Below are 57,671 nucleotides of genomic sequence, written 5' to 3'. Positions count from 1 at the left end.
CTCTACCTCGGCGCGGGCGCTGGCGGAGAAAAAGCAGCTACTGCGCCGTATTGAGCAAGGTGAAAGCCAGCTCAACGACTGGCAGGATAAAGCCGAACTGGCCCTGCGCAAAGATAAAGAAGATCTGGCGCGCGCTGCGCTGATCGAAAAGCAGAAAGTGGCCGATCTGATCGCCACACTGCGCCATGAGGCCGCCACGGTGGAAGAAACGCTGGCTCGCATGAAGAGCGAAATTGGCGAACTGGAAAACAAACTGACCGAAACGCGGGCGCGCCAGCAGGCGTTAACCCTGCGCCATCAGGCGGCCTCTTCTTCACGCGATGTGCGCCGCCAGCTAGACAGCGGTAAACTGGATGAAGCCATGGCGCGTTTTGAGCAGTTCGAACGCCGGATTGACCATATGGAAGCCGAAGCGGAAAGCATCGGTATCGGTAAAAAGAAAAGCCTGGAGCAGGAATTTGCCGAACTGAAGGTGGATGATGCCATCAGCGAGCAACTGGCGGCCCTGAAGGCCAAAATGAATCGCTCAGAGTAATCTTTCAGCGGCCACTGCTTCGTGGCCGCTTACCAAAACTAATAAGAAGGAATCGAAATGAGTGCTCTATTACTTGCCATCCCGTTGACAATCTTTGTGTTGTTTGTCGCGCCGATTTGGCTTTGGCTGCATTACAGCAACCGGCAACAGAGCGGCATTCAACTGAGTCATCAGGAGATGCAACGGCTTGCACAGTTGGCGGAAGATGCCAAGCGCATGCGTGAACGTATTCAGGCGCTGGAAGAAATCCTTGATGCCGAACACCCAAATTGGAGACAGTCTTAATGGCGAATACCCTGGGCAGTAAAAAGCTTTATCGCGTTCCTGAAGAAGGCATGCTGAAGGGAGTTTGTGCCGGTTTGGCGCACTATTTTGATGTTCCAGTACGGTTAATCCGTGTGATGGTCGTGTTGTCGATGTTTTTCGGGCTGTTTTTCTTCACTATAGTGGCCTACATCGTACTGACCTTTATGCTGGACGAAGTGCCTGCCAGCCGCTACGAAAATGAACACCCGCAAACCCCGCGCCAGTTGCTGGATCAACTGGAGTACGAGTTGGGCAGCGGTGAGCAGCAGTTACGCCAGGTCGAACGCTACGTCACGTCTGATACCTTTGGTGTGCAGAGCCGTTTCCGTAAGCTGTAACCTGTCTGGTTAAGGGCATTTGCCAAGGAGAACAATGAAACGACTACAAAATGAATTAACTTCGCTGGTCAACCGCGGCATGGATCGCCACTTGCGGTTGGCGGTGACCGGCCTGAGCCGCAGCGGCAAAACCGCGTTTATCACCGCTTTCGTTAATCAGTTGCTTCATGTTCACAGCGGCGCACGTATGCCGCTGTTTTCAGCGGTGCGGGAAGAGCGCCTGCTGGGGGTGAAACGCATTCCGCAGCGCGATCTCGGTATCTCGCGTTTTACCTATGATGAAGGCTTGGCACAGCTTTACGGCACTCCGCCGAGCTGGCCAACGCCGACGCGCGGCGTCAGCGAGATCCGCCTGGCGCTGCGTTACCGCTCTAATGACTCGCTGCTGCGTCATTTCAAAGAAACCTCCACGCTGTATCTGGAAATTGTCGACTATCCCGGTGAATGGCTGCTCGATTTACCGATGCTGGAACAGGATTATCTGGCCTGGTCGCGCCAGATGGGCGGGCTATTGCAGGGGCAGCGCGCCGAATGGGCCAAACCTTGGCTGGCGTTGTGCAAGGATCTCGATCCGCTGGCACCGGCCGATGAAAACAAGCTGGCAGCAATCGCGCAGGCTTATACGGATTATCTGTTGCGCTGCAAAGCGGAAGGGCTGCACTTTATCCAGCCGGGCCGCTTTGTATTGCCGGGCGATATGGCCGGTGCGCCAGCCTTGCAGTTTTTCCCGTGGCCGAACGTTGATGCTGCTGGGGAGTCACGGCTGGCGCAGGCGGATAAGCACAGCAACTTCGGTATGCTGCGCGCGCGCTTTAACTATTATTGCCAGTCGATCGTCAAAAATTTCTACAAAGAGCATTTTGTCCGTTTCGATCGCCAGATTGTGCTGGTGGATTGTTTGCAGCCGCTCAACAGCGGGCCGCAGGCGTTCAACGACATGCGGCTGGCGCTGACGCAACTGATGCAGAGCTTCCATTACGGTAAACGCACGCTGTTCCGCCGCCTGTTCTCGCCCACCATCGACAAGCTGATGTTTGCCGCCACTAAAGCGGATCATATTACTGCCGATCAGCACGCCAACCTGGTTTCACTGTTACAGCAACTGGTGCAGGAAGCCTGGCAAAATGCTGCATTTGAAGGGATCAGCATGGACTGCGTTGGGCTGGCGTCGGTGCAGGCCACCGAAAGCGGCATTGTGGATCACCATGGGCAGCGCATTCCTGCCTTGAAAGGCCATCGCTTGGATGATGATACGCCGCTGACGGTTTTCCCTGGTGAAGTGCCCGCCCGTTTGCCGGGCCCGGCGTTCTGGCAGCAGCAAGGGTTCCATTTTGACGAATTCCGCCCACGGGCGATGAGCGTCGACAGTCCGTTACCGCACATCCGTCTGGATGCGGTAATGGAGTTTTTATTGGGAGATAAATTGCGATGAGCGAGCCGTTAAAACCGCGTATCGATTTTGCCGAACCGTTGCAACCGCCACAGGAGCCGGTATTGCGCGCTGGAGTGGCGTTTGACGAATTGCAGGCCGAAAAATTTTATCCTGCGGCCCCTGAATGGGAGCAGGAAGAGGAAGAAGGGCGTGCCGAAGGGATCATCAATGCGGCATTGAAACCCAAGCGTAGCCTGTGGCGCAAAATGGTCAACACCGGGTTGCTGCTGTTTGGCGTCAGCGTGGTGGCACAGGGCATTCAGTGGCTGCATACCTCTTGGGTGCAACAGGATTGGATCGCCCTTGGCGGCGGCATGGCCGGTGGTTTGATTGTGTTCGCCGGTATTGGCTCGGTGGTGGGCGAATGGCGGCGGTTGTATCGCCTGCGTCAGCGTGCGGAAGAACGTGATGAAGCGCGTGAGCTGTTGCACAGCCATGGTTTGGGAAAAGGGCGTGAATTCTGTGAAAAGCTGGCGCGGCAGGCCGGTTTGGATCAAGGCCACCCGGCATTGCAACGCTGGCAGGCTTCGCTACATGAAACCCAAAACGATCGTGAGGTGGTGGCGCTGTATGCCAAGCTGGTACAACCGGTGTTGGATAATCAGGCGCGGCGTGAGATTAGCCGTTCGGCGGCGGAGTCGGCGCTGATGATCGCCGTCAGCCCATTGGCCCTCGTGGACATGGCGTTTATCGCCTGGCGCAATATCCGCCTGATTAACCGCATTGCGGCGCTGTATGGCATTGAGTTGGGCTATTTCAGCCGCATTCGCCTGTTCCGGCTGGTGCTGTTGAACATTGCCTTCGCCGGGGCGTCTGAACTGGTGCGGGAAGTGGGGATGGACTGGATGTCGCAGGATATTGCGGCGCGGCTGTCTGCCCGTGCGGCTCAGGGGATCGGTGCTGGGTTGTTGACCGCACGCCTGGGTATCAAGGCGATGGAGTTGTGCCGCCCGTTACCTTGGCTGGAAGACGACAAACCGAAACTGGGGGATTTTCGCGGCCAGTTAATCGCGCAGTTGAAAGACACCATGAAGAAAAGTGAAAGCAAGGCCAAATAACCTCAAAGATTGCGTCAGATGGCGCAGTCTTCCTATTGGCTGTCGGTAGCATGAGTTTGTAACCCCCGATTGACGAAAGACGATCTTCCTGCATCTGCATTATATTTCCCTGAAAAATCACACATGGTTATGATAACTCTCTGACAATAAGCTAAAATTACGCCGATGGTGTTATTCAGTTGCGTTTAAAATCAGCAGCGACAGCGATAAATCAGAGATCTGTCAACTTTTACTGACAGATCGCTTCTTCCGTTCGGGGGGAGAGGGTATCATCATCGTTAGTCATCCCCGCACTTGCAGAGATAAGGCCAATACTGATGCGTTTGGAAGTATTTTGCGAAGACCGTCTCGGTCTCACTCGAGAGTTACTCGATCTCCTGGTGTTGCGCAGCATCGATTTGCGCGGCATCGAAATTGATCCTATCGGCCGTATTTACCTGAATTTTTCCCAGTTGGACTTTGATACGTTTCGCGCCCTGATGGCCGAGATCCGTCGCATTAGCGGCGTCACTGACGTGCGTACCGTCAGCTTTATGCCTTCGGAGCGTGAACATCGCGCATTGCGCGCGTTGTTGGCGTCGATGCCTGAGCCAGTGTTCTCCATCGATATGAAAGGCAAAGTGGAGCTCGCCAACCCGGCGGCGCTTGCGCTGTTCAACTTCAGCGAAGACAAGATCCGCAACCAGACGGTGACGCAGCTGATCGGTGGCTATAACTTTGGCCGCTGGCTGGAAAGCGAGAATACCGCGCCGCACTCTGAGCGAGTGGTGATCCGCAGCCAGGATTTCCTGATGGATATCACGCCGATCTACCTTGAAGATGAGAATCAGCAAAATTCTACGGTAGGTGCGGTGGTGATGCTCAAATCCACCGCGCGCATGGGCCGTCAGCTACAAGACCTGTCGGTGAATGATGATACCGAATTTAACCATATCGTGGCCGTCAGCCCGAAAATGCGCCATGTGTTGGAACAAGCACGCAAGCTGGCAATGCTGGATGCACCGTTGCTGATTGTTGGCGATACCGGCACCGGTAAGGATATTTTGGCGCGTGCCTGCCACCTGCGCAGCCCGCGCGGCAAACAACCGTTCCTGGCGCTTAACTGTGCCGCATTACCAGACGACGTGGTGGAGAGTGAACTGTTTGGCCACGCGCCGGGCGCTTACCCGAATGCGCTGGAAGGCAAAAAAGGCTTCTTCGAGCAGGCCAATGGTGGCTCGGTATTGTTGGATGAGATCGGCGAGATGTCGCCACGTATGCAAACCAAGCTGCTGCGCTTCCTCAATGACGGTACTTTCCGCCGCGTGGGGGAAGAACATGAGGTGCATGTGGATGTGCGGGTGATCTGTGCCACGCAGAAAAACCTGACTGAGCTGGTTCAGCGCGGTGAGTTCCGCGAAGATCTCTATTATCGCCTCAACGTACTGACCATCACCATTCCACCGCTGCGTGAACGCACGCAAGATATCATGCCGCTGACCGAACTGTTTGTGGCACGCTTTGCCGACGAGCAGGGCGTGGCGCGGCCGAAACTGGCCAACGATCTCAACAGTTTCCTCAGCAAATACGGCTGGCCGGGCAACGTGCGTCAACTGAAGAATGCCATCTACCGCGCGTTAACGCAGACCGATGGCTATGAACTGCGCCCACAGGACATCATTCTGCCGGAGTTTGAAGTGGAGATATCGCTGGGGGATGAAGTGCTGGACGGTTCGCTGGATGATATCAGCAAGCGCTTTGAACGTTCGGTGTTGACTCGCCTTTACCGCACTTATCCCAGCACGCGCAAACTGGCCAAGCGTTTGGGCGTTTCCCATACCGCGATCGCCAATAAACTGCGCGAATATGGCCTTAGCAGCCGTAAGCCGGCGGATGAGAGCGAGGAGTAGTTTTATAGACGTTATCTTTCAAGCTCCTAGTCACCCGCCAAGTTGGTGATTGGGAACTTGAAATTTGTGCGATCTTTCTGGGCTAAGTAACCAAGATGAATTAACGCCAGGGAAAGTGGCGAGTGGTTTCCTGAGACTGGCTGAGAATACGGATCACCGTCACTATGGATTCAGCCGGTATAAAGAAGATGACATGCTGTTCTACCGGCAATGAATAAATTTGGTCGCCCAACTCTGGCCTGAATGTACCGATGCGATGCCTCGATAAGACATCAAACAAATCTGAAAACCGGCTGATATACTCATCGGCTTTTGCCAAGCCAAATTGCTCATAGCTGTATAGCCAGATGGATTCCAAATCTTCCGTTGCTTTCGGTGTCAACTCAATCGTTTTCATGGCCAGCCCGAGCCTTTGCTTTCACTCGCTGCAAAAACGCATCCTTATTCCATGACTCTGGCGTACCGTTGTCGAGCCCTTCTGCCAGTAGATCCCGCAATGTTTGCAGACGTGACTCAGCCTGTTTTTCGCGTAATAGACGCAAAGCATCCCGCAAGACTTCACTTTGCGTCCGATAATCGCCGGAACGAACCAGTGAATCGATAAACTCACGGAGTTCGTCGCCGATATCAACCGTCATGGTACGTGCCATACTATGCTCTCTGAATGTAAGATTTGATCTTACATTCAGTGTATACCCCTAATTATGGCGTTACCAGTGATGGGCGAAGAGAAGCGCCAGATGAATGGGGGGCAGGGGTATGGTTCGGAGCAATGCAGGGGGCATAATAAAACGCCCCTGGTCACGAAGGCCAGGGGCGTTTTGGATATCAAAAGCCAGCGGGCTTTTTCATATCTGCAAAGTGATTACAGCGCAGCGAGTGCCGCATCGTAGTCGGGCTCAGTGGTGATCTCATTCACCAACTCGCTGTACAGCACCTTGTCTTGACCATCCAGCACCACCACGGCACGGGCAGCCAGGCCAGCCAATGGGCCTTCGGCGATTTCCACGCCATAAGCGGATTTGAATTCGCCGCCGCGCAGGGTCGATAGCATCACCACGTTATTCAGGCCTTCTGCACCGCAGAAACGAGACTGGGCGAACGGCAGATCGGCAGAAATGCACAGCACTACGGTGTTATCCATGCTGCTGGCCAGTTGGTTGAATTTGCGTACTGAAGCAGCGCAGACGCCGGTATCAATACTTGGGAAAATGTTCAGAACTTTGCGTTTACCGGCAAAGCTGCTCAGCGTGACGTCTGACAGGTCTTTGGCAACCAGTGTGAAACCTTTAGCCTGCTCGCCCTGTTGTGGCAATTTGCCTGCTACAGTGACAGGATTGCCTTGAAAATGTACGGTCTGAGTCATTGATTTATTCCTTTCAACGAAGTTTATACAAAGATTCAAATCTAATTAACATTAGATTCACACCCTGCGATCAGTTTAAGTCAATGATAGCGACTTAGATATATAAAGTTTGCTAAATAGTTGTATATATTGAAATACCCCTGCGCAGTGGAATGACTTTATGCGCTTTTTTTGTTCAGGAGCCGTTATGAGAAGCATGCGTTTTTACCCGGAAGCCTGGCCACTGCATACGGCGTTTGTGATTGCCCGTGGCAGCCGTACAGAAGCCAAAGTGGTGGTGGTTGAAATTGAACAGCAAGGGGTGTACGGCGTAGGGGAATGCACGCCTTATCCCCGTTACGGCGAGAGCGAAGCCTCGGTTATAGAACAACTCGCTAACGTAATGGCAGCGGTGGAGCAAGGTGTCTCGCGGGAGGATTTGCAGCGGCTGATGCCTGCTGGCGCGGCGCGCAATGCCATTGATTCGGCCCTGTGGAACTTGGAGTGCCAAATTAATGGCCAGGATCTGTGGCATCGCTGCGGCGTTGAAGCACCACAGCGTATTGTGATGGCGCAAACCGTCAGTATCGGTACACCGGAAGCGATGGCGTTTGCGGCCAAAGAGTTGGAACAACAGGGGGCCACGCTGCTGAAAATCAAACTCGACGACCATTTCATCAGCGAAAGGCTGGTGGCGATCCGTGCCGCTGTGCCGGAAATAACGCTGATCGTCGATGCCAACGAATCCTGGCAGGCGGAAGGGCTGGCTGCGCGTTGCCAACTTTTGGCCGACTTGCGGGTAGCAATGCTGGAACAACCGCTACCGGCGGCCGACGATAGCGCTCTGGAAAACTTCATCCATCCGTTGCCAATTTGTGCCGATGAAAGTTGCCACACCAGCGCCGATCTGGTGCAGTTGGCCGGGCGCTATCAAATGGTCAATATCAAGCTGGATAAAACCGGTGGCCTGACCGAAGGGCTGAAATTGGCCGCGCAGGCGCGGGCGCAAGGTTTCGCTATTATGCTCGGCTGTATGCTGTGTACTTCAAGAGCCATCGCCGCCGCATTGCCGCTGGTACCCGGTGCGCGCTTTGTCGATCTTGATGGCCCCACCTGGTTGGCTAAGGATGTGGAACCCGGTTTGGTCTTTGAATGCGGCGCAATTGACCTTTAACCGCGCCGCAGACTGCTTTAGTTCTGGTACGTCAGCAATTCCACCATCGCTTCCAGATAGCTTTCGCTGGCCGCATCAGCAGAAATCGGTGGGAGTTCGGCAGTGATGCAGGGCAGTGAGAGATCGGCGCACCAACTGCCGAATGAGCCGGGCGTTTCGTAACCCACGCTGGTTACCAGCGGCAGAGTAAACTGATGCGCCAGCCAAACGCCCAGTTTGGTGCTTTCTGGATCTTCAATACAGGCCAGCGGCTCATGGAATGATACTACCCAACGCGGTTTCAGGCTGTGGATAAGGCGACATAGCGCCTGTGTTTCCGGTTCGGAACCCGGCCTGCCGCCGGTGGAAAGACGCACATCGCGTGCCTGTGCGGCGCTGTTCCACCGGTAAACCGTGTCGCCAGAGCGCCAGTTGGCGGCTGGGAAATTACGATTGAGATCGACACCGTTGGCATTGGAACGTAACCCGAGTTGGCAACCATCCGGGTTGACCGCCAGGATCACGTGGTGGCGCAATTGAGAAGGCGCGATGCTGCGTAACGCGCAGGATAGCGTCACAACCGCGGCGGTTTCATCGCCGTGGGTGCCAGCAATCACCAACCCCGTTTCCGGGCCACGGTGCGCGGCCGGGAAGTAGAGCAATGGAGCGCCTAATAACGACTTACCGTAACTTTCACCGGCAATGGCCAGTTGGCCACGCTCACTGCGCGGTTTGTGTTGGATCATGGTGTAGTCCCTTCATGCCAAGGTATTCCTTCGTACCGGAGATTGCAGTGGTGCATTCCTGCAACATCGAGTAAGACGTGATTGCTAATTTATTCAGTGTATTACGTTTTAACTTATCTTTCCCAGTGTCTATGCGAATAAAACCACGGCTGTTGTTATACTATCGGCAGAAGTTAATCATAAAGAGGATTTAACATGCCAGTTGCCAGAATAGTTGCTCGCTATAGCGAAAACGCCAAGGATACCATCACGCTGCTGTGCGGCGTGGATGCGGAAAACCAGATCCGTCAGGGTGAGTGGTTTGGTGTGGTGAAAAACGACGACGGGCGTGGGGATGAATCCAACTATCCGTTTACCTTGCACGTTGATCATCAGAAAGGCGAGTTCTACCTCGACTATGGTTATGACGATGTCGACTCGCGCCAGCTACAGAAAACTGACATTCAGCTCAACCCGTTAGTGGAAAAGAGCTATTTCACCATTTTTGACGAGGAAGAGGGTGAAGAGTTTAGCTATCAGATCGTGAGTATTCATCTCTACGATTGATCCTCGCTAATAATGAATAACGCCCGTATTGCGCCTGCCGTAATACGGGCGTTTTTTATCGTCTGACGCCCAGTTTTTGTAATCTTGTCTGTGCTGGACTAGGGGGGAAGCGTATCTTGTGCTATATGATAGATAATTCAGATGGTTAACTGGGGTAGATCAAGATGGCGATAAGCAAGATTCAGCAAAGTTTCCGGTTGGCGCTTTGCGCAGCAGCAATTGGCGCAGGGTTCAGCGGTGCAATAGCGGCTCAGGTTCCCCCAGGCACCGTGTTGGCGGAGAAACAGGAGATTGTGCGCCATATCAAAGATGAACCGGCCTCTCTGGATCCGATTAAAGCGGTAGGGCTGCCGGAAGCCCAGGTGGCGCGCGATCTGTTTGAAGGCTTAGTGAATCAAGGGGCCGATGGCAAAGTGATCCCCGGTGTTGCGAGCCGTTGGCAGACATCCGATAACCAAATCTATCTGTTTACGCTGCGCAAAGACGCGCGTTGGTCAAACGGTGACCCTGTCACGGCTAAAGACTTCGTCTATAGCTGGCAGCGGCTGGTCGATCCGAAAAACCTGTCGCCATTTGCCTGGTTTGCCCAGTTAGCCGGGATCCAAAATGCGGATGAAATCATCGCAGGTAAATTACCGGTCGATAAGCTGGGTGTGACGGCGGTAGATGCCCATACGCTGAAAGTACAGTTGAATAAGCCGGTGCCGTACTTTGTCAGCTTGACCGCCAACTTCAGCCTGTTCCCGGTGCCGCAGGCCACCGTGGAGAAATTGGGTAATGATTGGACCAAAGTGGGTAATCTGGTCGGTAACGGCGCATTCAAGCTGCAAGATCGGGTAGTCAACGAGAAACTGGTTTTGGTGCCGAATGAACATTATTGGGATCACGCCCGTACCGTGCTGACCAAAGTCACCTTTGTGCCGATTAATCAGGAATCTAACGCCACCAAGCGTTATCTGGCGGGGGATATCGATATCACCGAATCCTTCCCGAAAAACATGTACCAGAAATTGCTGAAGGATATTCCGGGCCAGGTATATACCCCGGATCAGCTCGGCACCTATTATTACGCTTTTAATACCCAACGTGCGCCAACCAATGATGTGCGCGTGCGCAAGGCGCTGTCGTATGCCATCGATCGCAAGATTATTGCCGAGAAAGTGTTAGGCACCGGCGAAAAACCGGCTTATCACTTCACGCCGGATGTTACTGCTGGTTTCCAACCAGAAACCAGCCTGTTACAGCAACAGTCACAGGAAGAATTGGATGCGCAAGCCAAGGCGCTGATGCAGGCCGCAGGCTATGGCCCGAACAAACCACTGACGTTGACATTGCTGTATAACACGTCGGAAAGCCATCAGAAGATCGCCATTGCCGTGGCATCGATGTGGAAGAAAAAGCTGGGGGTGGATGTCAAACTACAGAATCAGGAATGGAAAACCTATATTGACAGCCGTAATACCGGTAATTTCGACGTGGTGCGTGCTTCCTGGGTTGGGGATTACAACGAGGCTTCAACCTTCCTCTCGTTGTTGACCTCCGCCCACAGTGGCAACATCGCCAAATTTAAAGACCCGGAATACGATAGCCTGTTGGCCGAAGCCAGCCGTGAGACAAACCCGGCGGCGCTGGCCGATGATTACAATAAGGCCGAACAGATGATTGCTGCGCAGGCACCGATTGCGCCCATTTATCAGTACACTAATGGCCGTTTGATCAAGCCCTGGGTGAAAGGTTACCCAATCGCTAACCCGGAAGATGTGGCGTATAGCCAGGAAATGTATATCCTGAAGCACTGATCCTCAGGTTCTTATTGCATTCAAGGCCCCGCTAAAATGTGGGGCTTTTTTGTCTAAGCATGAAAAATATTGTTAAAGTTGAGGCTTGAGGAAGCACTGGCCTGGCGACAGGCGTTTGCTAAATAGCCTAATAGAGAGAGGGTATTGAATGGATGTCATTGAGGGGCGCGATCTGCAGGTGCCCGACGCGGTGTACGCGTATCAACTCGACGGCAAAGGCGGAACGACGCCGATTGATTATGAAGATAAAGTCACCCGTGATGAACCTTGCTGGCTGCATCTCGATTATGCCCATGCGGCAAGCGCTGAATGGTTGGCGACAACACCGCTGTTGCCAGATGCAGTGAGGGAGGCACTTTCTGGCGAAAGTACACGCCCGCGCGTCAGTCGTTTAGGTGACGGCACCATGATCACGCTGCGCGGGATCAATTTTAATGCTGACTCAAGGCCCGATCAGTTGGTCACGTTCCGCGTGTATATGACCGATAAGCTGATTATCTCTACCCGGCACCGCAAAGTGTACTCCATCGATGCCGTAGTCAACGAACTGCAAAACGGTTCTGGGCCGATCAACAGCGGCGATTGGTTGGTGGAGATTGCCGATGCCTTGACCGATCACACCAGCGAGTTTATTGAAGACTTGCACGACAAAATTATCGATCTGGAAGACGCGTTGCTGGAACAGCAGATCCCGGAACGTGGGCAGTTGGCGTTAATGCGTAAACAACTGATTGTGCTGCGCCGCTACATGGCACCACAGCGTGATGTGTTCTCACGTTTGGCCAGCGAGCGTCTGCCGTGGATGAGTGATGACGATCGTCGCAGAATGCAAGACATCGCCGACCGTTTGGGGCGCGGATTGGACGATCTGGATGGCAGCATTGCCCGCACGGCGATACTGTCTGATGAGATCACCACCGTGATGGCCGATGCCATGAACCGCCGCACTTACACTATGTCTCTGATGGCGATGGTATTCCTGCCCACTACATTCCTGACCGGGCTGTTTGGTGTGAATCTGGGAGGGATCCCCGGCAGCGGAAGCCCGCTGGCCTTTGCCTCTTTTTGTTTCATGCTGATGACACTGGTTGTCGGTGTGGCCTGGTGGCTGAAGCGCAGTCGGTGGTTATAATGACAATTTCAAAGTGCAGAGAGTAAATCCCACCTGCGTGAGAAGAGAGGGGGATAAAACGCAGTTAAAGTTGAGCGATATCAATATTCACCTGCGAGAAGTACGGCATGATCTCTCCCGCAGGTGAATGCAACGTCAAGCGATGGGCGTTGCGCTCCATAATTGTCTTACTTTCTTATTTTTAGAATTACTGCATAGCACATTTGATTCATACAATGCCGGTTTAATCACCGGCATTTTTTTCATCTTTTTTTACCTTAGCCAGGTTTTCATCGGCCAAGGTATTTCCTTTACGCGGCGCTTTCATCCCAGAAACTGGCTTCTATCTTGTGCCCGTCGAGATCGCGGACAAAACAACCGTAATAGGCTGCGCCATAGTGTGGTCGCGAACCTGGAGCGCCTTCTTCTTTAGCTCCCGTCGCCACCGCCTGCTGATAGAACTCATCAACCTGTTTCTTGCTGGTAGCAAAAAATCCTATATGTACGCCGTTGGCGGTTCCGGCAGGCTTACCGTCTATCGGTATTTGCAGCCAAAACTCGGGATAGTCACGGCCATAGCCGATGGCACCGGGGTGTTCCATCACGCGTCGGCAGCCTAAGGCACCAAGCACCTGGTCGTAAAATCGCGCCGCAGCATCAAAATTGTTGGTTCCCAACGAGACGTGGGACAGGCAGGGGGTAATGTTCATCGGTAATCTCCATTTTACTGTATAAATAAACAGTAATGAATAAAACCGTCACTGTCAGGTACTTTATGCGTGAAATGTGAGCAGGATCGAAAACCGTATGGGGAAAACGGTCCGCCTGCGGTTGCAGGCGGAAAGGAGGAGTTATTTAATTTCCAGCACGTTCAGGCGCTCAAACGCAGGCGCGCTCTGTTCATCTGCTTCTTCGGGCTGCCAGCCAACGTGTTGCAGCGGAATGTCTTCGCGGTCAAACGCCAGATCGCCGCCGTCTACCACTTCGCTGCCGTGGTGAATACCTTTGAAGTCAAACAAATCGGTATCGCACAGGTGAGAAGGCACCACGTTTTGCATCGCGCTGAACATGGTTTCAATCCGGCCTGGATAACGTTTATCCCAGTCGCGCAGCATATCGCCAATCACCTGGCGTTGCAGGTTCGGCTGTGAACCACACAGGTTGCACGGGATGATGGGGTATTCTTTGGCGATAGCGAAACGCTCGATATCTTTCTCGCGGCAGTAGGCCAGCGGGCGAATCACTACGTGCTTGCCATCGTCACTCATCAGCTTTGGTGGCATCCCTTTCAGTTTGCCGCCGTAGAACATATTGAGGAACAGCGTTTGCAGAATGTCGTCGCGATGATGGCCTAGAGCAATTTTAGTTGCACCCAGCTCAGTGGCGGTGCGGTAAAGAATGCCGCGCCGCAGGCGTGAACACAGGGAGCAAGTGGTTTTACCTTCTGGGATCTTCTCTTTGACGATGCCGTAGGTATTTTCTTCGACGATCTTGTACTCCACACCCAGCTTTTCCAGATATTCCGGCAGAATATGCTCCGGGAAACCGGGTTGCTTCTGATCGAGATTCACAGCAATCAGAGAGAAGTTTACCGGGGCGCTCTGTTGCAGATTGCGCAAGATTTCCAGCATGGTGTAACTGTCTTTACCACCAGACAGGCATACCATGATGCGATCACCTTCTTCAATCATATTGAAGTCTGCGATGGCTTCACCCACGTTACGGCGCAGGCGTTTTTGCAATTTGTTGAGGTTGTACTGCTCTTTTTGGTTTACCACGTGTTTCTCTTGCATGTTAGGGGCATTAGTCGCTATGCGCTGTATGGTACTTATTGCAGCGCTGAATGCCAGAGCGTTTTTCGTCATAGACGAAAAAAAGGCGCGAACCTGTCGCGCCCTGAGGGGATTACTCTGATGGCGACTTCTCTGCTTTTCCCGCCAGCAGGCTGAGGAAATCGTATTTTTGCTTCAGCTCTTTTTCTGCTGCTTGATAAAGCGCGGCAGCGACTTCGGGTTGCTGCGTATTAAGGCGGCGGAAACGCTGTTCTTTATTCAAGGTTGCGGCCAGATCGCTATTGGGTGGGCGCGAGTCCAGCACCAACGGCAGTTTGCCCTCATCGACCCGGCGCGGATCGAAACGGTATAACGGCCAGAAGCCTGTGGCGGTCAGTTGCTTCATCTGCTCGTGGCTGAGTGCCAGATCGTAACCATGCTCCTCGCACGGGCTGTAGGCGATGATCAACGATGGGCCCGGATAGGCTTCCGCTTCCTGAATCGCTTTCACCGTTTGGTTAAGCTGTGCCCCCAGCGAGATTTGCGCTACATACACATGGCCGTACATCATCATGCTGACGCCGAGATCCTTACGTGCCTTGCGTTTGCCGTGCTCACCAAACTTGGTGACCGCCCCCAGAGGCGTGGCTTTGGATTGCTGCCCACCGGTATTGGAATAGCATTGCGTATCCAGCACCAACACGTTGACGTTTTCCGTCAGGCTCAGCACGTGATCCAGCCCACCAAAGCCGATATCGTAAGCCCAGCCATCACCGCCAATCAGCCAGATGGATTTATCCACCAGATAATCGGCATCGGTGGCCAGTTGTTTGGCATCGTTGCCGGTCATCGTAGCCAATAGGCTGCGCAATTCGGCAATCTGCTGGCGGCGCGGTTCTGGTGCAATATCTTCAGCCTGCAAGGCGCTTACCAGTTCTGCTGGCAGCTGCGGTGCCAGGGTTTCCAGCAAGCGCAGCACGCGGCTGCGATGCTGATCCACCGTTAAGCGAAAGCCCAGGCCAAACTCGGCGTTGTCCTCAAACAGTGAATTGGCCCAAGCCGGGCCGCGCCCAGCCGCGTTGGTGGTATAAGGCGTGGTGGGCAGGTTGCCGCCATAGATGGAAGAACAACCGGTGGCGTTGGCGATCAGCAGTCGATCGCCATAAAGCTGGGTCAGCAACTTGATATACGGCGTTTCGCCACAGCCGGAGCAGGCACCGGAGTATTCGAACAGCGGCGAAATCAATTGTGAAGTTCGGATATCGATACGTTCTATCTGAGCAGGATCGATTTCCGGCAGTTGCAGGAAGAAGTCGTAATGGGCTTTTTCTTCCTCTAAATGCGCTAAGCGTGAAGCCATGTTGATCGCTTTGACCTCTGGGTTCTGGCGATCTTTTGCTGGGCAGACCTCCACGCACAGATTGCAGCCGGTGCAATCCTCTGGGGCGACCTGCAACACATATTTCTGGCCGCGCATATCGCGCGCTTTCACATCCAAGGATTGCAGTGAGGCAGGGGCATGCTCCATCGCCTGTGGCTGAACCACTTTGGCGCGGATGGCCGAATGCGGGCAGGCGGCGACGCAGTGGTTGCACTGAGTACATAAATCCGGCTGCCAGATCGGGATCTCTTCGGCAATATTACGTTTTTCCCATTGGGTGGTGCCTACCTGCCAGGTGCCGTCCGGCGGGAAAGCCGACACCGGCAAGGCATCACCGAGCCCGGCCAACATCGCGGCGGTAACGGTTTTGACAAAATCTGGCGCAGCATCGGCAACCACCGGCGGGCGCAGCGGGCTGTGGCTGTCGATGGGGTGCAGCGGGATCGCCGTCAACGCATTTAAAGTGGCACTCAGCGCCTGCCAGTTACGTTCGACAATCTCCGGGCCTTTATTGCTATAGCTGCGGGCAATCGCATCCTGCAACTGTTGCAGCGCCACATCGCTGGGCAAGATCTGCGTCAGATGGAAAAATGCCATCTGCATGACGGTGTTGATACGGGCACCCAGTTGGCATTCCCGCGCCAGTTTGGCGGCGTTGATAATGTAGAACTTCGCCTGGCGTTGGTTCAGCAGGGCCTGAACTTCCTGCGGCAAGCGCGACCAGACTTCTTCGGCGCTATACGGCGTATTCAGCAGGAAAGTGCCACCCGGCTTAAGGCGTTCCACCATTTGGTATTTGTCGATGAACTGCCACTGGTGGCAACCGACAAAATCGGCCTGAGTGACCAGATAGGCTGAATTGATCGGTTTTTCGCTGACCCGCAGGTGTGACACGGTTAAACCACCGGCCTTTTTCGAGTCATAGACAAAATAGCCCTGCGCGTACAGTGCGGTGCTGTTGCCGATAATTTTGATGTTGTTTTTGGTGGCAGACACCGAACCGTCGCTGCCCAGGCCATAGAACAACGCTTCCAACGAAGCGCGCGGCGGCAGAACTTCTGTGCTCAGCGGCAGGGAAAGACCGGTCACATCGTCGAAAATCCCCACGGTAAAGCGTGGACGGGGTTGATCCAACGTCAATTCTTTGAATACCGCCAGTGCGCAGTCTGGGCCGAACTCTTTGGAAGACAACCCGTAGCGCCCGCCAATCACCCGTGGCAACGTGGCGCGCTCGCCCCGGCTGAAGGCTTCCGCCAGCGCAGTCATTACGTCCAGATACAGTGGTTCAGCCAGTGCGCCGGATTCTTTGGTGCGATCGAGCACGGCAATTTTTTGCACGCTTTCCGGCAGCGCGGCGAGCAGGTGCTGGGCGGAGAAGGGGCGGAACAGGCGCACTTTCAGCACGCCAACTTTTTCCCCACGCGTCAGCAGCGTATCAATCACTTCTTCGCAGGTACCGATGGCCGATCCCATCAGGATCACCACGCGTTCGGCCTGCGGATGGCCATAATACTCAAACGGCTGATAGCGGCGGCCGGTCAGTTGGGCAAATTTCTCCATCGCTTCGCTGACGTGGCGGTAGGTCTGGTCGTACCACGGATTGGTGGCCTCGCGCGATTGGAAGTAGGTATCCGGGTTGGCAGAGGTGCCGCGTACTACCGGACGATCTGGCGAAAGCGCGCGGCTACGGTGCGCATCAATCGCTTCTTGCGGTAGCATTTGCAGCAGCGTGTCATCGCTCAGTGGGACGATCTTGTTGATTTCGTGCGAGGTGCGGAAGCCATCAAAGAAATGGATAAAGGGTATACGGCTGTTTAGCGTGGCGGTTTGGGCGATCAGCGCAAAATCCTGCGCTTCCTGCACGTTGCTGGCGCACAGCATGGCACAGCCGGTTTGGCGCACGGCCATCACGTCGGAATGATCGCCGAAGATCGAGAGCGCATGGGTAGCAACGGTGCGTGCCGCCACGTGCAGTACGAAGGGCGTCAGTTCCCCGGCCAGTTTGTACAGGGAAGGGATCATCAGCAGCAAACCTTGGGACGAGGTGAACGAGGTCGACAGCGCCCCGGTTTGCAGCGCACCGTGTACGGTGGCAATCGCGCCGCCTTCGGACTGCATTTCCACGACGCGTGGCACGTCTCCCCAGATATTTTTCCTGCCGTCGCCGGACCAGGAATCAGCCTGTTCCGCCATGGTTGAGCTTGGGGTAATGGGATAAATGGCAATCACTTCACTGGTGCGATAGGCCACGGAGGCGACAGCGTTATTACCATCGGTAGTTATCATTTCTGGTACCTTTCTGTGCTCACAACGCTGCAAAAGCGATCTTTTGCAGTAATGCTTAAAGTCTAACAGAGGGATATATTCACGCTTTATCGCATTTGTGTGGCTCGGATAACGTTGATGTAACGCGATATTTCTCCACGTCCAGGCTCAGCTAGGATATAGTGGCTGCGGTTTAAAACTAATTTAATCGCTGTGTTTCATACTAATAAAACTCCACTTAAACAGAAGAAAAACTAATGACCGGATTTATGTATTTAACCATGGCAATTATCGCTGAAGTTATTGCTACGACCATGTTAAAAGCCTCTGAGGGTTTTACCCGCTTATGGCCTTCGGTAGTGGTGGTCGTCGGCTATGCCATCGCATTTTGGGGGCTGTCGATGGTGGTAAAAACTATGCCGTTGGGGATTGTGTATGCTATCTGGTCGGGAATGGGTATCGTGCTGGTTTCAGTAGCGGCGGTGTTTATTTATCAACAGAAATTGGATCTGCCAGCGGTTCTTGGCATGAGCTTAATTATTGCCGGGGTGCTGGTGATTAATTTATTTTCAAAAGCGTCGGTGCACTGATTATTAGTGATGGTTGCGCTCAGAATTCCTCTCAGGTCAAAAAAAAGGCAAATAAACGCGCTGCGATATTCTCATTATTTAATTATCAGGCTAGATTAAATAGGCTTGTATCAGAGATAGGCTCTCAGCCCTCGGTGGGGCTTTGAGTATACCGTTTATAGCAATGGCGATTTTACACAGCAAAGTCGTAACGGGTTCAGAGGTAAAATAATGACTACAGCAAAATGGCTGCTTGCCAGCGTCGTACTGGTTTTGGCTGCTTGCAGCAGCAATAACAACGAAGAACCACCGCAGAAAGGCACCAGCGCCAATATTGGTATGATACCGACCAGCGCTCACTGCGCCAGCGTGGGCGGCGTGACCACCATCGCGCACAATCTGAACGGTGATACGTTGAGGATGTGCCAAATGCCAAACGGCAAGCAGTGTGAAGAGTCGGCGTTGGGGCAGGGAGCCTGCGCAGGCTGATGCAGTAGCCGGGCCACGCTGCTGGCCCGGTTAACATACTCGGCTTAGAGCTGGTTCGGGCAGCTTTCACCCTTGGAAAGCTGTTCGATATTTCTCAGCGTGGTTTCCGAAATGCTGGTCAGCGCCTCTTCGGTCAGGAACGCCTGGTGACCGGTGAACAGCACGTTATGGCAGGCCGACAGACGGCGGAACACGTCATCCTGGATCACGTCGTTGGATTTATCTTCAAAGAACAGATCGCGCTCGTTTTCGTACACGTCCATCCCCAGAGCACCAATTTTCTGCTGCTTCAGCGCGTCAATGGCCGCTGATGAGTCAATCAACCCGCCACGGCTGGTGTTAATCACCATTACCCCATCTTTCATTAGCGCAAAAGCATCGGCATTCAGCAGGTGATGGTTTTCCGGCGTCATTGGGCAGTGCAGGGTGATTACGTCAGATTTGCCATACAGGGTTTTCAGATCGACATACTCCGCTCCCAGTTCCAGCGCCTGTTCGCTCGGGTAAGGATCGTAAGCCAACAGCTTCATACCGAACCCTTGCAGAATGCGCATGGTGGCAATACCGATCTTGCCGGTACCGATCACCCCTGCCGTACGGTTGTGCATATTGAAACCGATCAGCCCTTCCAGTGAGAAGTTGGCGTCGCGGGTGCGTTGATAAGCGCGATGAATACGGCGGTTCAGGCACATCATCATGCCTACCGCATGTTCGGCGACCGCTTCCGGTGAATAGGCCGGAACGCGCACCACTTTGATACCCAACTCTTTAGCGGCCTCCAGATCAACGTTATTGAACCCGGCACAACGCAGGGCGAGGATCTCGATCCCCATTGCAGCCAATTCCTCCAACACTTCGCGGCAACCATCGTCATTCACAAAAATACACACCGCTTTGCAGCCGTGGGCGGTCTTGGCGGTTTTCTTGCTGAGAAGAAAATCAAAAAACTCCAGCTCATAACCAAACTGCTGATTTACCAGCTCAAGGTACTTGCGGTCATACTGTTTGGTACTGTAAATCGCCATTTTCATCGTGGTTTCTCCCGCGTAATCATCTGTTTAATTTAGTCTATTTTGCTAAATTCGACAATGAGTTAGCTTAGCCGTGCGCTAGTGGTGAACAAGGGTTTAGTGCTAGAAATCAGAGCATTAGTGGTTTTTACCGCGCCGAGGGGGATAGAAACCTATATATTACTAATGGGAATGTATCACCTTCACCTGATAGGGGATTCATGCCATCATTAGCCGCGATTTAACGGCAATGACTCTGTTTTATCAGTGTTTATCGGGAATAAAATCAGCGCGTAATGACAAAGAGATTAAAAATATCCATTGGGATAGTGGCGGGTATCCTCCTCCTGTTAATCACGCTGTGGCAGACGCTGCCACGCTGGTTGCCACGCGCTATCACCCCTTGGCTGCCGCAGGGTAGCCAACTGGTGTTGCAGGGGCCGTTGCGCTGGCAACAGGGGGCTCTGCGTATTGATGGAGTGCGCTTTAACGCGCAGGGTTGTGCCATCGCTGATGCCAGCAGCCTGAGCCTGGCTTATCAGCGGGGGCGCTGGTTGTTGAACGGCGATCGTCTGACGGTGGACACCGCCTGTCTGCCCAAATTACCCGCCGGTGATGCCAACCCGGCACCGCTGACGCTGGATCGGTTGCAAAGCCAGCTACCGCCGTTTGACCTGAATATCAATCTGTTCACTCTCGCCCCGTGGCAATTTTATGCCGGTAAATTGCAATTGTTATCTTCGGCCGATGGCCAGCAACTGCATTATCAGGGGGAAAATCTTACCGCCGAAGCGGTACTGGACGATCGTCAACAACTGACGTTCAATCGCCTGAGCATCACACCGCCCAATGCTGCGCCGCCGGTTCAACTGAGCGGTAAAATGACCGTGCCGCTGGATTTGAGCAGCCTGCCAGCTCAAGGGGCGCTGCGAGGGGAAGTACAAACCGTTTATCTGGACAATCCTTTGCTGCTGGATCTGCGCTGGCAACAGCAGCAAGGGGTGCTGATGTTAACGGAAAAAGGCAGCGACCAACCCTTGGCGACGTTGCCATGGGAAGTGACGCCCCAGCAGATCCGCATTAACCAGGGGGAATGGCGCTGGCCTTACGTTGAGCAACCGCTTAGCGGCGGATTGAGCTTGGCGCTGCATGACTGGAGTAAAGGGCTCGATGAAACCCAGATCAGCGCACGGTTGAACGTGATCACCGCTGGGCATAACGGCAAAGGCAACGCCGTGCTGACGCTGGGGCCGGGCAAAGTCGGGTTGACCAATAGCGATCTCAGCTTCCAACTGACCGGCCAAGCCAATCTGGCCGACTTTTCGTTCACTGCGTCGATCCCTGGCGTGATCGGCGGCACTATTCTCAACCCTACATTGGCCCTGCAACCCGGTTCGCTGCTGCGCGCCTGGGGGCAAGTCACGCCTGATATGAGGTTGGAAGAGGCCCGCCTGCCGCTGGCCGGGGTGAAAGTAACCGCCGCAGGGATCACCGGGCGGTTGCAGGCGATTGTTAGCGCCAGCGATCGCTATTGGGGCCGCTTCCGGCTGCATCTGGATGGGCAGGCACAGACGTTCTGGCCAGACAACGGTGACTGGCAATGGCACTATTGGGGGAATGGTCAGTTGCCTCCGCTACAGGCGGCCTGGGATGTGGCGGGCAGCGGCCGTTGGCAGGATTCCACCATTACGCTCAGCCAACTGTCGACCGGATTCAATCAGCTCAAATATGGCATGGTGACCGTGGTGGCACCACGACTGACGCTCAACCAACCCCTGGTGTGGCAGCGTGATGCCAGTGCGCCACGCTTTAATGGCGATCTGCAACTGGTGGCGGAGCGGGTCAACTTCAGCAATGGTGCTCATCTGCCGCCTTCGGTACTGAACTTGCAACTCACCGGTAAACAACCTGGCAATTTCCAATGGCAGGGCACGCTACAGGCCCAACAGATCGGGCCGATAGCCCTGCGTGGCCGTTGGGATGGCGAGCGCCTGCGTGGTGAAGGCTGGTGGCCGAAACAGTCGCTGACGGTATTCCAGCCGCTGATTTCGCCGGAGTTGAATTTCAAACTGCGCGATGGCCAGTTTTATGCGCAATCGGCGTTCTCCGCTGCACGCCAACAAGGCTTTGAAGCCGGTGGCCATTGGGTAGTGAGAAACGGTGGCCTGTGGCTGAGCGACGGTGAAGTGAGCGGGGTGGATTTTGTGCTGCCCTACCGGCTGACAAATCACCAATGGCAATTTGGTGCCAAACGGCCGGTGATGCTGCGCATCAAGCTGATCAGCAATTTGTTTGAAATGCAGAATATTACCGCCGATTTGCAGGGCACATATCCTTACAGCGAGGCACAGCCGTTGACGCTGAGCAACGTGGGTGTCGATATCCTTGATGGCCATATCAGCCTGTCGGCTTTGCGGTTGCCACAGCATGATGCGGCGGTATTGAAACTGGATAAGATCGAGCTCAGCGCGCTGTTTACCGCTCTGAATCCGAAGCAGTTTGCGATGTCTGGGCGCGTGAACGGTGAATTACCGCTGTATCTCAATCATCCTAAATGGTTGGTACGCGATGGTTGGATCGCTAATGATGGCGTGTTGACGCTGCGGCTGGATAAAGACATGGCCGATGCGATTGGCAGTAATAATCTGGCAACCGGCATCGCTATTGATTGGCTACGTTACGTTGAAATCAACCGCTCGAAGGCGCGGGTCGATCTCGACAATCTGGGTGAACTGACGCTGAAGGCGCAAATAAATGGCGCAAACCCACAGAAAAATGCCAAGCGTGAGATTATCCTTAATTACAGCCATCAGGAAAACGTGTTTCATCTGTGGCGCAGCTTGCGTTTCGGTGACAATTTACAGGAGTGGCTGGAGCAGGCCCTCTCACAACCTGGGGAACAACCATGAATAACACGACCGGGGCGTTGTTGGCTGCCGTACTAGGTGCTGGCTTACTGAGCGGTTGCGTGCCGCGTATTGAAGTAGCGACGCCGAAAGATCCGATCACCATCAATATGAACGTCAAAATTGAACATGAGATCCGCATCAAGGTGGATAAAGACGTTGAAAATCTGCTGAAAAACCAAAGCGATTTATTCTAGGAGCCGAGATGAAAAAACGTTATCTATGGTTGATAGGCGCTGGGTGGCTGTTCAGTGGGATGGTTCAGGCGCTGACGCTGGACGAAGCCAAACAACAGGGGCGGGTGGGTGAAACTTTGAGTGGCTATATCGCCCCCGTTAAGCAGGATGCAGAGACTGATGCCTTGGTACAGCGTATTAATACCGGCCGGGCCGAAAAATACCAGGAAGTGGCAGACAGCAATCACATTGCGATCGACCAAGTGGCGCGCCTGGCGGGGCAGAAACTGGTCACCCGCGCACCTGCCGGTGAGTTTGTTCGCGGAATCAACGGCCAGTGGCTGAAGAAATAAAAAAGCGCGCCCTTAGGCGCGCAACAGAAATGCAGTTATTTATTATTGTGGGGTAATACGAGTTTTGCAGGGTTTGTCTTACTCGATTCGCTCGTGGTGATTATGCCGCGATCACTTCAGCCAGTGCCGCTTTGGCATCGGCCTGCGCCTTGGTGGCAACGTCTGGACCATAGGCGATACCTTCAGCAAACACGAATTCCACCTCGGTGATGCCGATAAAGCCCAGGAACAAGCGCAGGTAAGGCTCGATCAGATCGGTTGCGGTGCCCTTATGGATGCCACCACGGCTGGTCAGAATAATAGCGCGCTTGCCTTTTACTAGGCCTTCTGGGCCACTCTCGGTATAACGGAACGTCACGCCAGCACGGGCAATCAGGTCAAAATAGTTCTTCAACTGGGTTGGGATGTTGAAGTTATACATGGGTGCAGCGATCACGATGGTGTCATTGGCCTGCAGTTCGGCAATCAGCTCATCAGACAGTGCCAGCGCTTCTTTCTGACGTGGCGTCAGTGGCGCATCTGAAGGACGCAGCGCACCCACCAGTTCACCATCCAGCACCGGGATTGGCTGTGCGGCCAGATCGCGCACGGTGATGGTATCGTTGCTGTGCGCCGTGGCCCACTGTTCAACGAAAAAATCGGCCAATTGGTTGGACTGGGAGTAGGCTGCCAGAATGCTTGATTTAAGAACCAAAACTTTGCTCATCGGTAGTTCCTTGGTTATGACAGTGACATCAGGACATGGTGTCCTTTGCATGGAATACACTCTATTCATCTTTATACAACAGGGATAGCGGAATATTTCGAGACCTTTGTTCGATTTTATTGAATGAAGTAAAAGCGGCTAAGCGGATGGATTATGGCGAGAAACTTCCTTGTGATATTCTGTCGTCCTGAAACCAAATGATGGTTACCCCTATTTAAAATCGTTGCTGTGCAGTGATAACGCAGCGAAGAAACAAGGAATACCGAACGTGAAATCTCCGCTCGCGGCACTGTCAGCGCAATTGTCTGACTTGATGCTCCGTGATCAACAGCGCTTGCAACGCCGATTGCAGGGGGCGCGCAAAGTCAAAAATCCCGATGCTCAACAGGCGGTTATTACTGAGATAACCGGTGATATCGCTCAGGCGTTGCAGAAAGCGCAGTCGCGCGCGGCGTCATGTCCAAAAATCTCTTACCCGGAAAGCCTGCCGGTCAGCCAGAAGAAACAGGACATCCTGAACGCCATTCGCGATCATCAGGTGGTGATCGTGGCCGGTGAAACCGGTTCGGGTAAAACCACCCAGTTGCCGAAAATCTGCCTGGAGCTTGGGCGTGGGGTAAAAGGGCTGATCGGCCATACCCAGCCGCGTCGCCTGGCCGCACGTACCGTCGCCAACCGCATTGCCGATGAGCTGGAAACTCCGCTGGGCGGCAGCGTGGGCTACAAAGTGCGCTTTAACGATCAGGTGGGTGAAAACACGCTGGTCAAACTGATGACCGACGGCATCCTGCTGGCCGAGATCCAGCAGGATCGGCTATTGATGCAGTACGACACCCTGATCATCGATGAAGCACACGAACGCAGCCTGAACATCGACTTCATTCTGGGTTATCTGCGGGAACTGCTGCCCAAGCGCCCAGATCTGAAAGTGATCATCACCTCGGCCACCATCGATCCGCAGCGTTTCTCGCGCCATTTCAATCATGCGCCGATTATCGAAGTTTCTGGCCGTACCTATCCGGTAGAAGTGCGTTACCGGCCGGTGGTGGATGACGCCGACGATACCGAACGCGATCAGTTGCAGGCGATCTTTGATGCGGTCGACGAACTGGGCCGTGAAGGACCGGGCGATATTCTGATCTTTATGAGCGGCGAGCGCGAAATCCGCGATACCGCCGATGCGTTAAACAAGCTGAATCTACCGCATACCGAAGTGCTGCCGCTGTATGCGCGCCTGTCGAACAGCGAACAGAACCGGGTGTTCCAGTCTCACCATGGCCGCCGCATCGTGCTGGCGACCAACGTGGCGGAAACTTCACTCACCGTGCCAGGCATCAAATACGTGATCGATCCGGGAACGGCGCGTATCAGCCGCTACAGTTTCCGCACCAAAGTGCAGCGCCTGCCGATCGAGCCGGTTTCCCAGGCTTCGGCTAACCAGCGTAAAGGCCGCTGCGGGCGCGTTTCTGACGGGATCTGTATCCGCCTGTATTCGGAGCAGGATTTCCTGTCGCGCCCGGAGTTTACCGATCCGGAAATTCTGCGTACCAACCTGGCTTCGGTCATTTTGCAGATGACCTCGTTGGGGCTGGGGGATATTGCCGCCTTCCCGTTTGTCGAAGCGCCAGATAAACGCAATATTCAGGATGGCGTGCGGTTGCTGGAGGAGTTGGGGGCGCTTAAAACCGCCGCCAATGGCCATTTCCAGCTCACGCCGCAAGGCCGCCAACTGGCCCAGTTGCCGATCGATCCGCGTCTGGCGCGCATGGTGCTGGAAGCGCAGAAGAGCGGCAGCGTACGTGAGATGATGATCATTACGTCCGCGCTGTCGATCCAGGATCCGCGCGAGCGGCCGATGGATAAACAGCAGGCTTCAGATGAAAAGCACCGCCGTTTTGCCGACAAAGATTCCGATTTTATGGCGTTCGTCAACCTGTGGGATTACCTGAAAGAGCAGCAGAAAGAGAATTCCTCCAGCCAGTTCCGCCGCCTGTGTCGCAACGATTTCCTTAACTATCTGCGTGTGCGTGAATGGCAGGATATCTACACCCAACTGCGCCAAGTGGTCAAAGAGCTGGGCCTGCCGGTTAACAGCGTGCCTTCGGACTACCGCAGCATACACACCTCTCTGCTGACCGGTTTGCTGTCGCACGTCGGGCAAAAAGATGCCGACAAGCAAGAGTTTACCGGTGCGCGCAACGCTCGTTTCTCTATCTTCCCCGGTTCTGGCCTGTTTAAGAAGCCGCCGAAGTGGACGATAGTGGCCGAACTGGTGGAAACCAGCCGCCTGTGGGGGCGCATTGCCGCGCGCATTGAGCCGGAATGGATCGAACCGCTGGCGCAGCATTTGGTAAAACACCATTACAGCGAACCGCACTGGTCGAAATCCCAGGGTGCCGTGATGGCCAGCGAAAAAGTCACGCTGTTCGGCTTGCCGATCGTCGCTGCCCGCGCGGTGAATTACAGCACCATTGATCCGCTGTTGTGCCGTGAGCTGTTTATCCGCCATGCGCTGGTGGAAGGGGATTGGCAGACACGCCACGCTTTCTTTGCTGCCAACCTGAAGCTGCGCGCCGAGGTGGAAGAACTGGAACACAAATCACGCCGTCGCGATATTCTGGTGGATGATGAAACGCTGTTCAGCTTCTACGATCAACGCATTCCTAGTGACGTGGTCTCTGGGCGACATTTCGATAACTGGTGGAAAGCGGCCGCTAAGCAGAAACCTGATTTGCTCAACTTCGAAAAAGCGATGCTGATCAAGGACGGTGCCAATAAGGTCAGTGCGCTGGATTATCCCAACACCTGGTATCAGGGCGATCTCAAGCTGCGCCTGACTTACCAGTTTGAGCCTGGCACTGGTGCGGATGGGGTGACGGTGCATATCCCACTGCCGATCCTCAATCAGGTGGAAGCGGCCGGTTTTGAGTGGCAGATCCCCGGTATCCGCCGCGAACTGATTATTGCTTTGATCAAATCGCTGCCGAAGCCGGTGCGACGTAATTTTGTGCCAGCACCCAACTACGCGGAGGCTTTTCTTGGCCGCGCCACGGCACTGGAAATGCCGCTGTTGGATTCACTGGAACGTGAGTTACGCCGCATGACTGGCGTGACGGTGTCACGTGAAAATTGGCAATGGGATCAGGTGCCCGATCATCTTAAAATGACTTTCCGCGTAGTGGGTGAAAAACACAAAACGCTGCGTGAAGGCAAAGACCTGCTGGCGTTGAAACTGCAACTGAAAGAGCAGGTGCAGGAAACGCTGTCGGCGGTGGCGGACGACGGCATTGAACAGAGCGATCTGCATATCTGGAGCTTTGGCAAGCTGCCTGAGTTTTATGAGCAGAAACGCGGTGGTTACTCGGTCAAAGCTTATCCGGCGTTGGTGGATGAAAAAGACAGCGTAGCGATCCGCCTATTCGACAGTGAACAGGAACAGCGGCAGGCCATGTGGCAGGGAACGCGCCGCCTGCTGCTGCTGAACATTCCGTCCCCGATCAAATATCTGCATGAAAAGCTGCCGAACAAAGCCAAACTGGGGTTGTATTTCAACCCCTATGGCAAAGTGTTGGATCTGATCGATGACTGTATCTCATGCGGTATCGACAAGCTGATTGCCGAACATGGTGGGCCGGTCTGGCAGGAAGAAAACTTTGCCCGGTTGCAGGCGTTGGTGCGTGCGGAGTTGAACGAAACGGTGGTAGAGGTGGCCAAGCAGGTCGAACAGATCCTGACCACGGTGTTTAACATCAATAAGCGCCTGAAGGGCCGGGTGGATATCTCACTGGCGCTGGCACTTTCAGATATTAAAAGCCAGCTTGGTGGCCTGATTTACCGTGGATTTGTTACTAATAACGGTTTTCATCGTTTGTCGGATACCCTGCGCTATTTGCAGGCCATCGAACGCCGGTTAGAGAAATTGGCCGTCGATCCGCAACGCGATCGCGCGCAGATGTGGCGAGTGGAGCAGGTGCAACAGGCGTGGCAGCAGTGGCTGAACAAACTGCCGCCGAAGCGTCAGCAGGACGATGAGGTGAAAGCCGTGCGCTGGATGATCGAAGAACTGCGCGTTAGCCTGTTTGCCCAGCAATTGGGCACGCCTTATCCCATTTCTGATAAACGTATTCTGCAAACTATCGATCAGCTTTCGGCGTAGATAATACCGCACCGGTCGTTGCCAGCTCGGTGCGGTCTCTTCAGCTATTTACCTGCCGCCAATGCATTCAGGGCATCGCGAATAGCGGTAACGGAAAGCGCTCTGTTGTCAGCCCGGTAACGATCTTCCGCTGCCGGTGCTGAACTCTGAATGGCGATCAGCCGCCAGCCATCATTGGTTTCCAGCAACAGCGGGGAACCACTGTCGCCCGGCAGCGTATCACATTGATGTGACAGCACGCCTTTTTGTGCCCAGCCGGTGATTTTGCAGCCTTGATGGCCATAGAGCTTGTCCAGATGATCTTCCGGATAACCGGCCTGAGTAATCAGGCGCTTCGTCTTCTTCAATGCCTGGGTTAATGCTTTACTGTCACCCTGCCACAGTGGTAGCGGTTTGATCGGCAAAGGGGTCTGCTCTTTCAGCCGAATCAGCGCAAAATCATAAGCGGCCGCGGCAGGAGGTACGATCCAACCGTCACCATCGGGTTTAAGCTTTTTGCCTAACTTCGGGTCAACCAGCGTTTCGATATTCTCCGTCTGGTATTGCCAGCCGTTGGTATTGGAAATAAAACGCAGAGTCACTGCCTTATCAAGATGACCCGGTGGTGCCAGTACGCAATGGCCCGCAGTGAGCGCCAAATGAGGCGAGATCAGCGTGGCGGTACACAGATTACCGCTGGCAGTTTCTACCTGACCAATGGCCTGCCAGGGTGATTCGCTGGTTTTTGCTACTTTGATGCGCTCATCTTTGCCGAAAAACAGGCGGGTTTGTTCTGCCTCAGACGCATCAGAAGGGCTGTCAGCGCGGGCGGAAAAGGATAAAACCAATGGAAATGAACACAGCAACAGCAACAGCAAAACGGGTATGCGCATAGGTTTCTTGTCTGACAAGTACGAATTTCCTATAAATACAATGAGTGCTAACTATAGACCGATTTGGCTATCGTGTGGATGGTCTGTCATTGATTTCCTGACAAAACTGACGGGAAATTAAAGATAAAAGAAGGCGGCGATTAATCCGCAAACGATCAGGGTGCCAAGGATGATCTCAAACAAGTAGCGACGCAGCATAGTGACAACCCCCGATGGTAAAACACCCGGCGAACCGGGTGTTGAGCAAAATTTGCCAGAACAGGTGAGGGGTGCCTCACGCCAGGTGGCTATCAAGCCGCCGGAGTTGCTGCTTTTTTACTGGCTTTTTTGTGATGTTTTTTAGCTGCCTGGGCTTTCTGAACGGCTGCTTTCTTGTGGTGCTTCTTGGCGGCTTGGGCTTTTTGTTCAGTGGCTTTCTTCGCGTGATGTTTTTTCGCATGAGTCGCTTTAGCCGGTGCAGCCTGAGTGGTGGTTGCACCAGGTGCCGCAGGAGCCATGGTATCAGCAGCGAAAGCAACAGAAGACAGACCCATTACTGCGGCAACCATCAGAGCTAATACTTTTTTCATGGTGAATCCCTCAAATTACGGTTTATGTTTTAACCCCACTGCGGGGCCGTTGAAACAATCTTATGTAAAGTCTGGAATACTTTCCGTGAGTGATTGGTTTCGGCTTGTAACTCAATGTACAGGGCCTTTATTTCTTATTTTAGTTACAACATACATTAGCTAATATTAACCCCAACATCTGCGGCTATAGTGCATCGGGTAACATCGCACACTCTGATATTTCTTAACGCTTAACAGTGGGAAAAGGCACGGAATACCCGTGCCAGAAGGGGATGACAATTACAGATAGCGGTTTTCCAAGTGCTGGCGGAAATAGCGTGGATTTAGCGTTTCACCCGTCGCATTGACGATCAGGGTCTCGGTCGAGTATTGGCTGCCGTGACGCCAGATATTTTGCTGCAACCAGTGGAACAGGGCGCTTAAGTCGCCCGCTGCGATATCATCGCTCAAATTGGGCAGCGCTTTACGTGCGTGCTGGAATAGCTGCGCGGCGTACATTGCACCAAGGGTATAGGTAGGGAAGTAGCCAAAAGTACCATCGGTCCAGTGAATGTCCTGCATGCAGCCATTACGATAATTGCTCACAGTATCTAACCCGAGATAGCTATGCATTTTCTCGTTCCACAACGCCGGAATATCCTCTACTTCAATCTCGCCTTCAACCAACGCCTGTTCGATTTCATAACGCAGAATCACATGGGCTGGATAGCTGACCTCGTCGGCATCAACGCGGATCAGGCCGGGTTTTACGCGCTGATTCAAACGGATAAAGTTGCTTTCTTCCAAGGCTGCCTGCTCACCAAACTGGGCGGTAACCAAAGGACGCAGGATCTTCAGGAAATCGCTGCCGCGTGCCAGTTGCATTTCAAAAAGCAGGCTTTGCGATTCATGAATGGCGGTAGAACGAGCCAGAGCAACGGGTTGGCCAAGCCACTCACGCGGCAGGTTCTGCTCGTAACGGGCATGGCCAGTTTCGTGCACGATGCCGAGTAACGCGGTAAGAAACTCATTCTCATTATAGCGGGTGGTAATGCATGCGTACATCTTCCGGCACACCGCCGCAGAACGGATGCACACTCACGTCAACACGGCCACCGTCGAAGTTGAAACCGAGCAGTTTCATGACGCTCAGGCCGAGTTTACGTTGCAGTTCAACATCAAACGGGCCCTGTGGGATCAGGCAAGGTTCTTTTGCCTGTTTGGCGACCACTTTTTGCAGTAAATCCGGTAGCCAGGTTTTTAGATCGCCGAAAATCCGATCCAGATCGCGGCTGCGCATGCCGGGCTCATACAGATTGAGCAAGGCGTCATAACGGCTGACACCGGCCGCTTGCGCCCGGATTTGTGCTTCTTCACGGGTCAGTTTGACCACTTCACGCAGGTTATCGCTAAAACCCTCCCAATCATTGGCAGGGCGTTGCGCGCGCCAGGCGTGTTCACAGCGTGCGCCAGCCAATGACTTTGCTTCAACCAGAGATTCTGGCACCAGCACGGCGTTATCATACTGGCGGCGCATTTCCAGTAGATTGGCGCTGTCAATACCACTCAGAGACTCTTGCTGAGCGCGTTCAAGCAGCGTTGCGGTTTTGGGGGCCGTCAGGATCCACGCTCAATTCAGCCAGAGCTTCAGAGCGGGCCTTGTTGCCACCTGGTGGCATCATGGTCTGCATGTCCCAGCCGCTGATGGCGGATAGGTGGTCAAACCGCGAAAGGCGGGTGAATAACGCGCGTAGCTCTTGGTAAGCTGATGAGGAATGTGCAGATGTCATGAATTAGTTCCCTATAATATCCCGCGTAGAGGTTGTTGCCCACAATGTACTATAGGTCGCCGCGCTCGAGAAAAAAATCAACCCTGGTTAGCAATAACGCACTAATACAGGGTGTTTGGTTATCACAAAATTGTTCGAGATTAATACCCCTATTAAGTGCAAAAGCAATACCGCCTTCTAGGAAGGCGGATTTTTACTTTGTGCAACAAAGAGCAATTTTTACCGGGTTCAGTAAGTCAAGCCGTGCCCGAAGGGGTAGATGATTTCGCCTTCAGGAGATTTGATATCAACAGGCAATTTACCGCTAGGAACATTAAAGAGGAGGGTATCAGCATCATTTTTAAACAATGTTCTGATGCCTGCCCGAATATTGGCTTCAAGAGAGTTACGATTGTTATTAGTGACATCAAACCCGGTGATACCATAAATAGCCAGGTTAGCGGTCACATTATCCAAATAAGCAATGTCGTAGGGATTGCGTGATGAGATCACAACCAGGGGGATTCCCAGCTCTCTCGCTTTATCAATGGTCTGTTGTGCAGCATGCCCTTTGGTTTTTAGATTGTAAGTGACCAGAATAACCAGATCGTTGGCTTTAATACTTTCTTCCAGAGTGTCTGGCACGGTTTGCTGATCCAGCTTATAGGCCAGGCTGGAAACTGTGATTTCCTGGTTTTCAAGCTGGCTGGCAATGTTTTGCAATTCACTTCGGATAATATCATTGCGCGTATTTTCATCAGAGATGATCAGCACGTTATTCTGTGCATTAAGGGAATAGGGCAACAGGTTGTCATTCTTGATAAGCGTAACGGCGTGTTCTGCCACTTTCTGTTCATCGCGTTTATGCGCTGGTGAAGCAACGACAGATTGAGCGAACTCCAAAGTATGTGAATTGTTGGTGGCCGCGATCTTTTTTGCCAATTTAGTTTGCACAACCCGGGTCGCCGCTTCTTGTAGGCGTGACGCAAACTCTGGGTTTTTATAGTGTTGAGTTTCCAGATATTGGTAAAGCTCTTCCAGTTGTTCAATCCCCTGTTGATCCCAGACATGGACTGGCATCACGATGACATCGCTGCCTGCCATCAACGCCATTTCCACTGCTTCATTAGCACCAAAGTTCTCGGTGATCGCTCCCATATCCATTGCGTCAGTAAATATCAGACCTTGGAATTTGAGCTCATCACGAAGAATACCAGTGATGATTTTTTTGGATAATGTGGCTGGCAAACCGATTTCAGTACCATCTTTTTTAGAAACTACTGTGGTATCGTCAAGGGCAGGAACGATGATATGTGCCGTTATTACGGCATCAATGCCCTGTTCGATAACGTATTTGAATGGTAACAAATCGCTTTGCCGCCATTCGCTTTCAGTATAAGGAACCAGCGGCAGCCCAAAGTGCGAGTCGGTTTCCACATTACCGTGGCCAGGGAAGTGCTTTGCGGTGGACAGAACAGAGTTCTGCTGCAATCCCTTGATATAGGCACCCGACATCTCATTAACCAGCGCAATATCGCTGCTGAACGAACGCACGCCGATAACCGGGTTATTCTGGTTGGTATTGATATCCACCACCGGAGCAAAGTTAATGTTCACTCCCAGTGCGTTGAGTTCCGAGCCGTGAACTTCACCCACATGTTGTGCCATATTGGCATCGCGCGTTGCTGCCAGTGCCATATTACCCGGCATTTCTGTGCCTTCGCGCAGACGCGTGACATATCCGCCTTCCTGATCGGTGCTGATCAGTAAAGGCAACTGATAACTGGCCTTCTGTAAATCCTGAATCAGCTGATAACTTTGTGGCGTATTAATAAAGTTTTCCCGAAACAGGATCAAAGAGCCCAGCCGGTAGTCATTGATGACTTTAGCCAGCTCGGTAGGGAGTACGGTGACACCTTCCGGTTCCCCAGCAGCGTTTTTGCCCCAGTTACGCACATCCAGCATTAGCACCTGGCCAATCTTTTCTCGTGGGCTCATCTGAGTTACTATTTGTTCGGCACTGGTTTGCGGTTCTTGCTGGCTGGAGGATACTTTAGCGTTATCGCACCCCATCATTGTCAGACTGGAAATAAACACAGCAACAGTTGCTACTCCTGGTATTTTCATTGCATTCCCTCATGATGAATAAAAAATTCATCACAGAGAATAATAAATTCCTAGAATAATAATAGGTTAGAATTTAATATTCATGGCTTGTATCACACTTCTCACATGGAAAATGAGGATGTATACCGACCTTTTGTAGATTCAGGGGCGTAATGTGTCGCTATGGTAAATAAAATAAGCGGTTGATATTAGCTACCATATAGCTATATTTCGCGATCACTTCCTCTTGGCGCTCTGATAGTTTTTACTTATCAAAGTCAGTTAAGGTTAAAAAGTCTGTTTGACCGGCCAGCAGAAACGGAAACTGGCACCGCCCAGAGAACTGGCTTCGACATAGACATGGCCCTGATAGGCCACCGCAATGGAATGAACAATCGCCAGCCCCAGCCCGCAGCCCCCGGTTGCGCGATCGCGGCTCGGATCAAGGCGTACAAAAGGTTCGAAGACGCGCTCACGTTCGTCCGGCGGAATACCTGGGCCGTCATCTTCCACTTGCAGGCAGGCACCATCGCCATCAAACCACAGGCCGACGCGCAGGTTCTGCTCCGAGTAACGCAGCGCATTGTTGACCAAGTTATCCAGCACTCGCTCCATCAGCCGCAAATCGACACCGCCAAAATCACCGACGTGCGGGATATTCAGCTCAATCTGCCGCTCGGGATGGACCAACTGCATGTCCGCCACTTTATCTTTCAGCCAGCCAGGTAAATCGATCGGTTCGATGTTCAGCGCCAGCTGCGGGCGATCCAGGCGTGCATAGGTCAGCAGTTCGTCGATCAGCGATTCCAACTGGCCGATATCACGATTTAGCGCCTGCTGTTCGCTTTCGGAAAGATTTTCGCTCATCGCCAAGCGATAACGCAGACGAACCAGCGGGGTGCGCAGCTCATGGGCGATCCCATCAATCAGCTGTTTCTTGCTGGCAATCAGCGTGCTGATGTTATCCGCCATCTGGTTGAACGCCACGCCGAGCCGGCTGAGGCTGGAAGTGGGTTCAAAGTAGGTACGTTCGTTGAGATGCCCAGCCCCCAAACGTTGGGCAGCGTTCTCCAGCTTCAGCAAATCCCGCCAGTGCGGGCGCATCCACAGGAACACCGGCAGAGCTAACGACATCCCGATAAAGATCAGCAAGACCAGATCCAGTATCCGCATTTGATGCAGATAGAACAGGTAAGGGATCGGGCCCACCACTAACACATAGTGGCTGCGTGGAATACGCTGCATAAAAGTATAGCGATCGTCCAGGGCGATGATCTCACCCAGGCGCAGCCGTTTGGTCAGTTCTTCGCTCAGGTTCTGCTTGCCGAGGGGTTCGATATGCAGTTGGAACGACAGGTTTAAATCCAGCGTAGCGATGGTTTTGTTCCAGTCTTTGAGCGGGGTATCCCGCAGTTCGCTGCGCATCAGATACAGCGAACTTTTCATCAGATCGTCCATCGACTGGCGGCCAGCGCGCTCGGCGGTGAATTTATAAACCAAGCCGACCAGCATGGCCATAACCAAAAAGCAGACAAACAGCAGTAAAAAGAACTGAACAAAAAGCTTTCTCATTGCTGCACCGATGCCCAGGCGTTGGGTGCGAACAGGTACCCCTTGTTACGCACGGTTTTGATGCGGAACGGTTCCAGCGCATTGTCATACAGTTTGCGGCGCAGGCGTGAGATCGCCACGTCGATGCTGCGATCCATACCGTCATAACTGACGCCGCGCAGGTTTTGCAACAGGGCTTCGCGATCCATGATCTGCCCGGCGTGAGTTGCCAACTCCCACAGCAAATCGAAATCTGAAGTGGATAGGGTGATGATCTCTTCACCCAGCGTGACCTGTCGGTTGACCGGATCGATACACAGCAAGCCGAAATGCAGCGCATTGTGCTGGGTGATCGTCTGCATTTGTTCTTCTTTCGGCTGGCTGCCGTGCTGGCGCAGGTGTAAACGCAGGCGAGCCAACAGCACCGCTGGCGGCGTGGTCTTCAGGATGTAATCATGGGCACCCATTTCCAACGATAGAATATGGTTCATATCGCTGTCGAGAGAGGTGAGCAAGACGATAGGGCCAGGATAAACCGGACGCAGATCGCGGCACAGCGTCATGCCATCTTTGCCGGGCAGCATGATGTCTAATAGCACCAAGTCCGGCTGTTCCCGCTCAATGCAGGCCTGTGCTGTGTCGCCACGCGGTTCGATAATAACGTCAATATCGTGCTTGCCCAGATAGGCAGCAATCAGTTTGCCCACTTCCGGGTCGTCTTCTACAAAAACAATTTTAGTCATTTTGCGTGCTTTTATAAGAAAAACGGCATTCAGCATAGCGCGCCATTCGGTATTGCGCTATCCCACATTCAGCGCAGCGGCCGTCCGCCGTCGACACCATGAGTCCGCCCGGTAACGTAACGGCTACTCATCAGATAATCCACCAGATTGACCACCTCATCTTCGCCAGGGGCGATTTTCATCAGTGATTTTTCCAGTGCTTGGCGGCGATAGGCTTCATCATCGTCAGGATTAAACATAATCAGCGCCGGAGCGATGGCGTTCACTTTCACTTCGGGTGCCAGCTTGCGCGCAAAAGAGCGCGTCATGTTATCCAGTGCAGCTTTACTGGCGGCGTAGGCGATGTGTTTGTCACTGCCTTTTTCCACTACGTAATCGGTCAGATGGATAATATCGGCACCGGCTTGCCCTTGGCCGCGCAGGCAGGGTTCCAGCAGTTGATTTAACAGGTACGGCGTATAAACATGGATTTGCAACATGGAGGCCATGACCTGCTCCGGCGGCATCGAGGCTGACTCAGCCAGCCAGGCGCTGGCGTTGTGGATCACCGCACGCAGCTTTGGTGCGATCTCAGCAACCTGCTCCGCAAACCGGTAAATGCCCGCATGTGCCGAAAAATCACTTTGCAGGCAAATTGCCCCTAGCTGTTTCAACTCGGCCAATGCCGGATAATCGCTGCGATAGGCAATGATCACCGGAATGTTACGCTGCAAAAATGACTTGGCCAGTGCCAGTCCAATCCGGCGTGCTCCGCCGGTAATCAGCACCGGGGCTGAGTTGTGAGGTACCATCAAGTAAAGCTCCTGGGCAAGCTGGCAAACAATGAGGGAATCATGCCATTATACGTTAGGCAGTTAAAGCTTCCCTTCGATTATCCATTTTCAGCTGCATTACCCAACTGGCTATAAGTAAAGAGGAATAGGGGGATGAGGAATCATCACGCACGCAGTGAGAGAGTCTGTTTTGACTATATGGATTTTCTGTCCACATCCTGCAAGAAGCAGTGGCGTTTTATTGATGCCATTTATGGTGTGATGCCGATTTTTGGCATGGTATTGAAATCAGGCGCGGCCGGTTCGCAAACGCGCAGCGAACAATTGAAAGCGCTGGCCTTGCAGGTGGTTTCTACCCAGCTTAGCGATGAAATCAACATTATCCGCCTGATCGACCTGGCCCAGCAGCAGCAACTTGCGGTGTTTGATATTCAACTGCCTTATGCACTGAAGGCTGAGCAATTGGCAGTAATCGAAAAAAAGTGCGCCAATCGCGTGGTGGTGACCCAGATCGATGAACGTATTACCGTCACTGCACAACAACTGACCGGGTGAAACCACCCGGTTTCGTGTTACTTACTGCAACATAAACCAGCCGGCTGGCACCGTGGCCGCCAGCAGCAGAAAAATACTGCCTTTCTCCAGCTTGTTCAGCAATTTCACATTCTCATGCCCACGGCGCGCGTAGATAAATACCAGCAACCCTGGCGCATACAGCAGCACTGACATTAACAGATGCATCAGGCCTGCGGCATACAGTAACCAAATCCCATACAAACAGGCGCCGGTAGCGGCAACGATCAGCCGTTTATCCTGGCGCTGACGTGCCACCTTGAACAGAAAGGCACCTACCAGAAAATAGGGCACCAGAATCATTTCCGAGGCAATAGTCAGCAGCGAGTCATAGTTGCTGCCGGTCAGCCAGATGATCACCAAGGCGACTTGTACCGCGCCGTTGGTCAGCCATAGAGAAGCGGAAGGGGCATGATTCTTGTTTTGCCTGCGGAACAGTTTGGGGAAGGCTCCATGCTGGGCAGCCAGCAGCGGTACTTCTGCCGCCATGATGGTCCAACTCAGGTAAGCACCACAAACCGAAACGATCAGACCGGTGGCGATGATCACATTTCCCCACGGGCCGATGAGATCCACCATCAATACCGCCATGGAGGGGTTGCGCATTTCGGCCAGTTCGCTGCGCGGTACCACGCCCAATGAGAGTAAGGTGATCAGCAGATAAACCGCCAACGCGGAAAGCACCGCCAGCATAGTGGCCCGGCCAACGTCTTTCTTATTGCGTGCCCGAGCTGAAACGACAACCGCACCTTCAACACCGATAAACACCCACAGCGTGATCAGCATGGTGTCTTTAACCTGCTGCCAAACCGGCGTGCCGAGTGCAATGCCATGGAAATCCAGCGTAAACACATCCATTCTGAACGCGATGGCGGCGAGCACGGCAAATAAACCGAGTGGAATAAGCTTAGCCAGCGTCGCTGCCAGATTGATGCTAGCGGCCGTTTGCACGCCGCGCAGCACCAATGCATGCACGATCCACAGCAGAACGGATTCGGCAATCAACGCCTGCCAGGTATTACCATCCCCCAGAATCACCGACCCGCTGCGATCGGTAAAAATACTCAGTGCCGCAAACACGATCACCAGATAAGAAACGTTGGCGATCACTGCACAGAGCCAGTATCCCCAAGCGGAACAAAAACCGACCAGTTCGCCAAAACCTTCTTTGGCATAGGTGAAAATCCCTCCGTCAAGATCGGGCCGCAAGCGGGTCAGTAACAGCATGGCAAAAGCCAGGAACAGTATACCGACACCGGTGATTGCCCAGCCAAGCAGCAACGCGGCGGGGCTGGCCACCGCGGCCATATTCTGCGGCAGGCTGAATACCCCGGCCCCCAGCATAGAGCTGAGTACCAAAGCGGTTAACGCGGTAAGACCTAGTTTCTTTTCCAATGACAGATCCTGAAGCAGAATAAACAACTGTATAGGCGCGGCTGGGTTGCAATAACGTAATGAGAATCACTGCATGAACAGGCAATAAGCCTAAAAATTGACGCGAATTTTACGGGGGGATACTGGCAGATGCAATGATTGGATATGCGGGTTTGATAAAAACTTATTCATCCTATGCGGAGACTAAGCATCATAAAAAAGGGCAGCTCAATCGCTGCCCGATGGTAAACCATAATGTGACAATTATTTAAACAAATCGGCACTGACGGTCAGGTTGCCGCCGCTATTGTTCTGCCACTGGCGCGTAACGTGGTAATACTTGGCGCCTTTCTCTGCGGCACGTTTCGCCACTTCGCTGGAAACTTCGGTCATGCTGCTGAAGTGGCCGTTGAAGGTGACTGAATCAAATGGCACCATCTGCGCGGCGGCGGCATTGTTCAGTTCCTGAATCTTGGTGCCATTCGCCAGTGTGACGGTGTAACGCTGGCCGGTAGAAGATTGGGTTTCGAAGAAACGGCCAATATCACGGCTTGGTGAAGCAGAAGAGGCGACGCCAGGAATTTCGACTTTGGCTGCCTCTGCGCCACCGGCTGCCAGCGCAGCTCGGCCAGCATCAGAATCGGCAGGAATGACATCCGGGCTCTGCACTACACGTTTCGGAGCATCGGCTTTATAAATATAGGCGGTAATGAACTGGTTGCCGCCCTGGTTGGTATCAACCTGGCGTACAATAAAGAATGAGGCCGCGCCTTTTTTCTTGGCTTCTTTAGCGATCGCGTCGTTAATGTCTGGCTGGCTGCGGTAGAAACCGCTGACGCTAACGGTATCGTAAGGTTCCAGCAGGAAAGCTTCGTCTTTTGGCAGTTCGTTTACACCATCAAAGACGCGGTATTTTTTCTCTTTGCTCACTTCTGGCGCATCTTTGTGGTAAAGGTCTGCGGTAACTCGCCAGTTGCCGCCGTTGTTACTGCTGTTAAGGTCTTGAATGTAGAAAGAGTCGGCGCCCAGTTTATCTGCACGGCGTGATACGGCATCGGCAGCTTCATAGATAGCATTAAAACGGCCGGTAATCGTGATGCGATCAAACGGCTTAATCGCCGCTGCTTTTTCCGGTGTTAGCTCTTGCGCGGCATGCACAGATAGCGCGGTGAGTGATAACAAGGCTGATGCGATGATCGTGGTCTTCAGCTTCATAAAAAATCCTTTCGCCTAGCGCATTAACGTTTATAAAGTGTCATTCAGCCGCAGATTATGACATGTCATCTTGGCAAATGTCTCAGCATTTTATCTGATGATATGAGACAAATCCGTGTCAGACTCCTTTAGCGGTTACGCCGTCAATTCGATATAAGTTTCAATAATAAAGCGTTTCATCTCATTAATGTTAATTATTCACAATTTTATAACTTTTATGCTCTTACAGCCGCTTCAGACTGGAAGTGGCGGGGAGCAGCATGGGTAAAAACCTGTGATGAAAAGAGCTATTGCAGCCTCTTTTTCACGCAAAATTGCGATTCGTCATATCCTTAAGTGAATTTTTATGTAAAAACTGACCGGTAAACGTAAGCAATTATGGATCATCGACCCTATTTTCAGTAGGTTATAGATGGCACCTTAATCTGCATGCAGACAAGGACAGAAAAAGCCTTGTCTGGCTGGTGCTATTGCTATGGGTAGAAAGATAATAAACATCATCAAAGACAGGTGAGAAGGGAACATTATGCGTATTGGTGTACCAAGAGAACGGTTGGCCAATGAAGCCCGTGTTGCAGCAACGCCGAAAACGGTAGAACAATTGCTGAAACTGGGCTTTACCGTCGCGATCGAAAGCGGGGCGGGCAAGTTGGCAAGCTTTGAGGATGTCGCTTATGAAACAGCAGGAGCGACAATTACCGATACCACGGACGTGTGGCAGTCGGATCTGATTCTGAAAGTTAACGCGCCACAAGAGGACGAAATCGCGTTAATGCGTGAAGGGAGCACGTTGGTCAGCTTTATCTGGCCTGCGCAAAACCCGGAATTGATGGCAAAACTTGCGGCGCGTAATGTCACCGCCATGGCCATGGATTCCGTGCCGCGTATCTCCCGTGCGCAGTCTCTGGATGCGTTGAGTTCGATGGCCAACATCGCAGGCTATCGCGCTATCGTTGAAGCTGCACACGAGTTCGGGCGTTTCTTCACCGGCCAGATCACCGCAGCCGGCAAGGTTCCACCGGCGAAAGTGATGATTATCGGTGCTGGCGTGGCGGGTTTGGCCGCCATTGGCGCCGCAGGCAGTATGGGTGCCATCGTGCGCGCCTTCGATACTCGCCCGGAAGTGAAAGAGCAAGTGCAGAGTATGGGCGCGGAGTTCCTCGAGCTGGACTTTGAGGAAGAAGCGGGCAGCGGCGATGGCTATGCCAAAGTGATGTCAGAAGCCTTTATCAAGGCCGAGATGGCACTGTTTGCCGCCCAGGCGGAGGAAGTGGACATTATCGTCACTACCGCTCTGATCCCGGGTAAACCCGCTCCGAAGCTGATTACCAAAGAGATGGTCGCTTCGATGAAGCCGGGCAGTGTGATTGTCGATCTGGCAGCGCAAACCGGTGGTAACTGCGAACTGACCGTTGCCGACCAGGTGACCATGACCGACAACGGCGTGAAGATCATCGGTTACACCGATCTGCCAAGCCGTTTGCCGACGCAATCTTCACAGCTTTACGGTACCAACCTGGTTAACCTGTTGAAGCTGTTGGCGAAAGAGAAGAACGGCGAGATCGATATCGATTTCGAAGACACCGTAATCCGCGGCGTGACCGTGGTGCGTGACGGTGAAGTGACCTGGCCAGCACCGCCAATTCAGGTTTCCGCTCAGCCGAAGCAGGCTCAGGCGGCTCCGCTGGAAAAAATAGAGAAGAAACCGACTTCGCCTTGGGTGAAATACGGTCTGATCGCGCTGGCGATTGTGCTGTTTGGTTGGTTTGCCAACTCGGCACCGCAAGAGTTCCTGTCACACTTTACCGTGTTTGCGCTGGCCTGCGTGGTGGGTTACTACGTGGTCTGGAACGTCAGCCATGCGTTGCATACTCCGTTGATGTCGGTCACTAACGCGATCTCAGGGATTATTGTGGTCGGTGCGTTATTACAGATTGGCCATGGCGGTTGGGTGAGTTTCCTCTCCTTTATTGCCGTGCTGATTGCCAGCATCAACATTTTCGGTGGTTTCACCGTGACTCAGCGCATGCTGAAAATGTTCCGCAAAAACTAAAGGGGTAGCAAATGTCTGGTGGATTAGTTACAGCTGCATACATTGTTGCCGCTATTTTGTTTATTTTCAGCCTGGCCGGTCTTTCACGCCATGAAACGTCGAAGCAGGGCAACCTGTTTGGCGTCGCCGGGATGGCGATCGCGCTGATTGCCACTATCCTCGGGCCGCACTCCGGCAACGTGGGTTGGATCATTATCGCGATGATCATCGGTGGTTCGATCGGTATCTATCTGGCGAAGAAGGTCGAAATGACCGAAATGCCAGAATTGGTGGCAGTGCTGCACAGCTTCGTGGGGCTGGCGGCGGTTCTGGTGGGCTTCAACAGCTATCTGGATCACGGCGCGCCAATGGAGCCGGTGATGGAGAATATCCATCTTACCGAAGTGTTCCTCGGCATCTTCATCGGTGCGGTCACCTTTACCGGTTCTATCGTGGCATTCGGCAAACTGCGCGGCATTATCTCTTCCAAGCCGTTGACGCTGCCTCATCGTCACAAGCTGAATCTGGCGGCGATCGTGGTTTCCTTCCTGCTGATGGTGCTGTTCGTGCGTACCAACAGCGTGGGTTGGGAAGTGTTTGCCCTGTTGATCATGACGATTATCGCGCTTGGCTTCGGCTGGCACTTGGTGGCCTCGATCGGCGGTGCTGATATGCCGGTGGTGGTGTCCATGCTCAACTCCTATTCCGGTTGGGCAGCGGCAGCGGCAGGTTTCATGCTGAGCAACGATTTGCTGATCGTGACCGGTGCGCTGGTCGGTTCTTCCGGTGCGATCCTGTCTTACATCATGTGTAAGGCGATGAACCGTTCGTTTATCAGTGTGATTGCTGGCGGTTTCGGTACCGATGGTTCCTCTACCGGCAACGCAGAAGAGATGGGCGAATACCGTGAAACCACGGCGGAAGAAGTCGCTGAACAGTTGAAGAACTCAACCTCAGTAATCATCACCCCAGGTTATGGCATGGCGGTAGCGCAGGCGCAGTATCCGGTGGCAGAGATCACCGAGAAATTGCGCGCTCGCGGTATCAAAGTGCGTTTCGGTATTCACCCGGTGGCGGGCCGTTTACCGGGCCACATGAACGTACTGCTGGCGGAAGCCAAAGTGCCTTACGACGTGGTGCTGGAGATGGACGAAATCAACGAAGATTTCCCTGATACCGACACCGTGCTGGTGATCGGCGCTAACGATACGGTGAACCCGGCAGCGTTGGAAGATCCACGCAGCCCAATCGCCGGTATGCCAGTGCTGGAAGTGTGGAAAGCGCAAAACGTGATTGCGTTCAAACGCTCGATGAATACCGGTTACGCCGGTGTGCAGAACCCGCTGTTCTTTAAAGAGAACACCCAGATGCTGTTTGGCGATGCCAAAGCCAGCGTGGAAGCGATCTTGCGCGCGCTGTAATCGAGAACTGCAAGATAAAAGCACGGGCGAAAATCCGTGCTTTTTTTCGTCATAATGGTGACCAATCCTCACTATTGATCGTGATTTTTGTGCTTAATTTAATAAAATCAGTTCAATATTTGTGCAATTCAACACATCAGATCACCATAAAGGGGCGCAATGAGGTATCTTATGTCCCGATTTCATCCATTTAACGGATCCTAGACCCATTATGATTATCAAACCTAAGGTTCGCGGCTTTATCTGCACCACCACTCATCCAGTGGGTTGCGAAGCCAATGTTCGTCGTCAGATTGCCTACACCAAAGCACAAGGCACCATTGCTAATGGCCCTAAGCGCGTGTTGGTGATCGGTGCTTCCACCGGTTATGGTCTGGCTTCCCGTATTGCTACCGCGTTTGGCAGCGGTGCCGCTACCATCGGCGTGTTTTTTGAAAAAGCAGGTACGGAAAGCAAAACGGCGACCGCTGGCTGGTATAACTCGGCCGCGTTTGACAAAGCAGCCAAAGAAGAGGGGTTATACGCCAAGAGCATCAACGGTGACGCCTTCTCTAACGAATGCCGTGCCAAAGTGATTGAGCTGATCAAAGCCGACCTGGGCCAGATCGATCTGGTGGTTTACTCACTGGCTTCGCCAGTGCGTAAAATGCCGGAGACCGACGAAATCGTGCGCTCCGCGTTGAAACCGATCGGCGAGGTGTATACCACCACCGCAATCGACACCAATAAAGATCAGATTATCACCGCCACCGTTGAGCCAGCGACGGAAGAAGAGATCCAGAACACTATCACCGTGATGGGTGGGCAGGATTGGGAGCTGTGGATGTCTGCGCTGGAAGATGCTGGGGTTCTGGCTGAAGGCGCTAAATCAGTCGCTTACTCCTATATCGGTACCGATCTGACCTGGCCAATCTACTGGCATGGCACGCTGGGCCGCGCTAAAGAAGATTTGGATCGTGCAGCCACCGCTATTCGCGGCGATCTGGCCGCCAAAGGCGGTACTGCTCACGTGGCGGTGCTGAAGTCGGTGGTAACCCAAGCCTCTTCTGCGATCCCAGTGATGCCACTGTATATCTCCATGGCCTTCAAGATCATGAAAGAGAAGGGTATTCACGAAGGCTGTATCGAACAGGTTTCGCGCCTGATGCGTACTCGCCTGTACGGTGACGATCTGCCGCTGGACGATCACGCCCGTATCCGTATGGATGACTGGGAACTGCGTGACGATGTGCAGCAGGCGTGCCGCGATCTGTGGCCGTCAATCACTTCGGAAAACCTGAGCGATCTGACCGATTACACCGGTTACAAGCAGGAATTCCTGCGCCTTTTCGGTTTTGGCCTGGAAGAAGTGGATTACGACGCTGACGTCAACCCAGACGTGCGTTTCGACGTAGTCGAACTGTAAGTTTTACCCCCGCATAGCAAACAGGGCCTTTCGGCCCTGTTTTTATATCTCAAAGACGTTGTGTTTTAATCTTCGTCGTCATGCTCATCATCTTCATCCACCTCGATCGGGCAGTTGAAGTCATCTGGCTTCAGCACCAGCAGGTCGCATTTCAGTTGGTCGATCACATGTTCTGCGGTATTGCCGATAAAAGCGGCAGATATCCCGGTGCGCCCAAGCGTACCTAATACCACCACACCGGCTTGCAGATGTTCGGCCAAATCCGGGATCACCTCTTCCGGCAAGCCTTTCTCAACGTGTGTGAACTCTTCTTTGATATGGAATTTTTGTCTTAGCGCCTTCATGGCGATCAGATGTTGCCCACGAATTGCGTCGTTATAAACGCTGGGGTCAAAATCCGGCAGTTCGATGGCGATATTGATCGGGGTAACCGGGTAGGCACCCACCAGGTGGACTTCGGTTTGGTTGACGTTTTGCGCCAGCTCAAGGGTTTGCTGCACCAAGCGGATATTCAGCGGATCGTGATACGGTTCCTCGCTGGAAAGGTTGACAGCAACCAACGCTTTACCACCTTCCGGCCAAGGTTGATCTTTCACCATCCAGACCGGGCAAGGACATTTTCGCAGCAGATGCCAGTCGGTTGGGGTAAAAATCAGTGATTCTAACCGATCGTGCTGGTGCGCCATTTTCAGCAGCAAATCGTGATTGCTGCTCAACACTTCCTGAATAATGGCTTCGTAAGGGCGATTGTGCCATACCACTTTGATTTCAATCGGGACGCCGTCTTCAAGGTAAAAACGGCACTGCTCTTTAATCCACGCTGCGCGTTGGTTGATCACCCCTTGCCGCATGGCAGTGCGTTCATCCGGTGAAAGCAGGGTGGTCATTTCGTAAGAGAAGTCATAGATAGGTAGGAAGGCCTTGATACGCCCGCCATTCCGCTTTACCAGGTAGACCGCCCGGCGAAGCGCCGGTTGATCGTCCTGATTGGGGTCAATAGCCACCAGAAGATTCTGATACTTCGCCATAGGGCCTCCTTCTTACAGCTGTAGATCAACAGTCTGTGCAATTACAGAGTAACTCAACATTGGGAAACAGGACAGCGGCAGAGAAGTGTCAGGCCAATAATTTCAGCGAATTATTGGCCTGATGGGGATCATGCACTGACGGACACGTTAATTTGCGACGTACCGGCCAGCTGTGACAGCGCCTCAGCGTTTTCGATGGTGATGTACTTGCCTTTCACGCTGAGGATTTCGCTTTTCTGGAAACGCCCCAGCAGACGGCTGATCGTTTCAACCGTCAGGCCAAGGTAGTTACCGATATCACCACGCGTCATGGTCAGGCGGAATTCACGCGGTGAGAAACCCCGTTCGGCAAAGCGGCGTGACAGGTTATAAACGAAAGCGGCCAGGCGTTCTTCCGCGTTTTTCTTCGACAGCAGCAGGATCATATCCTGATCGCCTTTGATTTCACCGCTCATCAGCCGCATGATTTGCTGGCGCAGGTTAGGCATTTTGCCGGAGAGATCGTCCAGCGTTTCGAAGGGGATTTCACACACCATGGACGTTTCCAGCGCCTGGGCAAAACTTGGGTGCTTCATGCCGCCAATGGCGTCAAAGCCCACTAAATCGCCCGCCAGATGGAAGCCGGTAATCTGTTCATCACCTTGCTCGGTGATGGTGTAACTCTTGATGGTTCCGGAGCGGATTGCGTACAGGGATTTCAACTCATCGCCTGCCTTGAACAGCGTCTGGCCTTTCTGGATCGGCTTTTTCCTTTCGATTATGTTGTCGAGTTGGTCTAACTCGTGCGTATTCAGGGTAAAAGGGATACACAGCTGGCTGATGCTGCAGTCTTGGCAATGGATCGCACAGCCACCAGACTGGATACGACGAATCACGCGTTTTTCCGGGATCATAGATTACGCTCATGCAATAATTGATATGAGTCAATTTTAACATCTTTTGCGGCAGGTGATAAGAGCAGCAATAACAAGATTAGGGGTATTGTGTGCGAATTTTAAACGATGGTTCCGCCGATTATTCTATAGCTTACTGAAGTTACTTGGTTTATTGCCAAATCGCCTAGCTGGCTGGTTTTCGCTATCGATTGATAAATAACGAAGTAATCTGGCCGTATCGCCAAAGTTTTCTTGTCCTACATATGGTGAGTTTCTCGCGATAATCACAAAATGTGATGATCGCCTTGAGCAACAAATCAATATTTCAACATAACCCACTGCCGCCGCGATACGCAAAACCCGGCAAAAGGCAGTACGCAGGCGGCGGCAAATAATGTTCCGGCTTACTGTGCGGTATTTTTAGCCAATACCTCGTTACCTAACCGGTAGTGTGGCACCGAGTTGTGGCCCGGCTGTTCGACTTTAACCACCAGCGTTAGCACCGCCGCCACCAGATACAATCCGGTATACACCCAGACCACCCCAACAATATCGAAGAACGGCAGAATGATGGAAGCAATGGCTGGGGCGGCAAAATTACTCAGGCCAGCGGACAGGTTATAGATAGAAATGGCCGCACCTTTGTGCTCCGGTTCCAAGACCGGGAACACCGCCGTCATCGGCACAAAGGCTGCCACGGTGATCCCCAGCATCACCGCCGGGATCAGTGCCGCCCAGAAGTTGTGGCCTAAATAGACCGGCAGGTAATAGAACGCCAGGCTGGAAATAGCGCAGCCAATGCAACCAAACCAGCGAACCTGGCGCATCCAGCCGATTTTTTCCCCCAGAATGCCACACATGATGTTGGTGAAAATGGTGACGAAGAAGAACACCGCCCAGATTTGCAGCCATTCGGACATGCTGAAGCCCAAACGGCCGACAAACAGCATCGGCATGATCACCGCAAAACCAAACAGTGACAGCGTATTGATGATGCGGATCAGGCTGGCGAGAAAGATATTACGGTTGGTGAACAGAATGGTCACCGCACGGGAAAGTTCCTTCAGCTTCTCTTTCGGCGTTAAATCGGCTTTGCTGCTGGGTTGACCCACGTTGCGCAGCAGTACCAGCGCCATCACGCCACCGGCGGTAACCCAGGCGATGGCAAACCACAGCGAACCGGTTTCACCGATCAGCGGAATGGTGAAACTGGGCAGATAGCTACCCACACAGCCGATGCCGATGGAATACATCGCCCAGAACCAGCCCATCGCCGAAGAGAGTTGCTGTTTCGGTACGTTCTGCACCACCAACATCACAAAGGAATAGATGAACAACGGATAGGCCAGGCCGCGAATGCCGTAGAACAGCAGCATCAGCGGGTAATTTTTCATCCCTAGGCCAAACAGCATAAACAGCACGTGCATCACCACCCACAGGATAAAGCCGATGCGCATCGCTTTCTGCGGGGTGATAATCTCTGCCACCACGCCGGAACTCCAGGCGGCCAGCGCTGCCGCCAGGCCATAGACGGTAAACACCAGCGCTGACTCCGCTGGTGAAAATCCCATATCGGTGATGTGTTTCGACAGAAAAGCCATCTCAAAACCATCGCCGCTCATGAAAACGGCAATGGCGATATAGCCCCAGAACAGGTTCATCGGCAGCCCAAACCAATGCTTGTGCGTCTCTTGCATAGCAAACTCCAACGTAGGTGTAAGGGAACAGGTTTTTTTATTATTTGTTACGCCGGGTTATGTCCGGCGCAGTGCTAGCTGTTGTTGATACAGTTGTCGATAAACCGCCAGCCGCTCGGTCAGTATCGGTTGGCGTTCACCGTTGGGCAGGAAACTGCGCTCAACGGCCGGTTTATGGCAAACCTGTACCACGCCGCCACCAGTGGCCAACCAGCCCAAGCGCGCAGCACCCAATGCGCCACCGGCTTCGCCCCCTTGATGGGTGACCACCGGCAGATCGAGTACGTCGGCCATTAGTTGCGCCCAATGCTCACTGCGTGCGCCACCGCCGATCAGTGAACATTGTTGCAGCCGTGTTCCCGCCTGTAGCAGCACTTCCAACCCGTCGGCCATGCCAAACGCCACGCCTTCCAAGACCGCGTAGCCCATCGCTGCCCGTTGATGAGCATGGGTTAGGCCATGGAAAGCCCCTTGCGCCAGAGGATCGTTATGCGGGGTACGTTCGCCGGAAAGATAGGGCAGGAATACCGGTGCCAGCCGCTGTTCCGCCTGATTCATCTGGGCGATCTCGGCCAACAGCGTGGTTTCATTGCTGCCCACCAGTTGGCAGAACCAGCGCAATGCACTGGCAGCAGTGAGCATTACGCTCATCTGATGCCAACGATCGGGCAGGGCGTGGCAGAAGGCATGAATGGCCGATTGCGGATTCGGGCGGAAACGATCGTTAACCGCAAACAGCACGCCGGAGGTGCCTAAAGAGATGAATGCATCGCCGGGATTGACCGCGCCAATACCCACTGCGCTGGCGGCATTATCGCCACCGCCACCGGCGATAGTGACATTGTCACCTAACCCCCAGGCGCGGGCGATATCGCCTTTTAGCTGGCCGGAGGCTTCACTGCCTTCGACCAGGCACGGCATATGGTCGCGCGTCAGGCCGCAGGCGGCGAGCAGGCTATCCGACCAGTCTCGTTTCGCCACATCGAGCCACAAAGTCCCGGCAGCGTCCGACATATCAGACACTTTGTCACCGCTCATCATCCAGCGCAGAAAATCTTTCGGCAGCAGCACGGTGGCCGTTTGCGCGAAAATTTCCGGTTCATGGCGGGCGACCCACAGCAGCTTTGGCGCAGTGAAGCCCGGCATAGCCAAGTTACCGGCGATCTGATGCAGTTCCGGCGCGCTTTGCGTCAGCTGTTGGCACTGCTCGGCGCTGCGGGTGTCATTCCACAAAATGGCCGGGCGTAAAACCTGATTATCGCGGTTGAGCAACACCGCACCGTGCATCTGGCCGGACAGGCCCAGCGAGCGGATCAGCGGCCATTGCTGCGGTATTTTACTGCGCAGGCGGGCAACCACCGTTTGCGTGGCCCGCCACCAGTCGGCGGGATCCTGTTCTGCCCAGTGTGGATGCGGGCGCTGCACGTCCAGCGCCTCACCAGCGCTGGCGACAATGCTGCCGCTGTCATCAATCACCACGGCTTTGATTTCTGAAGTGCCTAAATCGAGTCCTAAATACATGATCCGCTCCCGTTATTGCGCCAGCCAGTGGTTAACCTTGTCGATCGATTGGCGCAGCAACTGGGCAAACGCTTCACTTTGGGCCAAGGTGCTGAACAGCTTTTCATCGGCGGCAAAAACCGCCACCGGATCGGCGCTGTTGAACATCTGGTGCACGCTGTCGGCGTCCAAAATGCCGTCCTGATAGTCATAAGGCAGGCCGTTCTGGTGCCAACGCTGCATAAAGACAAAAAATAGCGCTGGCAGCATGGCGGTAGCCGCAGGCACCTGGCCGCGCTGATAGCATTCCTGCAAGGTGGGGGTGATAAAGCCAGGGATTTTAGAGAAACCATCGGCGGCAACGCGCTGGTTGGTATCGCGGATGTAAGGGTTACTGAAGCGCTCCAACACCACGTCACGGTAAGCGGCCAAGTCGAGCGGGCTTGGGGTCAGCGACGGGATCACGTCCTGCGTCACGTAGTCGTAAGCCAACTGGCAGATCGCCGGCGTTCCGGTGCTTTCATGGATAAAGCTTTGGCCGATCAGCGTACCCGCCCAGGCAATGCAACTGTGGCTGGCATTGAGAATGCGGATTTTGGCTTCTTCATACGGCAATACCGAGGCAACCAGCTCAACGCCCACGTCTTCCAGCGACGGACGGCCAGCGATGAAATCATCTTCGATCACCCACTGGATAAAGGCTTCGCCCATTACCGGTGCACGATCCTGGAAGCCGGTGGCCTGCGCCACGCGTTGAGCAACGTCTGGCGAAGGGCGCGGCGTAATGCGGTCAACCATGGTATTCGGGCAACGGGTATGGCTTTCAATCCAGCCGATCAGCGCCGTTTCCTGGCGCAGTTGCAGGAACTGCATCAAACCATGGCGGAAACGCTCACCGTTATGGCGCAGGTTGTCACAGTTCAATAACGTGACAGGGTCACCATTAATCTGTTTTCTGTGCGCCAGCAGTTGGGCGATGGTGCCATAAATGGTGCGACAGCCGCCCAGCAGATCCGCCTGAATATCGGCGTTGTTCTGATCCAGGTTGAACTGGTTATCCAGATAGTAACCCCCTTCGGTGACGGTGAAGGAGATGACGCGGGTTTCCGCGCATGCTCCTTGCGCCATCAACGCCGCGAGTTCGTTATCCCAAGGGATCACTTTACGAATGGAAGTGATGGTTTCGTACTGGCGCTCACCTTGTGGAGTCACGGTTTCCAACACGTACTGACCGTTTTGCTCTGCCAGCGCGTTAAGCAGTGGCGTTGCGTCATCGCGGATGTTGGCTAATGCAATCGACCAGCGCGTATCACCGTTGGCAATCAGGCGATGCAGATACCATGCCTGATGAGCACGATGAAAAGAACCGGCACCAATATGCAGCCAAACGGCGGGGGAAGCGTTCAAGGGGTTGCTCATAATGTTCTCCGTCAAAGTTATAATTGAGCATTGGCCCTTAAGTTGGGCATTTGCTCTTTTGCTGATGCTAGACTAATTAAACTTTTGCCCTTTAAATGGGCTTTAGCTCACAAAAGTGCGAATCGATAGTCCGACATATCAGGAATGCCAGTAAAATGGGGCATCAGCGTTAGAAGGCAGAAGGGTTAAATGAGTCGACACGATAAGAAACTGGATCAGGCGGCACGCGCCGCTTGGATGTATTACGTGGCTGGGCAGACCCAGCATGAGATTGCCGATGCACTCGGCGTATCGCGCCAGGTAGCGCAACGCTTGGTGGCACTAGCGATCGACAGCGGCCTGATCAGCGTTAATATCTCGCACCCTGTGGGCCGCTGTATGGAACTGTCTGCCCGCCTGAGCGAGCGCTATGGGTTGAACCTGTGCCAGGTGGTGCCGAGCCAAGGCATGGCGAGCGCAGGGCTGAACCGGGCGGTGGCGGTAGCCGGTGCTGAAGTGATGGCGCAGTTTATCCGTGATGAACAGCCGCTGATCATCGGCGTAGGTTCTGGCCGCAGCCTGAAAGCGGCAATTGATGAACTGCCCGATTTTGAACGGCCGCAGCACAGCTGCGTGTCACTGATCGGCGCGATTGCTGCCGACGGTTCCTGTACGCGCTATGACGTACCGCTGTGGATGGCGGAAAAAACCCAGGGCCGTTACTTTATTCTGCCCGCGCCGCTGTTTGCCGACAGCGAACAGGATCGCATCCTGTGGTGCAACCATCGCATTTACCGCACGGTAAACGAGAAAGCCAGCCAGGCCGATGTGACCTTTATCGGCATTGGCACCGTCGAATTTCAGTGCCCGTTGCACCAGGACGGGTTTATCTCAGCGGAGGAGGTTGAACGTTTAGCGGCCGCCAATGCGGTAGCCGAAATGCTGGGGCATTTTATTGACAGCGCAGGGCGGCGGGTGGCCAGTGAGCTCGATCAACGCCTGACCAGCGTCAACCTGCGGCAGCAGCCAGAAAAACCGGTGATCGCCTTGGCCGGTGGCGCTGAAAAGCATCGAGCCATCCGCGCAGCGCTGTTGGGCCGCTGGATCAACGGCCTGGTTACCGACGAAGAGAGTGCGCAGGCTCTGTTGGACGATTAAATCCAGATAGCCTGTAGGCCTGAGCAGCTATTACCGGTCGCGCCAATCACCCGGTGGCAGGGCATAGGAGGGGAACCAATAGCGTTCGCTTTGGTAATGGGTATCAGGTTTGGGATGTTACTTAAAACATATCCCAACACTTATTTAACCGAGTTAATTCCTAGAATAATATAATTTTATGAGAAAAAATAAGGTGTACACCATTGGTCTCATGGCTTTGAATTGAGCAATCTTTATGGTCGACCACCTCAATCTAAAGAATTCGATTTGCTTGAAGAGGGCAAATTCGCGACGAGTCAGGCGTGAACACTGTTCTCAACGATTCTGAAGATAACGTCGGGTTCGTCTATGAAAAAGATCACGTCAGTATTAGACCGTCTTAACGGCTGATGCTGGTAAATGTTAACTCGTAATCAAAGGGAGAATACTGAAAAGTTACTTTGGTAATCGAAATGATGACAACGACAGTAAGTAAGGCATGCCTAAAAATTGGGCAAAAAGCCCGCCAGGAGAGTTAAGGTTTAAGTGGATCTAAGAATGAGCTCACAGTTCTGGCTGTAATCTAAGACCGGATAAAGAGCTGTAACTGATTGTCGATGTTGGAATTAACGAGAGCCTTACTAACAGGGATGTGTTCAGAGTGTCGCGATGTTGAATTTCAGAAATGCAAAACGCTTTGTTATATTGGGTGGAGGAACAGCTGGTTGGTTTGCTGCCATTGCCATGCGCCGTGTATTTAGTCCCAATGTTGAAATACGGGTCATTGAATCCTCAGAGATTGGAATTGTTGGCGTAGGTGAAGGGGGATTATTAAATCTTAACCAAGCGTTCGAACGCTATCAAATTCCTGTTGACCGCTTTATGGCTGAAACAGACGCTACCTATAAATGGGGCTTCTGCTATGAAGGTTGGCGGACAGGCAAAGAGGACGACCGTTATTTTCATCTGTTCTCTGGTGGTGGTAAAGCCGAGTGGTCTGAACATGGTTTCCGCCCTGGGTTCTCCGCGTTGATTGACCAACGCCTTCCTCTACCTGCTTATATTCGCGGTTTTCAGGCCGTTGCCCGCAATGCGCCACAGCAAGATGCCAGCCAGATGTTGGCTGAAGGAAATACCGATATTCAAACTTCCTACCATTTTGACAGCTATAAAACCGCGAATTTCCTGAAAAGCATTGCTCTTGAGCGTGGAATCGTTCACCAGGATGCTATCGTGGATCGGGTTGAATTGGATAACTCAGGAAATGCCACGGCGCTCATTATGGGAGAAGAGTCCCTTGATGTAGATTTCGTGATCGACGCAAGCGGTTTTGCTCGCAAGATTGTAGGTAATACGCTTAACGCAGAGTGGATTTCATTCAAAGAACATCTGCTAATGGATCGTGCGATTCCATTCTATATGCCTCATCCGTTTGAAAACCCACTCCTTGTTACACGCGCATTGGCGATGAATGCAGGTTGGATGTGGCAGATACCGCTGGTGAACCGCGTCGGAGCCGGGTATGTCTATAGCAGTAAGCACATTAGCGATGAGCAGGCGTTGGTAGAAATCGAGCAAACGTTGGGCTACAAGATAACAGCGCACAAAACCCTGAAATTTGATCCAGGTTGTTTCAAAGAAGTGTGGCACGGTAACGTGATGGCGTTGGGGTTATCTTCCGGCTTTGTTGAACCGTTGGAAGCCACTTCAATTGGGCAAATGCTGGAACAACTGCGCAACTTTGAGCGGGTGCTCAGAGCTGGGCAGGGCATCGTGTCTGATAAAAGTATCAAAGAGTTTAATCAGGCTAACCTGCGCTCCTGGGAGGGGATCCGTGATTTCCTGCGTATGCACTATGACTGCCCACGTCGCGATACCCCATTCTGGTGCGATGTTGCCGCGTCAGCGATGCCAGATGATTATCGTAATATCAAAGCATGTTGGCAGGAGCGAACCCCACGCATGCTGGATATAGAAAACTATGCCATCAATGGCTGGGGTGGCATTTTCCATGTGACCAACTGGATGTTTGTGGCTGCACCACTCGGATTGATATCGACGCAAGCGGCTAAAAATGAAGTAATGTCCATGCCGCAAGCCAGCATAGAGAAGGTAAATCAGTTATTGCAGGAATTGCCGTCGTTACTTGGCCCTGATTGGCGGTCAAGAGCGCCACAGCAGTCGTAGTGTTTCTCGTGAAAGGACGGCACGTCTTGTGTCGTCCTCAGATTGATGGCAAAGTCCCGGCGGTAACGCTAGGACTTTGATCTCATTAAAGGTTCCCGGCCGAAAGATTTAAATCAGATCGTTTTGCAGATAACCTTCATGCCTGAGCAGCCACTGTTTGCGCTGCACACCGCCTGCATAGCCGGTGAGCGCACCCTGTGCGCCAATCACCCGGTGGCAGGGCACCACAATGCTGATCGGGTTAGAGCCATTGGCCATGCCCACTGCGCGTGAAGCGGTTGGTCGGCCGATGCGTTTTGCCAGTTCACCATAGGTAATAATCTCGCCGCAGGGGATCTGGCGCAGTTGCTGCCACACGGTGCGCTGGAATTCGGTCCCGGCAGTCATCACCGGCACACGGTCAATCACCGCCAGCTCACCGGCAAAATAACGCTGCATCAGCTCGGTCAGGCCGCCGGGATTCGCTTGCTCCTGCAACGTGAAACGATCGGCACGGTAATGGGTATTCAGCAACTTCATCAAGCGAGCTTCATGATCGGTCCAATCCAGAGCGCGCATGCGGCCTTGCTCGTCACCGATCAACACCAGTTCACCGACCGGCGTCGGCATACGATCAATAAAAAAAGTCTGCATGTTGTTCACTCCTCAGGGTTGAGGTGCAGATTATGACATGAAAAAGCGCAGAGCGATGGCGGCTTTCGGACATCAAGTAAGTCATTGGAAAGAGATAGCACATGCACCGTAATGCATGTGCTGGAACGCTATATCACGGCTTTTTACTGGCTACTGGTGCATATTCAACGGGTACCCAAGCATAACCCGATTTCTCGGCACGAACATGCCCCAACCCTGGGAATGGCAAGTGTGCCCCACCGACCCAAAGCTGTTTTTTGGCGGCGTCAGCAAAAACTTTCAGGCGCGTGGCAATCGCTTGTTTGCTGTCAGTATCGAACTCCAACGAGACTTTTGGTTGAGCAAATTGCAGCGAATGGCTATGCACAATATCGCCCCACAACAACAGGTTTTGCCCTTCGGAACTGAACAGGTACGCGGTGTGCCCTGGCGTATGGCCCGGCGTTGATACTGCTTCTACACCGGGGAACAACGTGTCGCCCGGCGCATAGCGCTTCAGCCGCCCTTGGGCTTCGTAAGGCGCTACAGCATCTTGCGACAGTTTGAACATCGGCTGTGCCGCTTCTGGTGCCTTCTGTGCGATCTCCTTGCTCAACCAGTAATCGGCTTCTGCCTTGGCGACATACACGGTCGCGTTAGGGAAGGCCGCTTTGCCCTGATCGTTGATGCCGCAGGCGTGATCCGGGTGCAAGTGGGTCAGCAATACGCTGTCGACCTGTTCAGGCTGATAACCGGCAGCACGCAGATTGCTCTGAATCTTTCCTAACGTTGGGCCGAAACACTGCGCCGTGCCCGCATCCACCAGGATCAGATGGGTTCCGGTATTCACTAAGAAAGCGTTAACCGCGGTTTGAATCCCTGAAGTACTGTCGACAAACATGCGCGCCAGCAACTTTTGCATATCGGGTTCGCTGATGTTGTGGAATAGGCTGGTCTTCAACATCGTGTTGCCATCGTACAGCGCCGTGACCTCCATATTACCCAGCATCATGCGGTAGTAACCAGGAACCTGGGTTTGCTGCTGTGCAGGCACACTGGCGGCGTTGACATACTGCACCACGCTGGCGCAGGCCAGGGCGATGGCTAATAACGTGCGGCGAAATGTTTGGTTCATAAAGATCCCTTTTAAATGGATGGAGAGGAGATGACTGTAGGTGATAATACATTGCGGTGAGTGCAAATTTTATATCAACAAATGCGCTTATCCACCAGAGATATTAATGGGAAGGGAACCCATGCCGTTAATCCATTAGACATCCCGGCATGGCTGCGCGCATCATGCGAATAATCAAATAAGTGAGATAGGAAATCTTATGACGGCCCCTAAATCAGCCAACGATGCAGTCAGTGCGCCACCGGATAACACCCAACTGTTTCTCGGTTTTTTAATGCTCGGCTTGATCGGTTTTGGCGGGGTTCTGCCACTGGCACGCAGCATGTTGGTTGAGAAGAAGCGCTGGCTGACCGGAGCACAATTCACCGAGCTATTAGGCCTGTGCCAATTCCTGCCAGGAGGGAACGTGATCAATCTTTCCGTGGCGGTCGGTATGGAGTTTCGCGGTTTACGTGGCGCACTCTGTGCCTTGCTGGGCCTGATCTGCGCCCCTACTGCGATCGTCATCGGCTTAGGCGTGATGTATGCCCGTTTCCAGAACGAACCCCATGTGCAGCACGTTTTTGCCGGATTGGCTGCGGCCGCCGCAGGGTTACTGCTTTCTACCGGGATAAAAATGCTGCTACCGCTGTGGGGGAAATGGCTGGCGTTGGCGGTGGTTGCTATTTGCCTGGTGGCGATCGCCTGGCTGCATTTGCCGCTCTTACCCACCATGTTGGCGCTGGCCGCGCTGAGTATGTTGTTGGCGTGGAGGAAGCTTTTATGATGGCGGTATTAATCTCGTTGGCGATCATTTTTAGCCAGCTTTCACTGATGGCATTGGGCGGAGGCTTTACTATCTTGCCGGAAATGCAGCGGCAGGTGGTGGAAGTGCATCAATGGATGAGTGCGCAGGAATTCAGTGCCCTATTTGCCATGGCGCAGGCGGCACCGGGGCCAAATATGATGATCGTGCCGCTGATTGGTTGGCACGTGGCGGGTGGGGCCGGGCTGCTGGTTGTATCAGTGGCTAATTTTGTCCCTTCTTCCGTGTTGACGGTGCTGGTGATGAAGGCTTGGAAACGCTTCAAAGACAAACCGTGGCGGCGCATTGTGCAGGCCGGGTTGGTGCCGGTCACTGTTGGGCTGGTTGTCGCCAGCGGTCTCTTGATCACCGAGGCGTCGGTCACCCACTGGCGGCTGGCGCTGTTGACTCTGCTGGCCACCGTGCTGGGGATGAAAAAACGCCTCCACCCGCTGTGGATCCTGGCGGGCGGGGCGCTGTTGGGATTATTGGTGGCTTGATGGCACCAGCGCATCATAATTTTTCCGGCGGTAATTCAGCGCCGAAACACCCAGAACAGCACAAACAGCGCAATGGCGGCGTATCCGCCGCTGCTCAGATGCTCGTTGAGCATTGCAATGTGCTCCAGGGGAGTTAGGACAGATCAGCCAGGATCTCCGCCCGCCACCGGCAGGACGGTGCCGTTGATGTAACTGGCTTCATCGCTGGCGAGGAACAAAATCGCGTTGGCCTGCTCGTTTACGGTGCCATAACGGTGCATCAGGCTGGTATTGAGGGTTTGATCGACCACTTGCTGGTACCAGCTTTTTTCCTGCGCCGTGGGTATTTCCTGATTGCGAGGCGTCAGGCGCGGCGGGGCTTCTGTGCCCCCTGGTGCGGTGGCGTTGATGCGAAT

The 57,671-nt window shown here is 53.4% G+C and carries 50 protein-coding genes and 1 pseudogene (2 of these 51 only partly in view); 24 read left to right on the top strand and 27 right to left on the bottom strand.

Annotated features, from left to right (window positions below):
* The 6 genes from pspA to tyrR all read left to right on the top strand — a co-directional run.
* Positions 1-535 carry the 3' portion of a phage shock protein PspA gene (gene pspA, locus AC2A1E_RS04440; protein WP_484382733.1) on the top strand. The gene continues 131 nt to the left of window position 1, outside the view, so the window shows 535 of its 666 coding nt (coding positions 132-666); the start codon falls outside the window, past its left edge; its stop codon occupies positions 533-535.
* Between the two features lie 57 nt (positions 536-592).
* Positions 593-820 (top strand): envelope stress response membrane protein PspB, encoded by a 228-nt coding sequence (gene pspB / locus AC2A1E_RS04435; protein WP_044551554.1) that lies wholly within the window; start codon positions 593-595, stop codon positions 818-820.
* Entirely contained in the window at positions 820-1,179 is a 360-nt protein-coding gene (gene pspC / locus AC2A1E_RS04430) for an envelope stress response membrane protein PspC (protein ID WP_484382732.1), read from the top strand. The genes pspB and pspC overlap by 1 nt, the downstream gene beginning before the upstream one ends.
* A gap of 34 nt (positions 1,180-1,213) precedes the next feature.
* Positions 1,214-2,611, top strand: coding sequence for a YcjX family GTP-binding protein (locus tag AC2A1E_RS04425; protein WP_484382731.1), 1,398 nt, complete (start codon positions 1,214-1,216; stop codon positions 2,609-2,611).
* Positions 2,608-3,669, top strand: coding sequence for a TIGR01620 family protein (locus AC2A1E_RS04420; RefSeq protein WP_484382730.1), 1,062 nt, complete (start codon positions 2,608-2,610; stop codon positions 3,667-3,669). The genes AC2A1E_RS04425 and AC2A1E_RS04420 overlap by 4 nt, the downstream gene beginning before the upstream one ends.
* Before the next feature lie 317 nt (positions 3,670-3,986).
* Positions 3,987-5,558, top strand: a complete 1,572-nt coding sequence (gene tyrR / locus AC2A1E_RS04415) for a transcriptional regulator TyrR (RefSeq protein ID WP_484382729.1) — start codon at positions 3,987-3,989, stop codon at positions 5,556-5,558.
* 100 nt (positions 5,559-5,658) lie between these two features.
* Here the strand turns inward: tyrR and AC2A1E_RS04410 are convergent, their stop codons facing one another.
* The 3 genes from AC2A1E_RS04410 to tpx form a co-directional block, all read right to left on the bottom strand.
* The gene (locus AC2A1E_RS04410) at positions 5,659-5,955 is read right to left on the bottom strand and encodes a type II toxin-antitoxin system RelE/ParE family toxin (protein WP_473187243.1); all 297 of its coding nucleotides are present in this window, start codon (positions 5,953-5,955) and stop codon (positions 5,659-5,661) included.
* Complete coding sequence (locus tag AC2A1E_RS04405) at positions 5,942-6,208, bottom strand: type II toxin-antitoxin system ParD family antitoxin (RefSeq protein ID WP_484382728.1); 267 nt, start codon at positions 6,206-6,208, stop codon at positions 5,942-5,944. The genes AC2A1E_RS04410 and AC2A1E_RS04405 overlap by 14 nt, the downstream gene beginning before the upstream one ends.
* Positions 6,209-6,423: 215 nt before the next feature.
* Entirely contained in the window at positions 6,424-6,924 is a 501-nt protein-coding gene (gene tpx, locus AC2A1E_RS04400) for a thiol peroxidase (RefSeq protein ID WP_484382727.1), read from the bottom strand.
* Between the two features lie 187 nt (positions 6,925-7,111).
* On the opposite strand from tpx, the gene ycjG reads away from it, so the two are divergent.
* Positions 7,112-8,077 carry an L-Ala-D/L-Glu epimerase gene (gene ycjG / locus AC2A1E_RS04395; protein ID WP_484382726.1) on the top strand — a complete coding sequence of 322 codons (966 nt, stop codon included), beginning with the start codon at positions 7,112-7,114 and terminating at the stop codon, positions 8,075-8,077.
* Positions 8,078-8,094: 17 nt separating this feature from the next.
* Here the strand turns inward: ycjG and mpaA are convergent, their stop codons facing one another.
* A complete protein-coding gene (mpaA, locus tag AC2A1E_RS04390) occupies positions 8,095-8,802 on the bottom strand; it encodes a murein tripeptide amidase MpaA (RefSeq protein ID WP_484382725.1) in 708 nt (235 codons plus the stop codon).
* A gap of 195 nt (positions 8,803-8,997) precedes the next feature.
* On the opposite strand from mpaA, the gene AC2A1E_RS04385 reads away from it, so the two are divergent.
* The 3 genes from AC2A1E_RS04385 to zntB all read left to right on the top strand — a co-directional run bounded on the left by AC2A1E_RS04385 (position 8,998) and on the right by zntB (position 12,279).
* Positions 8,998-9,348: a hypothetical protein gene (locus tag AC2A1E_RS04385; RefSeq protein WP_459402642.1), complete on the top strand. Its 351-nt coding sequence runs from the start codon at positions 8,998-9,000 to the stop codon at positions 9,346-9,348.
* Positions 9,349-9,512: 164 nt separating this feature from the next.
* The gene (locus tag AC2A1E_RS04380) at positions 9,513-11,147 is read left to right on the top strand and encodes a peptide ABC transporter substrate-binding protein (RefSeq protein ID WP_484382724.1); all 1,635 of its coding nucleotides are present in this window, start codon (positions 9,513-9,515) and stop codon (positions 11,145-11,147) included.
* A gap of 148 nt (positions 11,148-11,295) precedes the next feature.
* On the top strand, positions 11,296-12,279 hold the full coding sequence (gene zntB, locus AC2A1E_RS04375) for a zinc transporter ZntB (RefSeq protein ID WP_484382723.1): 984 nt from the start codon (positions 11,296-11,298) through the stop codon (positions 12,277-12,279).
* A gap of 290 nt (positions 12,280-12,569) precedes the next feature.
* On the opposite strand, the gene AC2A1E_RS04370 is transcribed toward zntB, so the two are convergent.
* From AC2A1E_RS04370 to nifJ, 3 genes are all read right to left on the bottom strand, one after another.
* Complete coding sequence (locus tag AC2A1E_RS04370; RefSeq protein WP_484382722.1) at positions 12,570-12,968, bottom strand: VOC family protein; 399 nt, start codon at positions 12,966-12,968, stop codon at positions 12,570-12,572.
* A 141-nt stretch (positions 12,969-13,109) separates the two neighbouring features.
* Positions 13,110-14,051 carry a tRNA 2-thiocytidine(32) synthetase TtcA gene (ttcA, locus tag AC2A1E_RS04365; protein WP_484382721.1) on the bottom strand — a complete coding sequence of 314 codons (942 nt, stop codon included), beginning with the start codon at positions 14,049-14,051 and terminating at the stop codon, positions 13,110-13,112.
* Between the two features lie 112 nt (positions 14,052-14,163).
* A complete protein-coding gene (nifJ, locus tag AC2A1E_RS04360; protein ID WP_484382720.1) occupies positions 14,164-17,697 on the bottom strand; it encodes a pyruvate:ferredoxin (flavodoxin) oxidoreductase in 3,534 nt (1,177 codons plus the stop codon).
* A 236-nt stretch (positions 17,698-17,933) separates the two neighbouring features.
* Here nifJ and AC2A1E_RS04355 point away from each other — a divergent pair, with 236 nt between their 5' ends.
* Entirely contained in the window at positions 17,934-18,266 is a 333-nt protein-coding gene (locus AC2A1E_RS04355) for an SMR family transporter (protein ID WP_484382719.1), read from the top strand.
* A 210-nt stretch (positions 18,267-18,476) separates the two neighbouring features.
* Positions 18,477-18,734, top strand: a complete 258-nt coding sequence (locus AC2A1E_RS04350; protein WP_459402649.1) for a putative hemolysin — start codon at positions 18,477-18,479, stop codon at positions 18,732-18,734.
* Between the two features lie 44 nt (positions 18,735-18,778).
* Here the strand turns inward: AC2A1E_RS04350 and AC2A1E_RS04345 are convergent, their stop codons facing one another.
* Positions 18,779-19,765: a 2-hydroxyacid dehydrogenase gene (locus tag AC2A1E_RS04345; protein WP_484382718.1), complete on the bottom strand. Its 987-nt coding sequence runs from the start codon at positions 19,763-19,765 to the stop codon at positions 18,779-18,781.
* A gap of 275 nt (positions 19,766-20,040) precedes the next feature.
* Here AC2A1E_RS04345 and AC2A1E_RS04340 point away from each other — a divergent pair, with 275 nt between their 5' ends.
* From AC2A1E_RS04340 to AC2A1E_RS04330, 3 genes are read left to right on the top strand one after another with little or no spacing between them, the layout of a single operon-like run.
* A complete protein-coding gene (locus AC2A1E_RS04340; RefSeq protein WP_484382717.1) occupies positions 20,041-22,653 on the top strand; it encodes a YdbH family protein in 2,613 nt (870 codons plus the stop codon).
* Positions 22,650-22,847 carry a YnbE family lipoprotein gene (locus AC2A1E_RS04335; RefSeq protein WP_484382716.1) on the top strand — a complete coding sequence of 66 codons (198 nt, stop codon included), beginning with the start codon at positions 22,650-22,652 and terminating at the stop codon, positions 22,845-22,847. The genes AC2A1E_RS04340 and AC2A1E_RS04335 overlap by 4 nt, the downstream gene beginning before the upstream one ends.
* An 8-nt stretch (positions 22,848-22,855) precedes the next feature.
* On the top strand, positions 22,856-23,179 hold the full coding sequence (locus tag AC2A1E_RS04330; protein ID WP_484382715.1) for a YdbL family probable chaperone protein: 324 nt from the start codon (positions 22,856-22,858) through the stop codon (positions 23,177-23,179).
* Between the two features lie 100 nt (positions 23,180-23,279).
* On the opposite strand, the gene azoR is transcribed toward AC2A1E_RS04330, so the two are convergent.
* Positions 23,280-23,885, bottom strand: coding sequence for an FMN-dependent NADH-azoreductase (azoR, locus tag AC2A1E_RS04325; RefSeq protein WP_484382714.1), 606 nt, complete (start codon positions 23,883-23,885; stop codon positions 23,280-23,282).
* A 268-nt stretch (positions 23,886-24,153) separates the two neighbouring features.
* On the opposite strand from azoR, the gene hrpA reads away from it, so the two are divergent.
* Complete coding sequence (gene hrpA / locus AC2A1E_RS04320; protein ID WP_484382713.1) at positions 24,154-28,041, top strand: ATP-dependent RNA helicase HrpA; 3,888 nt, start codon at positions 24,154-24,156, stop codon at positions 28,039-28,041.
* Positions 28,042-28,085: 44 nt separating this feature from the next.
* On the opposite strand, the gene AC2A1E_RS04315 is transcribed toward hrpA, so the two are convergent.
* From AC2A1E_RS04315 to folM, 8 genes and pseudogenes are all read right to left on the bottom strand, one after another.
* Positions 28,086-28,913 (bottom strand): trypsin-like serine peptidase, encoded by an 828-nt coding sequence (locus tag AC2A1E_RS04315; RefSeq protein WP_484382712.1) that lies wholly within the window; start codon positions 28,911-28,913, stop codon positions 28,086-28,088.
* 117 nt (positions 28,914-29,030) lie between these two features.
* Positions 29,031-29,111, bottom strand: a complete 81-nt coding sequence (gene ydgU, locus AC2A1E_RS04310) for a small membrane protein YdgU (protein ID WP_473191582.1) — start codon at positions 29,109-29,111, stop codon at positions 29,031-29,033.
* 92 nt (positions 29,112-29,203) lie between these two features.
* Positions 29,204-29,482, bottom strand: coding sequence for an acid resistance repetitive basic protein Asr (gene asr / locus AC2A1E_RS04305; protein WP_484382711.1), 279 nt, complete (start codon positions 29,480-29,482; stop codon positions 29,204-29,206).
* 279 nt (positions 29,483-29,761) lie between these two features.
* Positions 29,762-31,251: pseudogene (locus AC2A1E_RS04300) on the bottom strand (carboxypeptidase M32).
* Between the two features lie 228 nt (positions 31,252-31,479).
* Entirely contained in the window at positions 31,480-33,357 is a 1,878-nt protein-coding gene (nagZ, locus tag AC2A1E_RS04295; RefSeq protein WP_484382710.1) for a beta-N-acetylhexosaminidase, read from the bottom strand.
* A gap of 267 nt (positions 33,358-33,624) precedes the next feature.
* Entirely contained in the window at positions 33,625-34,908 is a 1,284-nt protein-coding gene (gene rstB / locus AC2A1E_RS04290; RefSeq protein ID WP_484382709.1) for a two-component system sensor histidine kinase RstB, read from the bottom strand.
* A complete protein-coding gene (gene rstA / locus AC2A1E_RS04285; RefSeq protein WP_484382708.1) occupies positions 34,905-35,630 on the bottom strand; it encodes a two-component system response regulator RstA in 726 nt (241 codons plus the stop codon). Before rstA ends, rstB begins: the two co-directional genes overlap by 4 nt.
* A gap of 68 nt (positions 35,631-35,698) precedes the next feature.
* Positions 35,699-36,421 carry a dihydromonapterin reductase gene (folM, locus tag AC2A1E_RS04280; protein WP_484382707.1) on the bottom strand — a complete coding sequence of 241 codons (723 nt, stop codon included), beginning with the start codon at positions 36,419-36,421 and terminating at the stop codon, positions 35,699-35,701.
* A gap of 135 nt (positions 36,422-36,556) precedes the next feature.
* Here folM and AC2A1E_RS04275 point away from each other — a divergent pair, with 135 nt between their 5' ends.
* Positions 36,557-36,958, top strand: a complete 402-nt coding sequence (locus tag AC2A1E_RS04275) for a hypothetical protein (RefSeq protein WP_484382706.1) — start codon at positions 36,557-36,559, stop codon at positions 36,956-36,958.
* Between the two features lie 21 nt (positions 36,959-36,979).
* Here the strand turns inward: AC2A1E_RS04275 and AC2A1E_RS04270 are convergent, their stop codons facing one another.
* Together AC2A1E_RS04270 and ydgH are read right to left on the bottom strand one after the other, a co-directional pair.
* Complete coding sequence (locus AC2A1E_RS04270; RefSeq protein ID WP_484382705.1) at positions 36,980-38,371, bottom strand: amino acid permease; 1,392 nt, start codon at positions 38,369-38,371, stop codon at positions 36,980-36,982.
* A gap of 243 nt (positions 38,372-38,614) precedes the next feature.
* Positions 38,615-39,565: a DUF1471 family protein YdgH gene (ydgH, locus tag AC2A1E_RS04265; protein WP_484382704.1), complete on the bottom strand. Its 951-nt coding sequence runs from the start codon at positions 39,563-39,565 to the stop codon at positions 38,615-38,617.
* A gap of 526 nt (positions 39,566-40,091) precedes the next feature.
* Between ydgH and pntA the strand changes: the two genes are divergently transcribed.
* The 3 genes from pntA (at position 40,092) to fabV (ending at position 44,423) form a co-directional block, all read left to right on the top strand.
* The gene (gene pntA, locus AC2A1E_RS04260) at positions 40,092-41,618 is read left to right on the top strand and encodes a Re/Si-specific NAD(P)(+) transhydrogenase subunit alpha (protein ID WP_459402666.1); all 1,527 of its coding nucleotides are present in this window, start codon (positions 40,092-40,094) and stop codon (positions 41,616-41,618) included.
* 11 nt (positions 41,619-41,629) lie between these two features.
* The gene (pntB, locus tag AC2A1E_RS04255) at positions 41,630-43,018 is read left to right on the top strand and encodes a Re/Si-specific NAD(P)(+) transhydrogenase subunit beta (RefSeq protein WP_473191465.1); all 1,389 of its coding nucleotides are present in this window, start codon (positions 41,630-41,632) and stop codon (positions 43,016-43,018) included.
* Positions 43,019-43,229: 211 nt separating this feature from the next.
* Positions 43,230-44,423 (top strand): enoyl-ACP reductase FabV, encoded by a 1,194-nt coding sequence (gene fabV, locus AC2A1E_RS04250; protein WP_484382703.1) that lies wholly within the window; start codon positions 43,230-43,232, stop codon positions 44,421-44,423.
* 65 nt (positions 44,424-44,488) lie between these two features.
* Here fabV and uspE read toward each other — a convergent pair whose 3' ends face one another.
* From uspE to dalD, 5 genes are all read right to left on the bottom strand, one after another.
* Positions 44,489-45,451: a universal stress protein UspE gene (uspE, locus tag AC2A1E_RS04245; RefSeq protein ID WP_484382702.1), complete on the bottom strand. Its 963-nt coding sequence runs from the start codon at positions 45,449-45,451 to the stop codon at positions 44,489-44,491.
* 128 nt (positions 45,452-45,579) lie between these two features.
* Positions 45,580-46,344, bottom strand: coding sequence for a fumarate/nitrate reduction transcriptional regulator Fnr (fnr, locus tag AC2A1E_RS04240; protein WP_473191462.1), 765 nt, complete (start codon positions 46,342-46,344; stop codon positions 45,580-45,582).
* A gap of 386 nt (positions 46,345-46,730) precedes the next feature.
* Positions 46,731-48,023, bottom strand: a complete 1,293-nt coding sequence (locus AC2A1E_RS04235; RefSeq protein WP_484382701.1) for an MFS transporter — start codon at positions 48,021-48,023, stop codon at positions 46,731-46,733.
* 57 nt (positions 48,024-48,080) lie between these two features.
* Positions 48,081-49,544 (bottom strand): xylulokinase, encoded by a 1,464-nt coding sequence (gene xylB / locus AC2A1E_RS04230; protein ID WP_484382700.1) that lies wholly within the window; start codon positions 49,542-49,544, stop codon positions 48,081-48,083.
* Positions 49,545-49,556: 12 nt separating this feature from the next.
* On the bottom strand, positions 49,557-50,942 hold the full coding sequence (dalD, locus tag AC2A1E_RS04225) for a D-arabinitol 4-dehydrogenase (RefSeq protein WP_484382699.1): 1,386 nt from the start codon (positions 50,940-50,942) through the stop codon (positions 49,557-49,559).
* A gap of 189 nt (positions 50,943-51,131) precedes the next feature.
* On the opposite strand from dalD, the gene AC2A1E_RS04220 reads away from it, so the two are divergent.
* On the top strand, positions 51,132-52,079 hold the full coding sequence (locus AC2A1E_RS04220; protein WP_484382698.1) for a sugar-binding transcriptional regulator: 948 nt from the start codon (positions 51,132-51,134) through the stop codon (positions 52,077-52,079).
* A gap of 648 nt (positions 52,080-52,727) precedes the next feature.
* The gene (locus AC2A1E_RS04215) at positions 52,728-54,245 is read left to right on the top strand and encodes a tryptophan halogenase family protein (protein WP_484382697.1); all 1,518 of its coding nucleotides are present in this window, start codon (positions 52,728-52,730) and stop codon (positions 54,243-54,245) included.
* A gap of 108 nt (positions 54,246-54,353) precedes the next feature.
* Here the strand turns inward: AC2A1E_RS04215 and ogt are convergent, their stop codons facing one another.
* Positions 54,354-54,878, bottom strand: coding sequence for a methylated-DNA--[protein]-cysteine S-methyltransferase (gene ogt / locus AC2A1E_RS04210; protein ID WP_484382696.1), 525 nt, complete (start codon positions 54,876-54,878; stop codon positions 54,354-54,356).
* A gap of 133 nt (positions 54,879-55,011) precedes the next feature.
* Entirely contained in the window at positions 55,012-55,992 is a 981-nt protein-coding gene (locus AC2A1E_RS04205; protein ID WP_484382695.1) for an MBL fold metallo-hydrolase, read from the bottom strand.
* Positions 55,993-56,191: 199 nt separating this feature from the next.
* On the opposite strand from AC2A1E_RS04205, the gene AC2A1E_RS04200 reads away from it, so the two are divergent.
* Positions 56,192-56,758, top strand: coding sequence for a chromate transporter (locus tag AC2A1E_RS04200; protein ID WP_484382694.1), 567 nt, complete (start codon positions 56,192-56,194; stop codon positions 56,756-56,758).
* Positions 56,755-57,276: a chromate transporter gene (locus tag AC2A1E_RS04195; RefSeq protein ID WP_484382693.1), complete on the top strand. Its 522-nt coding sequence runs from the start codon at positions 56,755-56,757 to the stop codon at positions 57,274-57,276. Before AC2A1E_RS04200 ends, AC2A1E_RS04195 begins: the two co-directional genes overlap by 4 nt.
* 143 nt (positions 57,277-57,419) lie before the next feature.
* Here AC2A1E_RS04195 and benD read toward each other — a convergent pair whose 3' ends face one another.
* Positions 57,420-57,671: the final stretch of a benzoate diol dehydrogenase BenD gene (gene benD / locus AC2A1E_RS04190; protein WP_484382762.1), read on the bottom strand. Its footprint extends 522 nt past the window's final position; the window shows 252 of its 774 coding nt (coding positions 523-774); its start codon lies beyond the right edge, outside the window — the gene reads right to left on this strand; it ends in the stop codon at positions 57,420-57,422.

Source organism: Serratia sp. HNCC26DJ206, assembly GCF_057180605.1.
Note: the sequence above shows the minus strand (reverse complement) of the source record. Positions and strands in the feature narration are given on the sequence as shown.

Bases quoted from the DNA above. Each gene is read 5' to 3' on its own strand.
- AC2A1E_RS04205 (WP_484382695.1), bottom strand. From the start codon at position 55,992: ATGAACCAAACATTTCGCCGCACGTTATTAGCCATCGCCCTGGCCTGC.
- AC2A1E_RS04370 (WP_484382722.1), bottom strand. From the start codon at position 12,968: ATGAACATTACCCCCTGCCTGTCCCACGTCTCGTTGGGAACCAACAAT.
- AC2A1E_RS04355 (WP_484382719.1), top strand. From the start codon at position 17,934: ATGACCGGATTTATGTATTTAACCATGGCAATTATCGCTGAAGTTATT.
- asr (WP_484382711.1), bottom strand. From the start codon at position 29,482: ATGAAAAAAGTATTAGCTCTGATGGTTGCCGCAGTAATGGGTCTGTCT.
- zntB (WP_484382723.1), top strand. From the start codon at position 11,296: ATGGATGTCATTGAGGGGCGCGATCTGCAGGTGCCCGACGCGGTGTAC.
- AC2A1E_RS04215 (WP_484382697.1), top strand. From the start codon at position 52,728: ATGTTGAATTTCAGAAATGCAAAACGCTTTGTTATATTGGGTGGAGGA.
- AC2A1E_RS04385 (WP_459402642.1), top strand. From the start codon at position 8,998: ATGCCAGTTGCCAGAATAGTTGCTCGCTATAGCGAAAACGCCAAGGAT.
- folM (WP_484382707.1), bottom strand. From the start codon at position 36,421: ATGGTACCTCACAACTCAGCCCCGGTGCTGATTACCGGCGGAGCACGC.
- AC2A1E_RS04200 (WP_484382694.1), top strand. From the start codon at position 56,192: ATGACGGCCCCTAAATCAGCCAACGATGCAGTCAGTGCGCCACCGGAT.
- pspB (WP_044551554.1), top strand. From the start codon at position 593: ATGAGTGCTCTATTACTTGCCATCCCGTTGACAATCTTTGTGTTGTTT.
- AC2A1E_RS04220 (WP_484382698.1), top strand. From the start codon at position 51,132: ATGAGTCGACACGATAAGAAACTGGATCAGGCGGCACGCGCCGCTTGG.
- AC2A1E_RS04330 (WP_484382715.1), top strand. From the start codon at position 22,856: ATGAAAAAACGTTATCTATGGTTGATAGGCGCTGGGTGGCTGTTCAGT.
- AC2A1E_RS04345 (WP_484382718.1), bottom strand. From the start codon at position 19,765: ATGAAAATGGCGATTTACAGTACCAAACAGTATGACCGCAAGTACCTT.
- rstB (WP_484382709.1), bottom strand. From the start codon at position 34,908: ATGAGAAAGCTTTTTGTTCAGTTCTTTTTACTGCTGTTTGTCTGCTTT.
- fnr (WP_473191462.1), bottom strand. From the start codon at position 46,344: ATGATCCCGGAAAAACGCGTGATTCGTCGTATCCAGTCTGGTGGCTGT.
- AC2A1E_RS04380 (WP_484382724.1), top strand. From the start codon at position 9,513: ATGGCGATAAGCAAGATTCAGCAAAGTTTCCGGTTGGCGCTTTGCGCA.
- AC2A1E_RS04335 (WP_484382716.1), top strand. From the start codon at position 22,650: ATGAATAACACGACCGGGGCGTTGTTGGCTGCCGTACTAGGTGCTGGC.
- xylB (WP_484382700.1), bottom strand. From the start codon at position 49,544: ATGTATTTAGGACTCGATTTAGGCACTTCAGAAATCAAAGCCGTGGTG.
- pspC (WP_484382732.1), top strand. From the start codon at position 820: ATGGCGAATACCCTGGGCAGTAAAAAGCTTTATCGCGTTCCTGAAGAA.
- AC2A1E_RS04410 (WP_473187243.1), bottom strand. From the start codon at position 5,955: ATGAAAACGATTGAGTTGACACCGAAAGCAACGGAAGATTTGGAATCC.
- tpx (WP_484382727.1), bottom strand. From the start codon at position 6,924: ATGACTCAGACCGTACATTTTCAAGGCAATCCTGTCACTGTAGCAGGC.
- ycjG (WP_484382726.1), top strand. From the start codon at position 7,112: ATGAGAAGCATGCGTTTTTACCCGGAAGCCTGGCCACTGCATACGGCG.
- ydgH (WP_484382704.1), bottom strand. From the start codon at position 39,565: ATGAAGCTGAAGACCACGATCATCGCATCAGCCTTGTTATCACTCACC.
- ydgU (WP_473191582.1), bottom strand. From the start codon at position 29,111: ATGCTGCGTCGCTACTTGTTTGAGATCATCCTTGGCACCCTGATCGTT.
- nifJ (WP_484382720.1), bottom strand. From the start codon at position 17,697: ATGATAACTACCGATGGTAATAACGCTGTCGCCTCCGTGGCCTATCGC.
- AC2A1E_RS04405 (WP_484382728.1), bottom strand. From the start codon at position 6,208: ATGGCACGTACCATGACGGTTGATATCGGCGACGAACTCCGTGAGTTT.
- dalD (WP_484382699.1), bottom strand. From the start codon at position 50,942: ATGAGCAACCCCTTGAACGCTTCCCCCGCCGTTTGGCTGCATATTGGT.
- AC2A1E_RS04420 (WP_484382730.1), top strand. From the start codon at position 2,608: ATGAGCGAGCCGTTAAAACCGCGTATCGATTTTGCCGAACCGTTGCAA.
- rstA (WP_484382708.1), bottom strand. From the start codon at position 35,630: ATGACTAAAATTGTTTTTGTAGAAGACGACCCGGAAGTGGGCAAACTG.
- ogt (WP_484382696.1), bottom strand. From the start codon at position 54,878: ATGCAGACTTTTTTTATTGATCGTATGCCGACGCCGGTCGGTGAACTG.
- ttcA (WP_484382721.1), bottom strand. From the start codon at position 14,051: ATGCAAGAGAAACACGTGGTAAACCAAAAAGAGCAGTACAACCTCAAC.
- uspE (WP_484382702.1), bottom strand. From the start codon at position 45,451: ATGGCGAAGTATCAGAATCTTCTGGTGGCTATTGACCCCAATCAGGAC.
- AC2A1E_RS04350 (WP_459402649.1), top strand. From the start codon at position 18,477: ATGACTACAGCAAAATGGCTGCTTGCCAGCGTCGTACTGGTTTTGGCT.
- fabV (WP_484382703.1), top strand. From the start codon at position 43,230: ATGATTATCAAACCTAAGGTTCGCGGCTTTATCTGCACCACCACTCAT.
- AC2A1E_RS04425 (WP_484382731.1), top strand. From the start codon at position 1,214: ATGAAACGACTACAAAATGAATTAACTTCGCTGGTCAACCGCGGCATG.
- pntB (WP_473191465.1), top strand. From the start codon at position 41,630: ATGTCTGGTGGATTAGTTACAGCTGCATACATTGTTGCCGCTATTTTG.
- AC2A1E_RS04235 (WP_484382701.1), bottom strand. From the start codon at position 48,023: ATGCAAGAGACGCACAAGCATTGGTTTGGGCTGCCGATGAACCTGTTC.
- pntA (WP_459402666.1), top strand. From the start codon at position 40,092: ATGCGTATTGGTGTACCAAGAGAACGGTTGGCCAATGAAGCCCGTGTT.
- AC2A1E_RS04195 (WP_484382693.1), top strand. From the start codon at position 56,755: ATGATGGCGGTATTAATCTCGTTGGCGATCATTTTTAGCCAGCTTTCA.
- AC2A1E_RS04340 (WP_484382717.1), top strand. From the start codon at position 20,041: ATGACAAAGAGATTAAAAATATCCATTGGGATAGTGGCGGGTATCCTC.
- AC2A1E_RS04275 (WP_484382706.1), top strand. From the start codon at position 36,557: ATGAGGAATCATCACGCACGCAGTGAGAGAGTCTGTTTTGACTATATG.
- tyrR (WP_484382729.1), top strand. From the start codon at position 3,987: ATGCGTTTGGAAGTATTTTGCGAAGACCGTCTCGGTCTCACTCGAGAG.
- azoR (WP_484382714.1), bottom strand. From the start codon at position 23,885: ATGAGCAAAGTTTTGGTTCTTAAATCAAGCATTCTGGCAGCCTACTCC.
- AC2A1E_RS04315 (WP_484382712.1), bottom strand. From the start codon at position 28,913: ATGCGCATACCCGTTTTGCTGTTGCTGTTGCTGTGTTCATTTCCATTG.
- nagZ (WP_484382710.1), bottom strand. From the start codon at position 33,357: ATGAAAATACCAGGAGTAGCAACTGTTGCTGTGTTTATTTCCAGTCTG.
- mpaA (WP_484382725.1), bottom strand. From the start codon at position 8,802: ATGATCCAACACAAACCGCGCAGTGAGCGTGGCCAACTGGCCATTGCC.